Genomic DNA, 50,078 nt, shown 5'->3' on the forward strand with positions numbered 1-50,078 from the left:
TTTTTAATCGATGTGAAAAAAGACATGGCAAATCGGCCATGCTTTTTTTCTATACCTAAGCGAATGCACCCCCCTTGCGGGGTTGGTGGCATTCGCCTAGGTAAAACCTTCTTAAAACAAAGAACTTTTAGAGAACATTCAAGGGAGTTTTTTGATCCCTTATAAGTTTGTTATATTAGCCAGCCATTTTTTTATCAGACGAATGCTGGTTTTTGTCTTTTAGTTTGCTGAAGATAAAGGCTAGCACTGAGCCTGAGATGTTGTGCCAGACGCTGAAGATGGCGCTTGGGACAGCGGCTAGTGGCGAAAAATGAGTGGAAGCAATGGTAACGCCGAGCCCTGAGTTTTGCATGCCAACTTCCATTGCCACTGCTTTTTGTTTGGCTAGATCCATTCCGCATAAGCGGGCAAAGAAGAAGCCGATTGTGAAACCAAGAATGTTGTGAAGAACAACTACGGCAAAAATAATACCGCCTGTTTTAGCAAGCTGTGCTTGGCTTCCTGCCACAACCGCAGATACAATCAAGACAATCGCGACTACTGAAACAAGGGGAAGAGCTTTGGAACTTGCTTCTGCAGCTTTCCCAAAAAACTTTTTAATCGTAAATCCAAGAGCAAGCGGAATGATGACAACTTGTATAATGGAAATAATAAGAGACATGATATCAATATCGACCCATTTGCTTGCAAATAATAAAATAAGAAGCGGTGTAACAATCGGTGCTAAAATGGTTGAAACAGAAGCGATGGCAACTGCGAGCGCAACGTTCCCTCGAGCCAAAAAGACCATTACGTTTGATGATGTGCCGCTTGGACAACAGCCTACTAAAATAACGCCCACTGCTATTTCTTTTGGTAAATCTAAGCCGATTGCCAAACCGAATGCGAGAAGCGGCATAATGATAAAATGCCCTACCACGCCTAGTGCTACTTCTTTCGGTCTTCGAAATACTTCGCTGAAATCAGACGCTGACAGCGTTAACCCCATTCCAAACATGACAATTCCTAAAAGCGGAACGATGTACTTTCCAATCCATACAAAGTGCTCCGGGAATGAATAGGCAATAACGGAAATTAAAATAACCCAAAGCGTAAATGTTTTTCCTGCCAATGTACTGATTTTCTCTATTGTTTTCATCTGTACGATACCTCCTGCGAACTATAAGAAGAAATTATACTATTTATTCAGAAAAATGAAAACAGTATTTTTGTAAAATAGTACAGAATATTTTATCTTTTGGAGATTATTTCAGCTTAAATGCAAGCATTCCTTCATTGAACGGACAAAATATGTGGTAATATAAAGAAGTTAGTTTTAGAAAGTCGGAGGAGTTTAGTCATGAAATTTATCTATATTTTGTCTGTCCTTCCGTTCGTAGGCATATTAGGGTTTCTCCCTTTTGTTAATCGAGTCACTCCGTTTGTTCTCGGTATGCCGTTCAATATGTTTTGGATGGTGATATGGGTGGTGCTTACGTCCATTATTTTAGGGGTTATGTATAAGCTTGATCCCAGAAATCGGGAAGGGGAAGAAGAATGAATAGTGCACTTATTATTATTTTACTATTTTTAGTGGCAGCTATTTTTCTTGGCATACGATCAACCAAAGGCAAGGATATGAACTTGGAGCAGTGGACGGTAGGCGGACGCGGTTTCGGGGCTGTTTTAGTGTTTGTGCTGATGGCCGGAGAAATCTATACAACGTTTTCGTTTCTAGGCGGAAGCGGATGGGCTTATGGAAAAGGAGCTCCTGCACTTTACGTCTTAATTTATATTAGCTTATCGTATGTCTTATCATACTGGCTTCTTCCGGTTATTTGGAAGTATGCAAGAGATCATAAGCTCGTTTCGCAGCCTGATTTTTTTGTAAGCAAATATAAAAGCCCTTATCTTGGTGTGCTTGTAGCGGCTGTAGGAGTGATTGCCGTCATTCCTGTTATTGTTGTGCAGTTAAAAGGATTGGGGATTATTGTATCACAAGCATCCTACGGCGCCATTTCAATGCCGGCAGCCATTTGGATGGGAGCTATCAGTTTAACGCTGTATGTGATGATATCCGGTATCCACGGTTCTGCATGGACGGCCGTTATTAAAGACATTATGATGCTTGCTGTGATTGGATTTTTAGGCATTTATTTACCTTTTCATTATTCCGGAGGATACGGTCCGATGTTTGAAGCGGTGAATACAGCGAAGCCAGGGTTTTTAAAGTTTCCTGAGCAAGGATTAAGCGTCTCGTGGTTTATTTCGACCGTTATTTTGCTAGTACTCGGGTTTTATATGTGGCCGCAGGTGTTTAGTTCAAGCTATACAGCGAAAAATGCAAAGGTATTTCGTAAAAATGCAATCATTAGTCCTCTTTATACGCTGATGCTGCTCTTTGTATTTTTTGTTGGATTTGCAGCTATTTTAAAAGTTCCTGGTTTAAGCGGAGGAGACGTGGATCTTGCGCTATTACGGATCTCGATCCAAACCTTCGATCCTTGGTTTATTGGAATTATAGGAGGAGCGGGTTTGCTGACAGCGCTTGTGCCGGGATCGATGTTGTTAATGAGCGCGTCAACGCTGCTGGCGAAAAACATTTACAAACCGTTTGCGCCTCAAGCAAGCGAAGCGCGTATTGCTCGTTTAGCGAAAAGCTTTGTACCGATTGTGGCTCTTATTTCTGTTTACTTTACGCTAAATGGAGGAACGACGCTGTCAACGATTATTTTAATGGGCTATAGCCTAATGACACAGCTGTTTCCGTCTCTGCTTTTCAGTTTGAAGAAAAATAACTTTGTAACGAAACAAGGAGCAGCGTGGGGGATTGTTGCTGGAATTATTGTAGTGGCCTATATTACAATCAGCGGCTCTACGATTGGTACGTTATTTCCGTCACTGCCTCAGCAAATGAAGGATATCAACGTCGGATTTATTGCGCTGCTTATTAACTTTATCGTAATGTGCGCAGTCAGTATGCTCACAAAGCAAAACGAGGCTGGGACAAAAGTATGTTAGACGAAGTGAAAACGAACCATTGATCAACACGTTTGATTAGTGGTTCGTTTTTTGTTAGGGTCAACGTTAGACCCTTCTAGCAGTTGATTGGAGGGCAAGACGAAGACTCCTGCGGGAAAAGCGGAACAGGTGAGACCCCACAGGAGCGCAAGCGACAAGGAGGCTCAGCGGCCGCCCGCGGAAAGCGAAGTCTTGCACGGAAATCAAGTGCGGTGTCACAAGCAGTTCAGCTCATGTCTCCCGTTTGTTCGTTTTTATATTAGATTCATCTCATTATGTCCCAGCCTCGTTTTTTCTAATCAAACAGCAAAGAGCCAAAGGACTATAATCATCCTTTGGCTCTTTACGTGGCTTTTAACCGATAATTTGTAAAATTTCCTACATCAACTGATTTACGCTAAAGCGGGAACTCGGTCGTTATAGTAAATAACTTCCGATAGGATCTTACACCCTTTAATCTCCTGAAATGTCTTTTTCGCCTCTACCTCTGATTCAAATTCAAACATAGTCGGACTTTGGTTTTTCGAGTAAACGGTAATGATCCACATTGTAAAATAAGCTCCCCCTATAAAATAATAGTTTTCCTTTTTAGTGTAGCTATCAGGTGATGTAATAATAATTGAATAGTTGTGATACAGCCTCACATTTTAAAAGGTACTTCTACTATACAACAAAAATTACAAAATAAAACAAGAAAATCTAAAAAACTACAAAGAATAATGAAAGAGAATAAATAACCGTTTATATATGGGCTATATTTATAAATGCAAGTGTGAGCGTAAAAAATATAGGAAGAGCGATTGTCTTTTAGATTGCTAAACTATATACTTATGTTCAAAAAGTGCAGGAAGTGAACGATGAAAGTTGATACGGTAATAAAAAAAGATGTTTTACTCATTCTAGTAATGATAGTCGTTGTGCCGCTGGCAGGAGAGCTTAAATATTATCCTTTTCACGATACGTATAGAGTTAGCTTTGCTGTGCCCATTTTTTTCTTTTCACTGCTGCTTTTAAGAAAGGTATCTCCTGTAATACCAGGTATTTTAGTTGCTAGTGCTATAGTGGGCTTTCGAATGTACCTTGATTGGTATAATTATGAATCATTTGATTTTCTGCATTCTTTGCAGATCCGGGGCTCAGCAGGGATTTATTATCTCGTTTATGCGATTGCTTTTTCTTGGTTTAAGATTAACGATTTTCATTCAAAGCCGTGGATTATCGGCATATGGAGCATCATCATCGAAACGGTTTCGGGCGGCATGGAACTGCTTTGTATGTATGTGATGGTTCATCATCATATTATGTTTCCAGAGTTCATGCAAATTTTTATTGTAGGTGTTTTTCGAAGTTTCTTTGTTTTATGCCTGTTTAGCATGATCAAACTCTACGAAGGGCAGCTGAGGGAACGGCAAATCTCTCAAAAAAATGATCAGCTGCTTGTTGTGCTTTCAAATTTGTATGAAGAATCCATTCATTTGAAAAAAACGCTGCAAGACGCTGAGAGAATTACGAAAAAGTCGTATGATTTATATGAAGAACTGCACGAAGCAGATATAAATCAGCTTACTTCGCTGCACGAATTTAGCCAAAAAGCATTACAAATTGCAGGAGAAGTACACGATATTAAAAAAGACAATCAGCGGATATCAGCAGGATTGTCCAAGGTCATTACAAAAGAAGAATTTTCTGAGTATATGGAAATCGAAAGTCTGCTTCAAATCGTCATGCGCAGCAATGAAAAATATGCGTCGCTGTTAACAAAAGATATTCATTTTTCACATTCGATTCTAGGAGAGCACCCTCGCTATCACGTTTACTTGTTTTTATCATTAATTAATAACTTAGTAATGAATGCAGTCGAAGCGATTGAAACAGAAGGCGCGATTATTATTGACGTATGCCGAGAAGAAGACCGCATTTTACTATATGTAAGAGACAGCGGTCCCGGCGTGAAAAAAAGGCATGAACGTCTCATTTTTAAAGCGGGATTTACATCCAAATATGCAAAGGACGGGACGCCTTCTACAGGTCTTGGGCTTGTCTACGTTAAGCAAATGACCGAGCAGCTGGGCGGGAGTATTCAATTTATTAATCTGTCTCCAAGCCCCGGTGTTCAATTTACTATAGATTTACCTATTTCTACGTTAATGGGGGATAAGGACTAATATGCGATTTTATATCATAGATGATGACGAAGTCTTTCGTTCAATGTTAGCTGAAATTATTGAAGATAATGATCTAGGAGAGGTTATAGGAGAAGCAGAAGACGGAATTGTATTAAATGATCAATTTTCTCTATTACAGCAGATCGATATTTTATTTATTGATTTATTAATGCCGATTCAAGACGGAATTGAAACCGTGCGCAAAATAAAGGATAGTTTTAAAGGCAAAATCATTATGATGTCACAAGTAGAAACAAAAGATTTGATTGGAAAAGCCTACTCCCTTGGCATTGAATACTATATCACGAAGCCGCTTAATCGTATGGAAGTGCTCATGGTCATTCAAAAAGTAATTGAACGAATTCAAGTTCAACAATCAATGGAGAAAATTCAAGAATCGTTAAATACCGTACTTAATGTAGGAAATCAGCAAAAAACGCCTTCTTTTGGTAAAAAAGAAAGCGATCCGGCAGAAGCGTGCAGGTTTCTTTTAAGAGAACTTGGGATTTTAGGAGAAAGCGGAAGTAAAGATTTGATTGAAATCATCAATTACCTGCATCAAACGGAAAAAAGCACAATGTATGAACAGCATTTTCCTTCTCTTAAAGAAATCTTTGAGAAAATTACTGTGAAAAAGCTCGGGGCATCTTTTTCAGACGACGTGCTGCAAAAAGAAATGAAAGCAGCCGAACAGCGAGTAAGAAGAGCCATTTATCAGTCTTTAAATCATTTGACCTCTCTTGGGATGGTTGATTTCTTTAATCCTAAATTTGAAAATTACGCTTCTAAGTTTTTCGATTTTTCAATGGTGCATCAGCGCATGAGAGATATAGAAAAAGGCACGGGAAAAAGCAGTACTCCGAGCCGCATAAATGTAAAGAAATTTATCCAAATGCTCTATTATGAAGTTAAACAAACGCTGTAGTAAAAAAACTACAGCGTTTTCATTTTGTAATTTTCTAAAAACTTTTTTGTTAGTTTCAGTAGGTTTTTGTTAGATTTTGTGATGCCTATGATAATGTAATCTTATGAATAAAAGAACTACTTAATAAACAGTTCTTAATGGAATTGTATCTGTTGAATACAGTAAGTGCAAATAAACAGCTTCGAGCTGTTAGAAAAAAGAAGGAAGGTGCAAAGATATGTTCAAAAAGCTTGGATTAGCAGGACAAATTTTAATTGGTTTGATTGCAGGTATTATTGTAGGGGCCATTTTTTACGGAAATCCTAAAGCAGTTGAAGTGCTGCAGCCAATTGGAGACGTATTCATTCATTTAATTAAAATGATCGTGGTGCCGATTGTTATATCTAGTATCATTGTGGGCGTTGCGGGTGTTGGTGATATTAAGAAGCTTGGTAAATTAGGCGGAAAAACAATTCTTTACTTTGAAATCATTACAACGGTTGCCATTGTTGTAGGCTTATTAGCAGCTAACTTGCTTCACCCTGGTACTGGTGTGGACCGCAGCGGTCTTGAAAAATCAGATATCAGCAGCTACACATCAACGGCAGAAGCTACAGAGCAAAAAGGATTTGTAGAAACATTTGTTCACATCGTTCCAACGAATGTATTTGAATCAATTGCTGCAGGCGACATGCTGCCAATTATTTTCTTTTCAGTTCTATTTGGACTTGGAATTGCATCCATTGGTGAAAAAGGAAAGCCGGTTTTAAGATTTTTTGAAGGCACAGCAGAAGCGATGTTTTGGGTAACGAATTTAGTTATGAAGTTTGCACCGTTTGGCGTATTTGCATTAATCGGTGTAACCGTATCAAAATTTGGACTAGCGTCTCTGATTCCGCTTAGTAAGCTTGTAATTGTTGCTTACGGCACAATGATTTTCTTTGTATTAGTTGTACTAGGACTTGTAGCTAAATGGGCAGGCGTTAACATCTTCCACTTATTAAAAGTGTTAAAAGATGAATTGCTATTAGCATTTTCAACTGCAAGTTCAGAAACGGTGCTGCCGCGTATTATTGCGAAAATGGAAAAGTTCGGATGTCCTAAAGCCATTACATCTTTTGTTATTCCGACGGGATATTCGTTTAACTTAGACGGATCTACTCTTTATCAAGCGCTTGCTGCGATTTTTATCGCGCAAATGTACGGTATTGATATGAGCATTACACAGCAAGTTTCACTGATACTAATTTTAATGGTTACATCTAAAGGAATTGCAGGAGTTCCTGGCGTTTCATTTGTTGTACTGCTTGCAACGCTTGGATCTGTAGGACTTCCGGTAGAAGGGCTTGCTTTTATCGCTGGAATTGACCGTTTGTTAGATATGGGACGTACAGCGGTAAACGTAATTGGAAACTCACTTGGTGCGATTGTCATTTCGAAGTGGGAAGGTCAATTTAACGATAAAGACAAGGAAGCTTATATTAACGAAGTAACAAAAAAAGTATCGTAACAACAAAGAGTCTGGGACAAAAGCATTGTAGTTGAAGAAAGATCCGAACGATTATTCGTTCGGATCTTTTTTCGTTTGAATTTGCTTTGAAAAGTTGGGAATAGTAACTAAAGATGAAAAATAAATGATTGATACAAGGAGGTCTCAACATGGGAAGAGCAAATAATCACAAATCATCACATAACAACAAAGGGTCACTGCCTCAAACACCAAAAGAGTTAAAAATTGCTCCGGATCAAGCAAATGAAGAATTTTCACGTGAGTTAGCTCAGCATCATGATGCTAAAGCGAAACAGGACTTAATTTTAAAACAGCAAAAAGAAAAGTAAAAGAAAAAGAGCATTTGGATATCCAAATGCTCTTTTTTATAAACAATTAAAGATAAAAATTCCTAAGTAACCATTTTGTAACATTATTTAATCATAGCGTAATAGTTTTCGAGGCTTTTTTCATTATAATTAAACCGAACATATTGAAAAATAAGTTCATAAAAACGTAACGTTCGGTTACATAATGGAGGAAAAAAATGAAAAAAGCCATCATTGGGTCTATAACGGCAGCTACAGTTTTATTTAGCGGAGCCAGTCCGTTTATTGCACCTGCTCAAACAGTAGAAGCAGCGTCATATTCATACAAAGACACGGCTATTGCTACTGGTAAAAAATTAATGGGTGTTCCTTATAAATGGGGAGGCACAACAACAAAAGGTTTTGACTGCTCTGGATTTATTCAATACATTTTCAAAAAAGCTGGAAAAACACTTCCGCGCACAACGGAGCAAATGTATCGAGTAGGGACAAGCGTTTCAAAAGCAAAGCTTCAAAAAGGAGATTTAGTTTTCTTTCAAACGTATAAAAAAGGTCCTTCACATGTAGGCGTGTATTTAGGAAATAATCAGTTTCTTCAAGCTTCTACGTCTAAAGGCGTGACGATTACATCTCTTAGCAACAGCTACTGGAAAGCACGTTATATTGGTGCAAAACGGATTTAACCATCCGTCATTTTTTTGGAAAACAACACTACAACATGTAGTGTTGTTTTTGTTTGCATATACATAACATCTTGCCTATATTATTTTTTAACGTTTTATACAAAAAAATCCATATTCTATGAGATAATAACGTTAACACATTTTGTACTTTGACATAAGGAATATCCCACTCTATTCGAAAGTTTGGTGAGCGAAGATGAAGCGCTTAGTATGGAGTTATGGAATAGGTATTGTTGCAATAGTAGCAGTACTCTCATTTTTCTTTATGATGAAAGGTCAAACAGAGAAAGCCGTTGTTAGCGGAGATGTACCAAAAGCTCATGCGCAGGGAGAAAGAGTGAAGCAGCCCATCTCACAGTTCCGAGCAGTACAGCCTGATGAAACAGGCAATGAAGTGAAAAGTGTAAAAAACAACATGCCTGAAAAAGCGGATCCTCCTCTTTTTTTAGTCTATATTGACCCTGGTCATCAATCTCAGGCTAACCTAGAGAAAGAGCCAATCGGACCGGGATCAGTAGAAACGAAAATAAAAGTTTCCGGAGGCACATCAGGCGTAGTGACTAAGAAGCCGGAATACAAGCTGACGTTGGAAGCCTCCATGATATTAAAACAGCTGCTCGAAGAAAAAGGCATAACCGTAAAGCTTACTCGCAGTTCTCACGATGTGAATATCAGCAACCGGGAACGAGCGGAGCTTGCGAATAATTCAAAAGCTGACTTACACGTACGTATACATGCAGATGGTTCTGAAAATGCTTCTGTAAAAGGATTTTCTGTGCTCACTCCTGCAGAAGATAATTCCTATACGAAGCCTATTTATCAAAGCAGTTTACAAGCATCTCAAGCTATTCTGACAGAGGTGAAAAAAGATCAGTTTGTCGAAGTAGACGGCATTCGCTATCGCAGTGATCTCTCAGGATTTAACTGGTCGACTGTACCCGTAACGCTAGTTGAACTGGGGTATATGACGAATCCAGAAGAAGACCGGAACCTGTCTGATCAGGCTTACCTTACAAAGCTGATGAATCATGTTGCAGACGGTATTGTGGCATATGAAGAAATGGAAAAATAAAAGGTGAAAAGACCTATAAAAGCGTGTGACTAAATCAATTGATTTAGTCACACGTTTTTTTTGTCATTCATATGATATAAAAAGCGTTTTTTCGACAAAAAATGGACGAGCAGAAAAGAAACCTAAGTGAAATGCTTTAATTTTTATAAAAATGTGTCGATATAACGAGTGATATTAAAATGCGTTAGACAGTACATGAAAATGGGGGAACAAGATGAGAAAGTTAACGGCATTAGCTTTAGTACTAAGTGTACTGCTGTTTCAATTCACGCCGCTTGCTAGCGTGAAAGCTGAAACGGTAGAACCAGTTGTGTCTGTAAAATTAGTAAACTATTTAGGAGATCAGCATGCAATTACAATTAAGCCGTCTTATTTATACACTATTAAAAACTCGGATTTGGTCTTAAATGCCAATACAGAGTATACGGTAACAGCAACGACTCAAGGTGTCATTTTAAAACAAGGAGCCACCGTATTAGGTGAATTTACAAGCTTTGAAATTACACCGTCTCTTTATAAAAATCCCGTATCTATTAACGGCAGACAATACTTAGGGGACGTTGCGTTCACAAATGAAAAAGGAACGTACGTCAGACCTGTTAATACGCTCCCGATTGAAGACTATTTAAAAGGCGTTGTACCAAATGAAGTCTATACATCTTGGAATCTGCAAGCCTTAAAAACTCAGGCGGTGGCAGCGAGAACATACGCAATGAGCTATGCAGGAAAAGTAATCAATGACACGGTAAGCTATCAAGTGTACGGTGGCTATACGTGGTATGACAGTACAAACCAAGCAGTAGATCAGACATTTGGACAAGTAGTCACCTACAACAATAAATTAATCAACGCCGTTTTCTCATCAAGCAACGGTGGAAGAACGGAATCAAACAGCAACGCTTGGGGAGGAACTCAACTTTCTTATTTCCCGGTGAAAGAAGATCCATACGATAAGCAGACGCCGTGGACGTTAGCTATTCAAAAAACGCAAATTGATTTAACAGGAAAAGATTTAGCTAACTATAGCGCTTGGTGGAATACAGTTTCTGAAAAAGATAAAACTGTTACGGATAATTTGAAGTCATGGTTAGTAGCCAATAAGCATCCTGGTAAAACCATTAAAATTACGTCTATTCCAAAGGTGAGTTTTTATGCTCCTTCATCAGGAGGCCGTGTGACTAAAGGTGCGATTACAGTGGACTACCTCGTTAAAGGAGATGTAGACAGTTCGCGAAAACTAGTGGTTCATCATTTGGAATTAAAAGATTTAACATCGACGAAGCTAAAATCAATGTTAAACAGCCGTGCGATGCTTAGTCTGCTTGTAACGGAAACAAATGAAACAAGCACATCAACAACTTTTAATGGGAAAGGAAATGGTCACGGTGTTGGAATGAGTCAATACGGTGCTCAAAAAATGGCAAGCCTAGGAAAAGACTATCGTGAAATTTTAGATTTTTATTATCCAACAACTACTCTTTTAAGTTTTTATACAACAAAATATCCGCGAAAAGAGCAGGAGCAAGAAGCACCGAAAGATACGGTTGCGCCTGATGCACCTTCAGTTAATGCACTAGGAGACAACCAAACATCTCTTACCGGGGTAACAGAACCAAATGCTTCTGTTATTGCAAAAGTGGAAAATGAAGTAATTGGAACAAGTCTTGCTGATGAAGCCGGAAAATTTGCAATTACGATTGCCAAGCAGTCAGCAGATACAAAAGTGTCGGTAACGTCTAAAGATGCAGCTGAAAATGAAAGCACGGCCACAGTGGTGACCGTAACGGATCAAACGCCGCCGTCTGTTCCAATTGTAAATGAAGTAAGTGACCAAGATACGACCGTAACAGGCGTAACAGAAGCAAACGCCGCCGTGACGGTAAAAGCGGGCGATGCAACATTCTCTGCAGTAGCGGATGGTAACGGTACATTTACTGTTTCAATTCCAGTACAAATAGGCGGAACAACAATAGCGGTAAGTGCAAAAGATAAAGCAGGAAACGAAAGCCAAGCGCCTTCTTTTGCGGTTAAATCTACGTTAAAAGCACCGCTTGCACCAAAAGTAAACGAAGTAAGTGATCAAGACACAATGATCAAAGGAACGGCTGAAGCAAATGCGACGGTCATCGTTAAAAACGGAAGTCTTCAGCTTGCAGCAGGCAATGCAGATGCCAAAGGAAATTACAGCATCTCAATTGCAAAACAAAAAGCAGGAAGCACGCTGTCCGTAACGGCTCAAAATGCAGGTGGAACAAGTTCAGCCACTGCGGTAACCGTACAGGATAAAACGGCACCAGCTGCGCCAAAAGTAAACGCAGTAAGTGATCAAGATACAAAAGTTACAGGTACAGCAGAATCAAATTCTACAGTTACTGTAAAAGTCGGAACAACAACTGTGGGAACGGCTAAAGCAGGTGCAAATGGAGCGTTTTCTGTTTCTATTTCCTTGCAAAAAGCGAATACAAAGCTAAGCGTACAAGCAAAAGATGCAGCAGGAAATAACAGCTCTGCATCGACTGTAACCGTTACGGCAAAGCAAAAAGCTCCGGTTAAACCAACGGTTAATGAAGTGAGTGATCGAAGTACAGCGGTTACGGGTACAGCAGAAGCAAATGCGGCGGTTATCATTAAAAACGGAAGTCTTCAGCTTGCAGCAGGAAAAGCAGACAGCAAAGGAACATACAGCATCTCGATTGCAAAACAAAAAGCAGGAAGCAAGCTGTCTGTAACGGCTGGAAATGCAGCGGGCGTAAGTCCAGTGGTAACCGTAACCGTGCAGGATAAAACAGCACCCGTTACACCAAAAGTAAACGCTGTAAGCAATCAAGATACAGTCGTAACGGGAAGCACAGAAACGGGCGCGGAAGTGCATGTGAAAATTGACAAAAAAGTAATTGGCAAAGGAAATGCCAAATCGGATGGAATGTTTAGTATCACCATTCCAAAGCAGCCTGCTTCTACAAAATTAGCTGTTATTGCAAAAGATGCAGCCGATAACTACAGCTCCAATGCGTTTGTAACGGTTAGTGCCGTACAGACAAAACCGGCACTTCCAACCGTTGCTACGCTTACTGAAAAAAGTACAGCAGTAACGGGAACAGGAGAAAAAAATGCATCTATTTATATTAAAGTAGGCGGAAAGATTATTGCGAGTGGAAAAATTGATGGAAACGGCAAGTTCAGCGTAAAAATTCCTGCTCAAAAAGCAGGAACGGAAGTGACGGCAGTTCTGCAAAATAAAGTAGGATACAGTCCATATAAAATTGTAAAAGTACAAGACACAACGCCGCCGGCACCTCCGGCAGTGAATGCCGTTACGTCTTTGTCCACGTTTATTTCTGGAAAAACGGAAGCAAATGCCGTGATTACAATTAAAAGCGGTACAAAAGTAATCGCGTCAGGCAAAGCAGATAGTAAAGGACAGTTTAAAGTAACTATTCCAAAACAAAAAGCAGGCGGAAAGCTGGCTGTGACGGCAAAAGATGCCGCTGGAAATACAAGTTCAGCAGTCAATATAAACGTCAAATAAAAACAAAAAGAATTCTCTGCGGAGGATTCTTTTTTTAGTGATTTTTAAATGGGATAGAAGGTTACTAAAAAGTTACCTTAGAACTTTGAAGTGCCTAACTTACTTTAAAGTGGGTTCTATCTTTTTCTTTTTTTCTGTTTCATAATAACAAATGTAATGAAATTAGCAGGAGGTTTTTTATAATGAGTAATCATTTGCAAGATACAGTAACACTTCATAACGGAGTCAAAATGCCTTGGTTTGGATTAGGCGTATTTAAAGTAGAAGAAGGGCCTGAATTAGTGAACGCGGTGAAAACAGCTATCGTCAAAGGCTATCGCAGCATCGATACGGCAGCTATTTATGGAAATGAAGAAGGCGTAGGAGAAGGAATTCGTCAAGGTCTAAAAGAAGCAGGTCTTTCACGCGAAGACATTTTTGTTACATCAAAAGTTTGGAACGCCGATTTAGGCTATGAAGAGACGCTGGCAGCTTACGAAACAAGCTTACAAAAGCTTGGCTTAGAATATTTAGATCTATACTTAATTCACTGGCCGGTAGAAGGCAAGTATAAAGCAGCATGGAAAGCGTTAGAAACGCTTTATAAAGAAGAAAAAGTAAGAGCTGTGGGGGTAAGTAATTTTCAAATTCATCATTTAGAAGACTTAATGAAAGATGGAGACGTTAAGCCTGTTATTAACCAAGTTGAATATCATCCTCGTTTGACTCAAAAAGAGCTGCATGCTTTTTGTCAAAAGCACGATATTCAGCTAGAAGCATGGTCCCCGCTTATGCAAGGAGAATTGCTAGATAACGATGTGTTAAAAGAAATTGCTGAAAAACACGGCAAATCAGTTGCTCAAATTATTCTGCGATGGGATCTGCAAAACGGAGTTGTAACGATTCCAAAATCGACAAAAGAACATCGTATTATTGAAAATTCATCGGTATTTGATTTTGAATTGGATGCTGAAGACGTAAGCAAAATTGATGGATTAAATCAAAACCACCGAGTAGGTCCAGATCCGGACAACTTTGATTTTTAATAGAAGAACTAATAGGCTGGGACAAAAGTATTTTAGCCCAAGTGCAAAACGAACCATTGATCAACAAGTTTGATGAGTGGTTCGTTTTTTCTTTTTTTATGGTGAATACAGCTTCATCTGTTTCGTCCTTTCAGTTGTTGATTGAAGGGCAAGGCGCAGACTCCTGCGGGAAAAGCGGGATAGATGAGACCCTGCAGGAGCGCAAGCGACGAGGAGGCTCAGCGCCCGCCCGCGGAAAGCGAAGCCTTGCATGGAAATCAACGGCGGTGTCATAAGCGGTTCAGCTCATGTATCTCATTTGTTCGTCTTTAGTTTGGATTCAGTTAGTTCTTTCTCGACCTCTTTTTATGCATTATTACATAAATTTAACATTTTCTTCACAGTAAGCTAAAGGACGGGCCGTATGATAAAGAAAGGTCGTGAAAGATAGAGAAATCATTTCATTTTCAAGTGTAAAATAGGCGGTGTAACGATGACAAAACAAGCTTACTCTCACATACAATGTAAAAAAACATCAATGATTGATTTATTGCTGGATGCAGGGGTTTATAAAAAAGGAAACAAGCAGCTATACGAGCTTACGCTTCAAGAACTAGAATCAGAATATGAAGCTATTTCACAGCAGCGCATATCTCCATGAAATTTTGATACATTGCTAGAATTTGTTATAATAGAGGAAAGGATAGGAGTTGATTTATATCGAAAAGCACCCGACAGACTCGCAGCCCATCCGTATGGATATCCTCGATTCTATATTTGCTAAAATGGTATTAAATAAGGCTATCCGAGATTTTAGAAGAGATCAAATTTTACGTGAAGTCGATCAAACATTAGAAGAAAGAAACAAAGAGAAATTTTTTCAATTAATTGAAGAATTAAAATCAATTTCGTAAAGGGCGTTCGCGCGATAGAATTTGATTTAATCATTTTAGCATATAAAAACAGGTAAGAAGCGGCATGCTTAGTTACCTGTTTTTTGTTGTCTCATTCCAAAACAAGGCCTTACATAAGAAGTGCACCTTGCTAGTAAACAGACAAAAAGAGCAAGTCTAATGTACTCACTCTTTTCAGAAAGGTATGGGTGTTACTGAGAAAATGAATGTCACTCTCTAAATGTTGCGTGTGGGGTTTAGAAAGTTCTATGCAACTGCATATTTTCTAATTCATTCACTCTATGTATTGTTAAAGTAACAATATAACCATATCTTATCACATGAATGAAATTCGATTCAATATATTTATTGATTTTCTTTTTAAATTGTTCTAAATAATTAGTGAATGTAAAAAAATGTTTTTATTAGGTGAATGTGTATCTATGAAAAAACAATAGAAAAATCTATTGGATTCTTATGAGAGACATTTGTTTATTTCTGACGGACTGTAAGCTTCAAAAGAGTACAATCCGTCCTGTAAATCAGTATTAAGAAAAAATGAGCTGAACCCAGTAGAATAGGAGGAAAAGCGTAACGATGGTGGTAAGCGGGATAACGATAAGTGATACTTTTAAATAATCTTTCCATTTTATTTTGATATGATTTTCTTTTAAAATATGCATCCAAATAAGAGAAGCCAGTGTTCCAATCGGCAATAAAAGCGAGCCCATATCACTTCCAATAATATTAGCAAGATAAATGGTTTTAAGAGTAATAGGATCGAGCCCCATTTCAGTCAAGGTAATGGTTCCGACCATTAAGGCAGGGTGATTGTTAAACAAGTTAGAGAGAATGGAAACAAGTCCTCCCATGATAAAGCTTGCTTCAAAAAGCCCTCGATTCACAATTGGTTCGCAAATTTTTACAAGTAGCTCTGTCAATCCTACGTTATGCAATCCGTAAATAATAACATACATCGAAAATGCAAAAACGAAAATGTGCCACGGTGTTTTCTTTAAAATATCAATCGGATTTGTACGTAAGTGATACCATCTCCAAATGAGTAAGATCAGTGAGCCCAGTACAGCAACCAATTCGATTGGTATGCCGAAATAAGAGGCGACAAATAGGAGACAGCGCATGACAAACACAAATAATAAAACTTTCAGCATAAATTGTGTGCGTTTACGTTTTGTTTCAACAGAAATGCTTCCTTTTAAGGGGTGAAACTGTTTCGTAAAGAAACTCTCTTCTATATCTTTTGAAGCATGCGGCAGTTTTTTTGGCAAATGGCGTTTTACGACCGTATACATGAGCCAAGACATAAATAATAAACCAAGTGTCGCCGGTACAAACATCATCGCCGTGTGCATATAAAGCGACATATGAACAATTTTTAAGGCAATCAAATTGACAATATTACTTACACCTATAGGCGCGCTGGAAGCGGTAGCAATAAGCGCTCCACTTAAAAGGTAGGGGATCTGCTGGTGGGGTTTTAGCTGAAGGTTTTTCAAAAGTAGAATTAAAATTGGAGTGGTAATTAAAATACTGCCGTCATTATTAAATAGTAAAGTCATTAAAAAGCAAAGCAGTTGAATGTACCAATATAATCGGTACCCTGAGCCTTTGGATAAACTCACTAGTCGTGCAGCTGCCCAGTGGAAGAATCCAAAACTTTCTAATATGACGGCCATGACAATGGTGGCAATAATGGTGATAGAAGCGCCGCTTATCTTTCCGAAAATATCAACGATGTCTGATTTGGATACAATCCCTGTAAGCAGGATAATAGCTGCTCCTATGGCTGCCGGCCATGCTTCGTTGATGCCGTTTGGCCTCCAAAAAATGACGAGCATTGTCATTGTAAACACGAAAATGGCAATTCCAATTTCAATATTCATCAGTATGCTCCTTTCTTCTAAAATTTGTAATGAATATACCCTTGCATGTCCCTTACACTCTATTTATATTCATTTATTACTAGAAGGATTGTGCATAAGACCATTTTTGCTAATATGTTTGTTTATCTTGCCAAGGCACGTACCATCTCGGGAGAGGAGCCTATAAAAAAGAGGCTGGGACATAACTAAATCCATCCAATCTAAAGAGAAATCAATTGAATAAAGAAGCTAGTATGCATTGCTTTTTACAACGCTGTTGATTTACATGCCAGACTTTGCGGGGTCTCATCCCTTCCACTTGTCCCGCAGGAGTCTTCGTCTTGCCCTTCAATCCACAGGTAGAAGCCAACTACATACATGAAACCTACGTTCACGTTTATCATCACAATGAAAAGATCCGAACAGTTTATCGTTCGGATCTTCCTTTAACTAACATACTTTTGTTCCAGCCTGTGCAAGATTAGCAAGTATAGGTTTTTTCGTGTAAAGTTAGCGCTTTTACCTGATCGTAATCAGGCTCATAGCCAATTCCCGGTGTATCAGGAACGGAAATAATGCCGTTGTCCACTGTGATTTCCGGGTGAACGATATCACGCGGCCAGTATTTAGATGATGCGGCCGTATCTCCGGGAAGCGTAAAATTAGCAAGTGTAGTAATGGCAATATTATGTGCCCGCCCTACGCCTGATTCGAGCATGCCGCCGCACCATACGGGCACACCGTGAGTTTGACAAAGGTCATGAATTTTTTTGGCTTCTGTTAGTCCGCCTACTCGGCCAATTTTAATGTTAATAATTTGTGTGCTTCCAAGTTTAATAGCTTTTCGAACGTCTTCAGCTGAATGAATGCTTTCGTCTAAGCAAATGGGGGTGCGCATGCGGGCCTGCAGTTCAGCGTGATCAATTAAATCATCATGAGCCAACGGCTGTTCAATCATCATTAAATCAAACTCATCCAGCTGAGCAAGGTGATCAGCATCTGCAAGCGTATAAGCAGAGTTCGCATCAACCATCAGCGGAATAGAAGGGAACTCGTTTCGAACGGCGCGCGTCAAGTTAAGATCCCAGCCCGGCTTAATTTTAATTTTTATCCGCTTATATCCTTCATTCAAGCCGGCTTCAATTTTTCGAAGCGTTTCGTCAATCGTAGGCTGAATGCCAACGCTGAGACCAACTTCAATTTGACTTTTACTGCCTCCTAGCGCTTTAGATAGAGAGAGGTTTTGCCTGCGCGCATACAAATCCCAAACAGCGCCTTCTAACGCCGCTTTTGCCATGTAATTGCCGCGAATATGAGCAAAGCGTTGAGATACTTCGTCAGGCTGCTGAATTTCTTTCTGTTGAAGCAAAGGAATTAAAAAATCCTCCATGATGTGCCAGTTTGTTTTGAGCGTTTCTTCTTTATAAAAAGGGTCCGCGCACGCTACGGATTCAGCCCAGCCGGATCGTCCGTCTTCATCTTGAATTTCAACTAAAATAAAATCTCGATCCACTTCTTTTCCAAGACTTGTGGTAAACGGATGAAGTAAATCCATTTTTAAATGCCGTAAAATGACGCGTTTTATGTTCATTTTTGCACCTCTTTTTTCGTTAAAATATAAAAATGAACGGGTGCGCTGCTTTCTGGAGACTTCTTGAAGTCTATTACTTGGAATCCTTTAGCAAAACACGTTTGAAATACGTATCTTGTACGCATTCGCCAGTCCAATGCAAGAGAAGGAGAGACTTCTTTCATTTGCTGAAAAGCAGACGGAATAGCTACAGACACGACGTCATGATCCAACCACTTTTCATCAATATCTGTAACAGAAGGAAATCCTTTATCCGTTAACGTCCATTGAATGAGCGATGCGTCCATTATTTGATCTGGCGTATAAAGAGGCTGAGCTCGTTTTGTATCCTCTAAAGATGCCCATTCTACAACGAATCGATCAGAAGGCAAGTCGGCATTTAACGGATCATTCATGTCTCCGTAGCAGTTTTCAATATATGTAGAACAAACGGCTCCAAGCTTTCCAATATTTAAATACCCATTGGCGCTTTCTAGAGGATCATACGTCCAGCTGATATATGAATACCCTATTTTTTTACTTTCTTGCCGCTGCGCATGCTTAAGCTTAGCTCCGATACCCATGCTGCGGTAGGCGGGGTCAACTGCTAGTATATGAGAACATAAATAGACGCAATTTCCGTCAAACCCTGGAAAACTATATTGAAAGCCAATCAGCTTTTCATTTAGAAACGCACCGAGAACAAGACCTCCGTTTTTAACAGCGGTTAAGGTTTGGTGAACAGGCGTTGCTTCTTCTTCTCCCCACACGCGGCTTTCTAATGCGCGTACGTCTTCTAGTTCAGCGGTTGTTTTGAGTGAACGAATCGTTAAAGCTTCAGTCATTTGTTTACTTCCTTTCTTTTGATCATTTATTCTAAAAAGATGCCTTGCTCGGCATAGAGCTTTTCCAAGTATTCCTGCCGTTTTCCAGCCGTTTTTTCATCTCTTTTTTGCATGCTGCTAATGACAATTTGAGATAGGGCAAGAAGCGATAAAATATGTTCGGTTGTTCCGGCTAAAAGTGTGATATCAGCGACTTGACCTACCGGAGACAGCCGGCGGTCTGTAATGGCAATTACTTTTGCTCCTTGTTTTTTAGCCTGCTGAGCTACTTCGAGCGCTTCTTTTGTATAGCGCGGCAGTGAAAATACAACAACGGCTGATGCGCTCGTGAGATTGCATAGCGTTTCAAGCAAAAATCCAGTTGGAAAAGATAAAAGAACATGATTGCGAAGCTGATTCATTTTATAATACAGCCAGTAGGCTGCCGTATGAGATTCACGGAAACCTGCAATATACACTTGATCACTTTTGATAAGCGCATCTACAGCTTGAGATAATTCCTTTTCGTCAACAGGGGAAAGCCATTCACTAAAAGGTTTCTTTTCTTCCGCTGCAGGCTTGCTAGCTGCTTCTTTTGATTCAGTAGATGAAAGCCATTCTTTTCGCATTAGCTCCTGCAAATCTGAAAAACCATTTAATCCAAGTGCGTAAGCTAGACGAATAACGGTTGTTTCACTGACACCTGCTTCTTTGCCAATCTGCCCGGCCGTGTACAGCGAGCCTTTTTCCATAAAATTGACGAGAAACTCCGCCACTTTTTTTTGACCGCGAGAAAGGTCAGGGAATTTATGTTTAATTAATTCTTTAAATGATTGATTCATATAGCCTCCTGAAAGAAGTTATAACTTCATAAAAATATATTAATGCATTTTAAACTTCATTTCAATTGTTGTTTCAAAATAAAAAGAAGCCCCCGTGATATAATAAATTGATTATTCAAAAATAAATGCCGTTATTCAAAAACAAATTATATTTTATTCAAAAATGAATAGAAAGCGGGGAGCATACATGAATTCAGAATGGAATGAAAATCAGTGGATCCTTCATTCATTAAAAGATGATTTGCTTGTGACGGATGAAAAAGGCATCATTGTCCGAATACATGAAGGAACGGGAAACATTTACGATGTAAAAGCTGAAAAACTGCTGGGAAAGTCTGTTTATGAACTTGAAAAACAAGGGTTGTTTACGCCAATCGTCACGCCAATTGTGCTTGAAACAAAGAAGAAAATTACGCTTGTACAAACAACTAAACAAGGCAAGCAGGTGCTCGTTACGGGCATTCCAGTAAAAGATGAAAAAGGAGAGATTAAAAGAATCGTCAGCTATTCTCATGATGTGACGGAGCTTATGGAAATGAAAACATATCTTGATGCGATGGAAGGCGAAATGCAGCGCGTAAAGAGCGAGCTTATGCTGCTGCGGAACCAAAATCTATCAACAGAAGGAATTGTATGCAACAGCGAAAAGATGCAGCACGTTCTTCGTACGGCTGTTCACGTTTCGAACGTAGACGTAAATATTTTACTTTTAGGGCAGTCCGGAGTAGGAAAAACGCACTTAGCCAAGCTGATACATAACAAAAGTACAAGAAGCAAAGGGCCGTTTATTGAGGTGAACTGCGGGGCAATTCCAGATCATTTATTTGAGGCTGAGCTGTTTGGCTATGAAGCGGGTGCTTTTACCGGTGCATCTAAAAATGGAAAGGTGGGACTGGTCGAATTAGCAGATGGAGGCACGCTTTTTTTAGATGAAGTGGGAGAACTGTCACCGGCGCATCAAGTGAAAATCTTAAAGCTCATTCAAGAAAAACAGTTTTATTCCGTTGGAGGAAGAAAGCCTAAAACCGTGGACTTCCGCTTAATTGCAGCAACGAACAAAGATCTTGAAAAAGCCGTAGCTGAAAAAGAATTTCGAGAAGATTTATATTTTCGTTTAAGCGTCGTACCGATTACCATTCCATCTTTGAACGAGCGCCCTGAAGATATTTTTCCGCTGCTCACACATTTTGCCGAGCAGTTTGAAAAGAAATACAACCGAAAAAGAACGTTTGATAATGCGGTTATTCATGCACTGCTTGCACATGAATGGAAAGGAAATGTGCGAGAGTTAATCAATGTGATTGAACACGCGGTGGTTGTGTCTTCACAAACGCTGATTACAATGGAGCATTTGCCGCATTCTCTGCATAGAAAAAAACGGATTCAGCACGTTGAAGAACATGGGGAAATAAAGCTTAACGACGCGTTAAACGAGCTGGAAAAAGAGATATTAGTAAAAGCAAAAAAACGGTATAAAACGACAACAGAAATAGGGGAAGCACTTGGAATCAGTCAGCCTTCAGTTGTTAGAAAATTAAAAAAACATTCCGTTTTTTAACGTATTTGGCACGCTCTTTGCATGTAAAACAAGTACACACACATTACTTGATAGATTGCGAGGAGGAAGTCAGATGACGCAGGCATCACTTACACAGTTAATGAACAGTTTACCGGACTTACTAGCACCAAGTATGGCGAAAGATCATCCTAATTTACCAGTGGTAAAAGCAGAAGGCTGCTACTACTACGGAGCTGACGGAAAAACGTATTTAGATTTTACATCAGGTATTGCAACAGCGAATACAGGTCATCGTCATCCTAAAGTTGTACAAGCGATTAAAGAAAGCGTTGATCATCTTATGCACGGCCCGTCAGGTGTGATTATGTACGAATCTATTTTACAGCTTGCTGAAGAATTAAAAACAGTATTGCCAAGAGGATTGGACTGCTTTTTCTTTGCCAACAGCGGAACCGAAGCAATAGAAGGAGCATTAAAACTGGCAAAGTACGTGACGCAAAGACCTTATACGGTTTCGTTTACGGGCTGTTTTCACGGCCGTTCTCTCGGAGCGCTTAGTGTAACCACATCAAAAAGCAAATACCGGAAATTTCTTCAGCCATCGGGCTTAACGTATCAGGTACCTTATGCGGACGTTACTCAGTGTCCAAAAGGAGAAGATCCAGAAATCTACTGCGTGGAAAAGCTGGAAAAAGATTTTGACACTTTGTTTAAGCATCAAGTAACGCCGGAAGAAGTGGCGTGCATGATTGTAGAGCCGGTTCTGGGAGAAGGCGGCTACGTGATCCCGCCGAAAGCATGGCTGCAAAAAATAAGAGAAGTGTGTGACAGACACGGCATTCTCCTTATTTTTGACGAAGTGCAAACCGGCTTTGGACGCACCGGCGAGTGGTTTGCAGCTCAGACGTTTGACGTGACGCCTGACATTATGGCAATCGCAAAAGGCATAGCATCAGGACTTCCGTTAAGTGCTACCGTAGCTTCCAAGCAGCTAATGGAAAAGTGGCCGATTGGTACACATGGAACAACTTTTGGAGGCAATCCAATCGCTTGTTCAGCAGCGCTGGCGACATTGGACGTATTAAAAGAAGAAAAGCTGATTGAAAACTCAAAAGAAATGGGGAAATATGCAGCGGATCAGCTTCAGCATTTGAAAGCGAAGCATGAAGTGATCGGAAGCATTCGTTCAGTAGGACTAATGATTGGAATTGAAATTATTAATCCGAAAACAAAGCAAGGTGACGGAAATCTTCTTCTTGAGATTCTAGACAAATGTTTGGAAAAAGGGGTGCTGTTTTACCTTTGCGGAAATAGCGGAGAAGTAATTCGAATGATTCCTCCTTTAACGATTACAAAAGAAGAAATTGATGCCGGGCTTCGCGTGTTAGACGAAGCATTGACAGAAATCACAAGTCTTCACGTGATTTAAAGCTTTTAGGAAGCTCTTTGTTTCAATGAAAGATAGATTGACCCATAATAAGGAGGAATCTGTTATGAACAGACTGGATATGACGGTTATGTTTGTCTATTTTGGCGTATTGGTTGTAGCTGGTATCATTGGCTCGTTAAAAGCAAAGTCATCAGAAGATTTTATTTTAGCCGGGCGAAACTTAGGGATGTTCATGTATTTAGGATGTTTGTCTGCCGTTATTCTAGGAGGAGCGTCAACGATTGGAACGGCTCAGCTTGGCTACGAGCACGGGCTGTCTGGCATTTGGTTCGTGACGATGATTGGACTTGGAATCATTACGCTTGGCACGATTTTCATTAAGCGAATTTCGTCGTTGAAAGTGACCACTATCAGTGAGCTGCTAGGAAAAAGATATAACGCTCAAGCGCAAATTATCAGCGCGGTTGTTGCCGCTATTTATACACTCATGGTATCAGTCACTCAAGTGATTGGAATGGGAACGATCATTCATGCGCTGCTTGGCTGGAACATGACGGCATCAATGTTAATTGGCGGTTCGATTGTTTTGTTCTATACGATTTTAGGCGGAATGTGGAGCGTAACGGTCACTGATATTATTCAGTTTGTTGTGATGACGGTGGCGATTTTTGGATTTATGCTTCCAATGAGCGTATCAGAAGCAGGGGGTCTCAAAGCGCTTACCGGAGATTTGCCATCATCTTATTTTGATTTTTCATCGATTGGATACGGTCAAATCTTTCAGTATTTCCTTCTGTATACGCTTGGTATGGCAGTATCTCAAGATATTTGGCAGCGGGTATTTACGGCGCGAACAGAAAAAATTGCCCGAAACGGCTCCATTTTTGCAGGCGTGTACAGCATTGCCTACGCGATTGCCGGAAGTGTAATTGGAATGTGTGCATATTTGCTGCTGCCAAACGCAGAAAGCAGTCAAAGCATTTTTGCGACGCTTGCGATTCAAATTCTGCCTCAAGGGTTATTAGGTCTCGTGCTGGCAGGCGTTTGTTCGGCGCTGATGTCAACTGCTTCAGGAACGCTGCTTGCGTCTTCTACGCTGATTAGTAACGATATCATTAAAAAAGTGTGGCTTAAAAATATTTCGGAGAAAAACTATTTAATTTTAACGCGTGTAAATACGCTTATTGTCGGCGTGCTTGCTATTATTTTTGCTCTTTGGATTCAAGACGTGCTTGTTGCTCTCGACGTTGCGTATGCCATTTTATCAGGAGCGATTTTTGTTCCGTTTGTTGTGTCGCTGTTTTGGAAAGACATTCATCCAAAAGCAGGAGTTTCAGCGATTGTTGTCAGTACGCTAGTAGTACTTGGCGGTCTATTAATTGAAGGACTTTCTTCTACTACTCCAATTCTATACGGAATTTCAAGCAGCATTATTATAATGGCTGGATTTGCGGTTATGGCTCGAAACAAAGAACTGTCTGATCAAGAAAAGGTTCAAGAAGATATGTGAATAAGGGGGTAAAAAGCTTCTCATAGTAAAGTGAGAAGCTTTTTAGCATTTTGTATGCATAAGTATAGACAACAAACGGCAAGGAGGAGTACACTAGACGCTCAGATTATAGAGATAAGGAGATTGTTACATGAAAAGCAGAACGTCCGTAATGGTTAGTATTGTGCTGGCAATGCTAGTGGCTTCGCTTGATTCAACGATAATGAATACGACGATGCCCGTTATTGCAAAAGAGCTTGGAAGATTTGATTTGTACGCGTGGTCGTTTGCTTCGTACATGATTGCAAGTACGATTTTATCTCCGGTAGCGGGTAGATTATCGGATTTATTTGGGCGCAAAAAAGTATTTGGGTTTGGAATTATTGCTTTTTTAATTGGTTCTATGCTTTGCGGCGTGGCGAATACGATGATTCAGCTTGTTCTTTTCCGTGCGGTTCAAGGAATAGGAGCCGGGTTTATGGTGGCCTTTCCCGCTATTATTGCCGGAGACTTATTTCCAGTTGAGAAGCGAGGGAAAATTCAGGCGCTCTTTACAACAATGTGGGGATTATCAGCTGTGTTGGCTCCGCTTTTAGGCGCTTTTTTTGTGGATTATTTAACGTGGAGATGGATTTTCTTTATTAATTTACCGGTATGTATCGTCTCGTTGCTAGCGTTAATGCCGTATCAAGAAAGCTATGAGCCGAAAAGAGCAAAAGTCGATTACATCGGTGCCATTTTGTTTGGAGCGGGCGTTACGTCGCTGCTGCTCGTTACGGTAGTGGAACAGAATCGAGTTGTGTATGCAGTAGCGGGACTTATTTTATTAGTGATTTTTTATCTCCATGAACGAAAACATGCTTCTCCGATTGTACCGCTGTCCATGTTCCAAAACAAAACGCTGTCATGGATTAATATCAATGCATTTATTGGGACAGTGGCTTTATTCGGAACGTCAAGCTACATTCCATTATTTTTACAGCGAGTAGCGCATCTGTCACTGTTTATGAGCGGAGTTGCGCTGTTAGGAACAGCGGTCGGATGGATGTCTGTATCTGTGCCTGCAGGTAAATGGATTTTAAAACACGGCTACAGAAAGCTGTTGTTAATTGGAAATGTGCTGCTGGTTGGCTCAGGAACACTTCTGATGATGCTAAATGCAAGTCACGGTTTCTTTTACGTGTTTTGCGTCATGATTGTACAAGGACTATCGTTTGGTCTGCTTTCTACGGTTGGAGTCATTGGTGTACAGCAATTAGTAGGCGGACATGAAAGAGGTATTTCAACATCATTTTTTATGTTTTGCAGAAACATGGGAACAGCAATCGGCGTTACCATTATGGGTGCTTTGCTGACTTCAGGCGGAAGCTTTATGGCGGGCATTCATCACTTGTTTTTATTTGGCTTTGCAGGAAGCATCGTGGCGTTATTAACGTCTTTAAAAATTCAAAACGATACGGAAGCAAAGCACAGTCGAGCTGCTAGTTGAGGGAATTTATGCTAAATATGTTTATTTCATAAAAAAACGGGAAAAGACCAAATAAGGTCATAGAATTGCCTGAGAAATCGTAGGCATATTCTTCTTCTTCTTTCACTTACTACATGTGGGACGCCGGGTATCGGCGTCTTTTTTTTGTGCTGTAAAAGAGCTGTTTATATAATCAAACGCATATACATAAATGATTTTGTTCAAATAATGGGACTTTTTTCAAAAATAAGTCTTTAAATGGTAAGTAACATTAGGTATAATTTAATGGTTATTTAGCATATTTTAGAAATGTTTGACTGAGTTTGTACGAAAAAGTGAAAGGGGATATTTCATGTCATGGCTCACCAAATGGTCGTTTAAAAACAAAGCGGCTATTACCATTATGTCTATTTTAATTTTAGCTTTAGGAGTCATTAGTTATTTTACACTTCCGATGGAGTTCCTGCCGACTGCTGATCAGCCTCAGGTGTCCGTAGTGGTTATGGGGCAAGGAACGGATGCAGACTCCATGGAAAAACAAGTGACGTCACCGATTGAAGAAGCGGTAGCCGGTGTTAAAGGAAAAAGCAACGTGTATTCGACGACGGGAGACGGCTATTCCAAAATCGATCTTTTATTTGAATCCAAAACGGATATGAAAGAAGCAAAAACAAACGTCCAAGAAGCGCTGTCTTCGGTTCAGCTTCCAGCCAGCGTATCAAAGCCTAATGTTATTCAATTAAATACCTCTATGATTCCCATCGCAGATATTTCACTCACATTTAAAGAAGGATTAACAAGAGACAATCTGGATCTTGCAGAGAAAAAACTGATTCCTAAATATAAAGACATTAAAGGCATTGCGAGTGTCCAAACGTACGGAACAGCGGATTCCTATGTGTCTATTAAAGTTGACAATAAAAAATTGTCACAAAAGAACGTGACGATTGATAAAGTCATCAGCGTGTTAGAAGGGAAAAACACGTCGCTTGCAGTTGGAGAAAAAGTCATTAATAACAAGTCGAGCAACATCAATGTAACAGGTAAAATTGACAGCTTGGATAAAGTGAAAAAGCTGCCGGTTGCACCGAATGTAACGCTAGGCGACCTTGCAAAAGTAGAGGTCAAAAAGCCTGAAGGCATCGTGACGCATATTAACGGAAAAGATGCACTTTTACTTATTGTGACAAAAGACAGCCACTCAAACGCCGTTAGCATTACAAAAGAAGTAAAAAAACTGTCTCAGCAAATTAACAAAGACTATAACAATGTGAATGCTTCTGTATTTTTTGCAACAGGGGACAGCGTACAAAACTCTGTTCATTCAATGATGAAAGAAGTGTTGCTCGGCGCACTTTTTGCGACCGTTGTCATCATGCTGTTTTTACGCAGCGTTCGCTCTACGTTTATCACAATTGTATCCATTCCATTATCGCTTTGCTTTACGCTGTTCTTACTGTCTAAATCAGGCGTCACGCTCAATATTTTAACGCTTGGAGGAGTAGCGGTAGCAATTGGTAGGTTGGTAGATGATAGCATTGTTGTCATTGAAAACATCTTCCGGAAAATGCAAAAAGAAGAGTTTTCGCTTAGTTTAATTATTGATGCCACAAAAGAAGTAGGCTCTGCTATTACTGCTTCTACGTTAACGACAGTAGCTGTATTTTTACCAATCGGTCTCGTAAACGGAGGACTTCAGGACTTTATGCTTCCGTTTGCTCTAACGCTGACGTATTCGCTGCTTTCTTCATTGATTGTGGCACTTACGGTTGTACCGTTAATGAGCGCGGGATTATTAAAAAATGAAAAACTTCGCAAGCACAAGCAGCCGGTTCGTTTCACAAAGGTTATTACGTGGTCGCTTAATCATAAATGGGTTGTGCTGCTGCTTTCGTTGCTTTTATTTGTCGGATCTATTGGCGCGTACACGATGATGCCTAAAGGAGCGGTGGATAACTCTTCATCTGACTTTGTAGGCACGACATTAAGCTATCCAAATAATACGCCAATTAAAACCGTAGAAGAAAAATCACTGCAGCTTGAACGCTATATTTTAGCGCAAAAAGAAGTAAAAGAAGTATACATGCAGCTTGGTAATACGGATGAAGGAGCCAAGTGGGGAGACGTTGGTTCGCCTACTGAAGCTACGTATACGATTATCGTAAAAGACAGTGGAAATACGGATTCGCTGATGAAACGAATCCAAAATCAAAAGAAGCTCTATGACGGAGGCGATCTTAGCGTCAGTGCTGCTTCACTCATGGGAGCGTCCACTACTTCCATTACCGTTGATGTGATTGGAAACGACATGAACAAGTTAGAAAAAACAGCAAGCAGCATTAAGAAAGAAATCAGCGATATAAAAGGAGTAGACAAAGTTTCTACGAACCAAGACGAAAAGAAAACGATTTACTCTTTAGACGTAGATCCAACAAAAGCGAATACGCAGCAAGTAGCGCAGCAGCTTGGCGTTATGCTGAACAAAACGCCGATTGGAGCGGTAGATTTAGAAGGCAAGCAAGCAAACGTACTTCTTGAATCTGTCTTAAATCCAACATCACCAAAAGAGTTAAAAGATATTTCTATTATGACAGAGACAGGACCGTCACCTGTTTCAAAAGTGGCTTCACTAACGCAAGCTGAAAAGCCAACCAATCAGTTTCACAAAAATGGAGACCCGTATATTCAAGTAACAGCAGATGTCAATCCAGAAAAGCTTTCAGAGATTAATAAAGACATTCAAACAACCATTTTTGGAAACGGTAAGAGTAAAGGACTGTCGATTTCAAAAGATGTTGACGTTGTAATTGGAGGAGCAAGCACGCAGCAAGGAGAAGACTTCTCTGACTTGTTTATTACGATGCTTGTGTCGATTGGTATTGTGTTTTTAATTATGGTGATTACGTTTAAAACAATCCGCACGCCGTTTGCGATTTTATTCTCGCTTCCGCTTGCAGCGATTGGTGCCGTTTTAGGGTTATTAATCAGCCGCATTCCAGTAGACGTAACGGCTTTACTTGGAGCACTGATGCTGATTGGTATCGTTGTAACCAACGCCATTGTACTATTAGACCGCGTGAAGCAAAATGAAAAGAAAATGATTATGCGCGATGCCATTGTTGAAGCAGCCGCTACGCGTATGCGTCCAATTGTCATGACGTCTGCTGCTACGATTTGTGCGATGCTGCCGCTTTTATTTAAACAAAGCGAAAGCGGAAGCCTCGTTTCTCAAAGTCTAGCAGTCGTTGTAATCGGAGGATTGGCCGTTGCGACTCTTCTTACGCTCGTAGTTATTCCGGTTGTATATGAACTGCTTCATTTCAGAAAATCGAAAAAGCAAAGAATACAGCAAAAACAGCAGAAAGACGTCACTCCGCTATAATGTTTAAAAGAGGCTAGGGCATAAGTATGTTAGGTGAAGGAAGATCCGAACGATGAATTGAGATTCTTGAGAGAGAATCCAACGCGTTCGGATTTTTTTATTGGCAGAGTGAACGTAGGTTTCATGTCTGTAGCTGGAATTGATTTGGTTACGTCCCAGCCTCTTTTTATGAAACCTTTTGGCTAGGAAAACGTATAGTTAGACAAAGAGATGGAGGGATACTATGCTTAAAATAAAAGAGCGATGTTGCGTTTGTCAAAAAGAAATTCAGCCGAATGAAGAAGTATGGATGCGGATGAAGTATCCAAGTAAAAGAGGCATGACCGAAATTAAAGCTTTTCTACATCAAGAAGCGCAGTTTGTATGCATGGACTGCTTTGAAAAAACAAAAAAATGAGTCAAATGCAACTGTTCTCTTTTCAAAATATTGACATATTATATTTTATAGTTTAGTATTTAGATAATTATCTAAATACTTAAATATGATGGAGATGAACTTCAAGTGAATGAAACGTTTAAAGCCTTAGCGGATCCTACTCGCAGAAAGATTTTAGAGCTGCTAAAAGAGCGGGATTTAACCGCAGGAGAAATTTCCGAGTATTTTAATATGACCAAACCAAGCATCTCAAATCATTTAAAAATCTTGAAGCAAGCGGACCTCGTTCAAGATGAAAAAAGAGGGCAGTTTGTGATTTATTCGTTAAATACAACCGTTTTTCAAGATTTAATCGGCTGGTTTTTCAGCTTTCAGAAAGGAGAGAATTAAATGAAAAAGCACGTATTTCCTTTAGGCATTACCCTTCTAACATTGGTTGCATGGCTCATTGCACTGCCACACCTACCAGCTACGATGCCCATTCACTGGGGAGCAAATGGAGAAGCAGACGGATTTGCCACGAAGATCAATGCAATGATCTTAACAGTAGGAATCATGGTATTTATTTATTTTGTCATCGCATTTGTTCCGCGAATTGATCCGCGTAAAGAAAATTATAAGTACTTTTCAAAAACGTATAACATCCTGTTAAACGCTGTACTGCTATTATTCTTTTTTGTAAATATGAGCACTATTTTACAGGGGCTGGGCTATAACGTGCCGATGTCGTACATTGCTCCGATTATGGCTGGACTCGTTTTTATCATTATCGGAAACTACTTGCAGCGCGTGCGCTCGAACTATTTTATGGGGATTCGTACACCGTGGACGCTAAGCAATGAAACCGTATGGAAAAAGACGCATCGGTTATCTGGAAAGATCTTTTTTATCGGCGGACTGCTAATTCTTATTAGCGCTTTTTTACCTGATGGATATAAGTCCATTATCATGTGGGGTAGTATTGTTCTGTGCGTGGCGGTTCCTTATCTGTATTCGTACGTGGCGTATAAAAAAGAAATGAATATGTAAGCATACCAAAAAATCCGGTGAAGATACCGGATTTTTTTATGGATAACATATCAGCCGTAACGCCACGGTTCGTGTCACGCCGGCTGATGAGAATAAATACAGCATAAAGTATGAAACGCGTTTCAGGTCAAGAGCTGCTATGAAAAAACTTACACTTGCTTACGATCGCTTGCTTCAGGCGGCTTTTCAATCCAGCCGTTTTTAATCATCACTTCGCTGCAGCGCCCCGCTACTTTTAAGTCTCGTAAAATACACGCTTCACAGTGCCCGACAATATCAAGCCTCATGCTGGTGGTCATTGCCGTTGCGTAGTAAGTAATGGCTACTTTAAACATTGCGCCTGCATGAAACGTCATCAGCTTTTCTGAAAAAGGCGCGTGCGTAGACGTTGTGATTTCATTATCCAAAAGCGGAGGAGTATGGAGGTTTTCTTCGTGCATAATGGAAGAATAAAGCTCAATATGCTTGTGGGCTACATCAAGACCGGTCTCCATTACTTTCTTCACATCTTTTCGTTTGCTCACTTGTTTAAAGGCAATCAAAAGCGCTTTGGTTGCCATGCTTTTGCGTAAGTTAAAATAAATATTACCGGCTTCATTTGCGTTTAAAAGACGCTGCTTTCCGACAAAATCAAGAGCGTAAGACAAATCTGTGATCGGCTCTTGTTTTTTAGGATTTAAAAAATAAGGAGCAGGCACATAAAGATTTTTTGCTAAAAGCAAATCGAGCGACCGATTGTAGATTTCCATCGCATCTAAATTACATTGATGATAATAATCTCGAATATCTCGCCGAACCGAAACGCTAAATGAAATGCCATACCCTGACAAGCCGTGAATCGTCATGTCATGAAGATACTTCAGCCAAAACGAGTCTGTAAAAAGCGGAGGTGCGTGCAAGTCCACATCTTCATCTGTAAATCCATTCGGCAGCGGAAAATGTTCGGCCTGAAAAATGGCAGTCAGTATCTCAATATGTCTTTCAGATAACTTTAGCGAAAAAGCAAACAGCGACCGAATCTCGGCATCCCTCACCGTTGCAAGAACGTGTTTTGCGACACAAATCGCCAGCGTATCCTGATGGTACTGCGCGCATAGACTCGTTATTTCAGTTGAAGTCAAACGCTTGCTTTCTGCATTCAATGAGCTTTCCTCCTATCTATAAAAATGGTACGTATCTACGAAAAACAGATAAGTATAGTGTGGACAAGGTTGTGTTAAATTATTCCATTGATAAATTGGAATCAAAATAGAAAAAAGACCTGCATGGTAAAGAGCAGATCTCTATGTAAAGCGTTTATTTTTTATTGAATGCTTTTTCAATTTCAGGGTAGGTAATGCCGTATTTTTTAGAGACGGTAACTAAACTCATAATTTCTTCTTCAGTAGGCGGTCCTACTTGCGGCAGAGGAGCACTTTCTGGAACGGAAATACCAAGTTCTTTAACGAATGAATCAAAGCCTGCAGGAGAAGCAGTAAGGATAAATTCCGTTTCTTCTGGTCCGGTCACAAAGCGATGCTGAATACCTCGAGGAGCAAAAACATAATCGCCCGCTTTTGCTTCAATTATTTCTTCTCCTACGTAAAAAATCATCGATCCGCGCTTTACGTAAAACGTTTCGTCTTCATGTTCGTGAAGGTGAAGCGGGGGACCTTGGTTTGCTGGTTTCACTACGTGCGCCACGGCGTAAGCTCCGTTTGTATCTTCACCTGATACAAGAAGCGTTACTTTTTCATCAAGAAAATGAAATGTGTTTTGATCGTGTGGTGTACGGTGAAAAGCGTTTGTTAGCTGATTATGAGTTGCGGTCATCCTTTTATCTCCTTAAAAAACATATTTTGAGATTATTGTATACTAATATGGACGTTTTGTGTGCAAAATAATAGTTAAAAAGAATTATTTATTTACATTTATTATCTTTTAATAGTTCTATTGTTGTTGGTTGTGGATTTTCCATAGAATTCCCTTTATCTATTTTCCAAAACTAACCAATATGCTAACATAAAGGTAGAATTTCTAAATGGATAAGTGATGGATAAAATGTAAAAGGAGAGTTTAGATGAAGTTATTTAAAGATGCGTCTAAACGAGAGCATCAAAATTGGAATAAAGCTGTGTCGGCAGGTTTTTATATACTTTTATTGCTGCTGTTTGTGAACGTAACAATGTATACCTATAAAGGTGCCGAGTTAGTGTCGTCATCTTCTATGTTTTGGACAGGGATCATCGTGACGTTTGGCTATCAGTTCATTTTAAATAGAAAAAGTGAGGAAAAATGAATAAACAGCCTTGGCACCGTTCAGAAAAATTCCTGCTGCTGCTGTGCTTTTTTGCGCCACCCATTGGTTATGTGGCGGTGGTGATGAATAAGAAAAAGCTAAGCAGAGAACAGTGGCTGAGTAACTTAACGGTAGCGACTATTATCATGTCCATATGGCTGCTGAAGTTTTTACCGCATCAGTGGGGAACAATTATTTTACTAACGGGAGTCGGAATTTACTGGTATCACCGAATTTTGAAGAAGTTTAAGAAGTAGGGGCAGGGATAAAGAAAGTTAAATTTTCCCCCTTTGATATTTTGATAAAAGAAGTTAAAATATTATAGTAATACAAATTTGTTCTACCCATGTAAATAAAAGTATGTATTTAATATGTTTTATGATTAGTTAAGAATAGAGCCAACCAAAGCGGTTGGTTTTTTGTATGAGTTCATTCTTTTTTTGTGGAAATTGAAGAATAGTATCCGATGTAAAGCTAGAGCATACAGGCGAGTTTTAAACTGTCGGATCAGTTCTTTAAACAGGAGGCCATCACTAGTGTCGATAAAGAAAAAGTTATCCGTATTCTTTACTTTGCTGGTATTGTGTATTCTACTAGCAAATAACACCTTGCACTACATTCGATCAAAAAATAGATTAATAGAGTTTAACCAAAAGGAAATTACGCTGGTAACAGAAGAAATTGCGTACGAAGTCGAAAATTCCAAAAATAGTGCTTCCTATATGGAAGATCGAATGGCACAGGAATTACGAACGGCTTCAATTGCGATTCAACAGTCTTTGCCTGCTGATTATCATGACATCAGCAACGACCAGTTAAAACAACTGGCTAAAAAACTGATGGTATCTCACATTACATTATTAGCTCCTGTAGGAGACGATATTATAGGCGTAAAATCTTCTGATCCTAAGGAAATCAATATGTCTACTAAAGAGTGGGGCTATTGGTATACATCTTTCCAGCAGCTTCTTTCACAGCAGCCGGTTACTACCAAAAAAGGATTTGCTTTATCTCACTTTTGGAGCGGGCCGATTGAAATAGCTTCCAGCAACCCTAATCACATTGACAAATGGGGGTATTATTACGACGGGTCTACTAATTATATTATTAACCCTTATTTTCGTGATAAGCATGTGCTGGATTTTGAAAGGAAATTTGGTCCTACGAACGTAATGAACCGCTTTACTGAAAATCTTGACGGCGTTCTTGAACTGACCGTTTTTAATCCTAAAAATTTCGGAAGAAAAAATCAAAACGTATATTTAAACGGCAATAAATATATTAAAATAAAAGATCAGCCGATTTGGTACGGAACATACACGTATCGAAATACTAAACGTGACGAACAGTTTATTCAAAAGGCCTTAAAAACGGGAAAATCACAAAGCTATACTGCTGTCATTAACCATAAAAAAGTATTAAAAACATTGGTGCCGATTAAAGAAAAAAACTCTCCAGCTTACGTAATAGGCGTAGTGTATGACTACGGACTTATTGAAAAAGAGCTGCAGCAAGAATTAATCAAACATTTACTGCTGTCTCTTCCATTCATTCTTCTTGTTCTTATTATCAGCTTTGTCTTCTCTACATCGATTACGCGGCCAATTAAACATATTATGGAGCACGTAAATCAAATCGCCAAAGGCAATTTCGGCAAGGTGCTGAATACAAGAAGAAAAGATGAGCTGGGAGGACTTGTGGCCAATATCAACCACCTTTCTCACTTTTTAAAAACATATGTGGACGATTTAAAGAAAAGTCAGGAAGAAAGTGAGTATCATGCGTACCACGACTTTTTGACAGGATTGCCGAACAGAAGATATTTTAAAGAAGAATTAAACAGGCGCTTAATTGAGTCGAAGGAAAAGTCTATTCGTCACGTAGCCGTGTTATTTATGGATATAGACCGGTTTAAAGATATTAATGACACGCTAGGGCATTCAAAAGGCGATCAGCTTATACAGCTCATAGCTAACCGCATTAAAGAATGTCTGCCTCCTGCTAACAGCTTTCTTACAAGGCAAGGAGGAGACGAGTTTGTCATTTTATTCAGTGACTTTACGCCGCAAGAAGTTGAGCGTATCACCGAGAAGATCATTGCGTATGTCCAACAGCCCTGCTACATTGACAATGATGAAGTTTTCGTCAGTATCAGCAGCGGGCTAAGCTTTTATCCGGAACACTCTACGAATTTGGACACGCTTATTACGTATGCAGATGTCGCCATGTATGCTTCAAAAAGACAAGGCGGCAATAAAGTAAGTATTTATCACGATTCGTTAAATCAAAAACAAGCTGAAAAGGTTCACATCGAAACGCGCTTGCGAAAAGCAATTCAAAAAGGTGACATTGACGTTTACTATCAGCCGAAAATAGAAGCGAAGCGCAATGTAATCACCGGCGTAGAAGCATTAGTTCGCTGGAATGACGCAGAGCTTGGGTTTGTTTCTCCGGAAGTATTTATCCCTATAGCAGAAGAAGCTGGTTTGATTCAGTCTCTATGGGAAGTTGTCATGAAGAAAGCTTGTTCTCAAGTCAGCAAATGGAACAAGAACCGAAACGAAAAAATGACGCTAGCGGTTAATTTTTCTCCGCGGCAATTTCAAGATCCGATTGTGTTGGTTAATGAAATACAGCAATTTCTTTCGCTCCATAGATTTGATCCCGCATGGTTTGAAATGGAAATTACGGAAAGTACATTGCTTATGAACGCGGAAGAAACGATTAAAGCTTTACATCTGCTAAAGAAATATGGTATATCAATTTCTATCGATGATTTTGGAACCGGATATTCTTCGTTGAGCTATTTAAAAAAATTACCAATCGATTGTTTGAAAATCGACCGGTCTTTTATCCAGGATATTCAAGAAGATTACAGCAACAGCGAAATTGCGCAGGCGATTATCAGCTTATCTCAAAGCTTAAAGCTGCAGGTAATCGCAGAAGGTGTGGAAGAAGAGTATCAAAAAGCGTTTTTAATGGAAAATGGCTGTGATCATATGCAGGGATACTTGTTTAGCAAGCCTCTTGCTGCAACAGATTTTGAAGCAGCGTTTTTAAATAGCTGAAGCAAAACCATCATTTGAAAATAAATTTACTAAGAAAAGGGAAGAGGACATAAAAAGATGGCACTTAGTACACAAAATTTAATTGCTCAAAAATTTTTAGAAACAGTAGGAACAAATTCAACTGAAATAGATAAAAAAATAGGTCAAGCTGACACATTTATGAATGCAGTGAAGGAACTGATCGATTTATGCGGAGATAATCCGGAAAGAGACGGCCTTGAAGAGACGCCGTACCGCGTGTTAAAGGCATTTTTGGAATACACGGAAGGCTACCGAGAAGATCCGAAAGCTCATTTAGAAAAAACATTCGATGTGAATCACAACGAACTGGTGTTGATAAGAGATATCGAGTTTCATTCAATGTGTGAACATCACTTTGCGCCCTTCTTTGGCGTTGCTCACGTTGGGTATATACCGGATAAAAAAATTACAGGTTTATCTAAAATCGCTCGTACGGTAGAAGGGTATGCAAAAAGATTTCAAGTTCAAGAACGTCTAACAAATGAAATTGCAGATGCAATCGAAGAGGTGTTAGAGCCTAAAGGAGTTATGGTAGTTATTGAAGCAAAGCATATGTGCATGTGCGGAAGAGGAATTAAAAAATCTTCAGCTTCTACAGCCACTTCATCCGTTCGAGGAACGTTTATGGAAAAACCAGAGGTTCGAGGAGAATTTTTATCTCTTTTACAGCGACAAATGTAAAGAAACAACAAGCCATATAAGCTGAGAAGCAGAAGCGAGGTGAGCTGTATGCAACACGTTGACGTACTGATTATTGGCGGAGGGCCCGCTGGCATCTCTGCTGCCGTGTGGTGTAAAAGGCTAGGCGTTGAGTGCTTGCTTCTTGAAGAGCAGGCACAGCTAGGCGGACAGCTGTTTACGATTTACAATGAGATTATTGATTATCCCGGAATACAAGCGGAAAATGGAATTGAGATGCAGCGTAAAATGGTTCAGCATTTTATCGATATGGACTGTTTATATGAAGCGAATACAAAAGTAATTTCCATTGATGAACGTTCTAAAACAGTAAAAGTAAAGCAGCAAGAAACGGAAAAGGAAATTGGCTATACGTATCTTATTTTAGCAACGGGCTCTAGTCAGCGAAAGCTGGGAGTGCCGGGTGAACAGCAAATGATTGACCGAGGAGAAGTATACTCTGCTTCAGCAGACGGAGAACGGCTAAAAGGTAAAAGGGTTGCTCTCATTGGCGGAGGAGACCGGGCTTTTGAAGGAGCACATCTTTTAGCATCACAAGCAAAACAAGTATATTTGATTCATCGTTCTACGCATTTTAAAGCAAGAGAGCAATACGTTGAAAAAGTGCTTTCCGACCCCGGTGTTAAAGTGATGACGGATACCGAAGTGAAGGCTATCCACGGAAAGCATCACGTCACATCGATCGATTTAAAAAGTAAAAACAGTGAATGTAAGAACCTATCAGTAGACGCAGTGCTGATTAGACTAGGCGTAGCGCCCAATGTTGAACTTATTAAAGAAAAAGTCACCACTACAAAAAGCGGGCTCATCGTCATTAATGAAGTGCATCAAAGCAGCAACCCAGCTATTTATGCCATTGGAGATGCGTGCACGACTCCCTTGTTTTCTAGTATCAGCTCTTCAGCCGGCCAAGGAGCGATTGTAGCCAAGCATGTATCGAGTCTTGTGAAAAAGTCATAATCTAAAAAAGCATCTATCAAATCGATAGATGCTTTTTTACGTAACATAGTAGAAAAAACATAGCAGAAGTACGTTTACAGGCAGACAAATCGTTTGGAAAAAAGCAATGTAGTTTTGAGGCGCAGCGCTGATTCTTTTTACTAGAATATACTCGGTGATGAAATTAAAAAGAACAATGATAGAAGCGACTGTTATATACGCCCAGACGTTCTGCTGAAACAAACGAGTAAAAAGAGGCGAGAAAAGAAGTAAAAAAGCAGCGGTTTGAAGAGAACCTCTAGAAAATAAATCATGTTTTTTAGCACTTTGCGTCACGCTATCCCTCCTTTATATGTGTTATTTTACCAAATAACACAGCCTTAAAAAATGCCTTTGGCTATCTTTCCTGATATGTTCCTCATTTGGGGAAAATAAGGTAAAATATATGTCAAATATAGCTTATAATAATATAAAAGAAATAGATAAAAGGAGGCAGCATGAGACCTTGCCAGATAAAAACACGGAGAAGGAGCAGTCGATCATGATCATGAAACATCTTGATCGTTTGAACACGCAGCTTTTAAAAGAATACAGTGAAGGTATTTTTTTTATCAACTGTGAAGGGGATATCATGTTTAGCAACGAAGCAGCCTTCAAGCTAACAGGAAACGAGCATAAACAAAAAAGCCAGCAGCTGACAGCTCTTATACATAAATCGAAACAACAGCAGGCCCAAGAGCTTTTTCAACGTGCTTTAAAAGGGGGAAAAGTTCATTTTTCAACGACAATCAATCATAAAACAAAAAAAGAACTTCATTTATATATTACGCTCATTCCTATTATCGTAAATGAGCAAGTAGCAGGAGTCTATGCCGTGTGCCGAGATGATTCAAAAGAGCAAGAGCGCTCTAATCACATTTCTAAATTAGAAACGCATTTAAAAATGGAGCAAAAGCTTGCGAATGTAGGAAGCTGGTATTACGACGTAGGGGAAGATAAAAGCTATTGGTCACCTCAGCTGTATAATATTTGCGGATTAAACCCTAATCAGTTCTTTACTCCTTCTTTAAAAGAAGTTCTTCAATTTATCAGCGGCTGTGATCAAAAAAGGTTAGAAAAAGCAGTTATGGAGGCACTTTCAACAGGAGAAAGCTATAACATTGAATACACGCTGATGCGGCCAAACGGTGAAGAACGTACGGTGTTTGAGCAAGCGGATGCACTAGTAGATGAGCAAGGAAACGTCATACAGCTGATTGGCGTAGTTCATGATATTACCGAATAAAAAGTGGTTACGAATGAATTAAAGCAAAAAGAACAGCAGTTTCAAACGATTTATAACAATTTGGATGCCGGAATATGGTCCGTTGATGTGCAGCGCAATAAAATGATTGTATGTTCAAACGGTGTTAGCAACATTTACGGAGAAGATGCGATTAAATTTTTAGAAGATAGAGATCTGTGGGAAAGCTTTATTCACCCTGAAGATAAACCAGCTGTGGCAAAAGCCCAGCATCAGCTGCAAAAAGGAAAAACGATTCGTCAGCAGTATCGGATCTACACAAAAAAGGGTGAGATGAAATGGGTAAAAGGTCGATGCATTCCAACACTTGATGAGAACGGTAAGCTGGTACGCATAGACGGCATTGTTGAAGATATCACTGCAGAAAAAAAGTACATGGATCAAGTTGAATATCTTGCGACTCATGATCATGTGACAAACTTGCCAAATCGAAGAAAGTTTGAAAAGAAATTAAAAAATTTCATTCGGCAAATGAAAAAAGAAAGAGATTCATTAGCGGTCTTTTATCTAGGACTGAATCGTTTCAAACATATTAATGATACATTAGGCCACGACGTAGGCGATCGCCTGCTGCAGCGTATCGCCAATCGGTTAAAAAAGTGCGTTACGCCAGATGTGATGCTAGCTAGAGTAGGAGAAGACGAGCTTGCGATTTGTTTTTTATCTCTTGCACATATGAATGAATGTCAAAAGCTAGCCGCTGCTCTTTTTCAAGAAATCGAAAAAGAAATTACGATTGACGACTTTTCTCTTTATGTCACAGCCAGTATCGGAATCAGCATCTACCCGCATGACGGTGAAGATGTGAAAACCTTATTGACGAATGCCAACCTTGCTATGCGCCGTGCCAAAGAAATCGGGCGAAGCGACTGGCAGCTGTATTCTCCGTTAATGGACAGCGAGACGTATAAAAGCTATCATCTGGAAAAAGGACTGCGCAACGCACTTCTTCAAAATGAGTTCTTTATTGAATATCAGCCAAAGGTTCATACAAACAGCAGAGAGATTGATAGCATCGAAGCGTTAATTCGCTGGAATCATCCAGAATGGGGACGCGTATCACCGGAAGACTTTATCCCATTAGCGGAAGAAACTCATTTAATTATTGAACTCGGCGACTGGGTGATCGAGAACGTCTGCAAGCAGCTGCAGCAGTGGAAGAATCAAGGATTACAAACCGTGCCCGTTTCGATTAACGTCTCGTCTAAACATTTGCTGAAACGCGGATTTGTAGAGCACGTTCAACAAACGTTAGCTCATTACAATATCGACCCTTCATTCATTGAATTTGAAGTGACAGAAAGCTCCATTATTCAGTATGAAGAACACGTAAAAAAAGTGATGGACGAATTAAAGAAAAGTGGCGTAACGTTTGCATTAGATGATTTTGGCACCGGCTTTTCTTCGTTATCACATTTAAAAGACTTCGAATTTAACACGTTAAAAATCGATAAAACATTTATTCAACACGCGACCGATAAAGGAAAGCAGCAGGCGATTACAAAAAGCATTTTATATTTAGCTCATGCTCTTAACATGAAAGTGATTGCAGAAGGCGTTGAAACAAAAGAACAGCTTGCCTTTTTACAAAAACATGAATGTTCCTTTATTCAAGGCTATATCGTCAGCCAGCCGGCTGCTCCTCAAAAAATTGCCGAATATTTAAAGAAACGATTTCTATAAAAAAAGTGATGTCTCGACAGAGACATCACTTTTTTACGCTTGAATAGGTTTTCGAAGCGTCCAAATTTGGTAAAACATATAAAGAGACTGATAGATGGTCAAATACGTCAGTAAGATCCAGCCGTTCATTAAGTACGGGTAAATGGCTTGCTGTACGGAAGTAGATAGCGTTGTACACTATCAAAACAGGCTTTGGAAGTTTGCTGAGAAGGAAAGCTTTTGTTGAGAAGATGATATCTGAGCAATTAATAGCATTAATATGCTAGGATCAAATAAATAAAATCACATGACAGAAAAGAGTCTCCATTATGGAGACTCTTTAAAAATGCCAATTAACGTAACAGTTGAAGTACGTTTTGCGGCTGTTGGTTAGCTTGACCTAACATAGCTTGAGATGCTTGAGATAGAATTGAATTCTTTGTTTGTTCCATCATCTCTTTCGCCATGTCCACATCACGAATACGTGACTCAGATGCTGTTAGGTTTTCTGATTGGTTATTTAAGTTGTTGATAGTGTGTTCTAAACGATTTTGTAAAGCTCCCAAGTTGGAGCGTTGAGTAGAAACAGTATTAATAGCATCACCAATTGTAGTAATAGCAGCTTTAGCGCCCTCGCGAGTGCTCACGTCAACGTTATTAATTTCTAAACCTGTGGTACTCATATCGTTAATAGAAAGACCAACTTCTTGGTCAGCGTTAGCTCCGATTTGGAATTTAGTTTCGTCCGCAAGTACAGTGATTTTCTTTCCATCAGTCTCATTGCCTGTAATAGCGTACCCTGCATTAGTTTTCATAGTAATTCCTAAATCTGAAAAGTTAAGAGTTTGAGCACCGTCCTTTAGAGACAAAGTTTGTTCTTTGGAGTCATCTGCTCCTGTTAAGGTAATAGTTTTGGCTGTAGCATCAACACTAATTGCATATTCCTGAGCAGTAGATCCAGAAGTTGTAATGCTAGATACTCCTTTTACAAATGCGGTAGTATTTGTTGTATTCGTATCAATTTTAGAACCTAATGTACCATTTAAAAGTTTTTTTCCATTAAACTGTGTAGTATCAGAGATACGGTCTATTTCATCCTTTAAAGCTGTAATTTCGGAGCTGATTGCCTCTCTATCTACATCATTTTGATTCGTATCATTAGAACTTTGGACAGCAAGTTCACGCATACGCTGAAGAATATCAGTTGTTTCGCTTAGAGCGCCTTCAGCAGTCTGAATCAACGAAACTCCATCTTGTGCATTACGCCCAGCTTGATCCAACCCGCGAATTTGTCCACGCATCTTCTCAGAAATTGCAAGACCCGCTGCATCATCAGCCGCGTTGTTAATACGCTGACCTGAAGATAATTTCTCCATAGACTTTGCTTGAGCGTTGTTAGCTGTGTTGTACTGACGGTACGTGTTTAAAGCTGTAATGTTGTGATTAATTCTCATTTTCCTTACCTCCGTATAATGATTTTACTTCTTGGCTTACATCCTTGTATGCAAGAAGTGTCTCGCCCTTGGACGAGATAAAAGTAATTGAACATATCGAGAAAATACGTTCATACTATATATCGACTGGGAGGTAAGGTTGTTTATAGCTTTTATTGATTTATTTAATGAAAACTTTGTACTTATATAAAAAGAAAAACCAGCTCTTTTTATGAACTGGTTTTTAGTATTAGTATTAATGAGTAGCTCCGCCTGAAACTAAAATGTCATCTTCAGTTACAATTGTAGTTTTTACGATGGAACGAAGCCCCTCCACAATCAAATCCAACGACATACTCGCTTTCCCTGGATGATTCACGGCTTGTTCAGGAAGGTAAGGAATATGAACAAATCCCCCTTTAATACAACAGTTTTGAATCATGTTCATGAGCCCGTAAAACACGTGGTTACAGACAAACGTTCCAGCGGTTTGAGAGACGCTGCTTGGAATACCTGCTTGGCGCAGATTTTCGACAGCGGCTTTAATTGGCAGTGTCGAAAAATATGCGGCAGGTCCGTTTTGGATAATAGGACGGTCAATAGGCTGCTGTCCGATGTTGTCAGGAATTCGTGCATCGTCTACATTAATGGCAACGCGTTCCATCGTAATTCCTTCTCGGCCGCCTGCTTGTCCAACGCAAATAACGATAGAAGGGCTGATTTCTTCTATATACGTATGAAGCTTTGCGATTGATTCACCAAAAACAGTGGGAAGAGGCTTAGCAACAATGTGATAGTTTTCAACAGCTACGCCGTCCAAAGCTTTTACAGCTTCTAAAGACGGGTTAATGCTTTCACCTTCAAATGGTTCAAAGCCAGTTAGCAATACAGTTGTCATTCTACTAGTCTCCTTTAAAAGTGATATACAAGGTAGTACATTAATAGCGTATTTACTACAAACACGGATAAAGCAATCGGTACTTGCGCTTTAATCACGGCGTTTTTGTCTTTTAATTCAAGCAGCATAGCAGGTACGATGTTAAAGTTGGCTGCCATTGGCGTAAGAAGTGTTCCGCAGTAGCCAGCAAACATGCCGAGTGCTGCCATAATCGCTGGATTACCTCCGTGCATATGTACAATCAGCGGAAGTCCAATACCTCCAGTAATAACGGCAAACGCAGCAAAGGCATTTCCCATGACGATCGTAAATAGCAGCATTCCCAAGCAGTAAGCAAGCACAGCCACAAACGCATAGTTAGTCGGCAGTATATCGCTTACAATATCTGATACTACTGTTCCAACCCCTGATTTTGAAAAGATACCGCCAAGAGCTGCCAGCATTTGCGGTAAAATAACGGCCCAGCCGACGGCTTGAAGCAAGCGGCTTCCTTCTTTAACAGGCACGTCCATTTTTGCTTTGGTAACGCCCATTGAAGCGATAAACGCAATGACAGCTGCGATTGCTAGTGAAATTAATGTAACTTTTTCTGGATCAATTAAAGCCCAGTTTCCAAACTTAATTTTGCCAAAGAGAAGAGTACCGATAATCGTAAAAATAGGAATAAGTAAAGCCGGTAAAAAGATTTTATTTTTTAATCGCTTCGCGTGAGCCACTCGTTCTTCAGCAGGTGTTTCCGCTTCATTGGATTTGGTTACGCGGTTAAATGAAGCAAGCAGCACCATAATAATGACTAAACATCCTACATAAAAAGGCGAAATGACGTTGCCAAATAAAAACGTAATAGAAAACAGCGCCCAGAATAGAGAAGATCCTAAACGGTTAGGATGGTTGTGATCGCGTGCGATTCGAATCGCGATAAAAGCAACAATAATACCGAGTAAGTAGTAAATCGTATCAAGCGTCAGGATGCTTTTCATTTAACTCGCCTCCGTCTTTGAAGCTGAGGTTGGTTTATGCTTCGTCATTTTTTTATGAATACGTCGGTCTAACTGATGGAAACGAATGGCACTGATCAGCAGCGCTGCGATGGCTGTTGGAATACCCCAAAGCGCCATATCCCAGACGTCAACGTGAATACCTACAGAGTCAAAAAATCCTTTCATTAAAAGAATTCCACCCGTTGCGATAAAGATATCTTCACCAAAAAACCAGCCCGTATTTTCAGCTGCTGCTGCGTGAGCGCGAATATCTTCTTTGACTTTAGGCGGAAGCTCTCCGTATTTGGCACGAGCTGCACCTTCAGACATGGGTGCTACTAAAGGCCGCACGGATTGGGCGTGTCCTCCAATATTTAAGCCGACTGCAGCTGAGATTTCTCGAATAAAAAGATATATAAGTAAAACATTTCCAGAAGAAGCGTTTTTGGCTTTTTTAATCAGCACTTCCGCTTGTTCCTTTAACCCGTATTTTTCTAACACGCCAAAAATAGGAAGAGTAAGTAAAATAGCCATAGACATATAGCGGTTATCTACAAAGAACTGACCAAACATCGTAATCACTTCATGCAGTGACAAGCCTGATACAAGGCCCGTCACGATGCCTGCAACAGTAACCACAAGCAGCGTGTTTAAACGAAATAAAAAGCCCACTGCCACTAGCAAAACCCCAATTAATTTCAACATAAAAAATCCCCCTCCAGTATGTATAGACCGTGCTGCAAAGTCACCTCCATTGCTTTTCTAAAAAAACAAAGATGTTTTGAGTATAAACAATTCTGAAAATTAAAACAAGATAGTTAAGGCATAAAATAGTTTTGTTGATGAAATAAAAAATAAGTAGACGTTTGTTCGTTTATTAATTAAATTAACGTTCGTTAAAGTATGTTTGATTGTATTTTTATAAATACTTTATCCCCTCTAATAAGTTTAATCCTCTAAGAAAATATTATTAAGATTGAAGCTATTAATAGCTTTTCACAATTTAGTATACAAATTATATACATAAATGTTTCTGATCTTTAGGGCGTAAAGTACGGGAGTAAGCATTAAAGTATTAACTGCTATTCCGTTCTTTTTGAAAAGGATATGCACTTTCTCAGTAGCTCGTTGCTTAAAAATAATATGTACTATTTAAAAATAATAATAATTTTTAAAAGTTATATTGTAATAAAATACATATTAATATAAAATATTCTATGTAAAATATGAACTAAGTCTCATTTTATTGGAATTTTTAATTGTTTTAATGAGTATAATGTATTGTTTTTGGAATCTGTGTAATTGAGTGTTTAGAATCAAATAAGAGTAAAAATATTCTCTTCTGTAGGTAAAAACATTTATTGAAATGTTCTTATAAAAAAATAAAAGGTGGGAAATGAATGGATTATATTCGAGGTATTGCCTTAGCAAGTGGTGAAGAGGTTATTAGGCAATATGAAGCAACATACTTAGAAAACCCCAAAACGGAAGGTTATTTAGTAGCTACTAATCGCAGGCTTATTTTTTGTGGAGAAGCAAAAAGTATCTCTGGTTCTAGCATGATTGTAAAGGACGTTCAAATTGACCATGTTACTGGGATTCATGCTTTCATGGGAGCAGGAAGAAACTTCTCAAAGATTATCTTAATCATTGTTTTGACGATTTTATTTTTAATGTTAGGTAAATTTGCATCTATTTTTTGGGCGGGACTATTAATACCAGGGTTTATTGTTTATAAATTAATTACAAATCCTTTTAAAAGTAGTGTGCTAAGTATGGTTGTAATGGCTGATAGTCAAACCCCCAGCTCGATAAACATTACCGCTTCTGGTTCAAGTGGTGGTTTTATAGCTTCCTTGTTTAGTAAACAAGGATTTGATGGAAGCCATGCGATGTTATCGGTTGCCGCGGCTCCAGGTAACGATACAGTTGTAATGATTAAAGAGTTAGGTGCTTTAGTCTTAGACATTCAGGCACAGGGCGAGCACGCAAAAGAAAAGTGGTTGAAATTAAACGCTTCGAATAAAAAACAAACTCGTCAGCATAAAGCTCCAGCTTTAAAATGCTTAAATTGTAACGCTACATATGGAGAAAATGAAAAATTCTGTGGGAAATGTGGAACAAGCCTTCAAACACAGTCTCAAACAGCTGCTGATATAGATACTCAAAACTTTAAAGAAGAGGATTTTTTTAGTAGATGAGTTACTTACGAAACGATGTGTTGGAAGGGCAACAGCTCTCTTTTTTACAATCTGGTGAGATAAAAAGGTGGGGCGATGCTAGCTATGGTATTAAAGGAAAGAACATTAGAAGCACAGAAGAAATTATCGACAACGGAATTGCACTTGATGAAAAAATTTTGCAAAGGCATTTGCTTTGTTTAGGATCTATTGGTAGTGGTAAGTCTGTTACACTTTTTCATATAATTGATGCCATTCGTAAAGGAGCAACTGAAAACGATGTGTTTGTCTTTTTCGACGCTAAAGGCGATTATTTGGAAGAGTTTTATAGAGACGGTGATTACGTAATTTCCAACCACTCGATTCCTCCAAGTGGTGCTGTAACGTGGAATGTCTATCAAGATATTCTGGCAACTCCGCAGAATAAAAGAGACGAAACGATTAAAGAAATTGCCACTGCTTTATTCAGAGAAGATATAGAAAAAAGCGGGAATCCTGTTTTTTCAACAGGTGCTAGAGATTTGTTCGCCGCTATACTTAGTGCACAGAGTCGGGAAATGGAGACGGAAGGTACTGAGTGGGACCATGAGAAATTGGTAAGCTGGCTGCAAAAGGCAACTGATAAAACTATCCGCATCTTATTACAAAAACATGCTGATTTAAAGTGGGTTCGGAACTATATGCGTGAAGATCGTAGTGAGAGCTCTAAGCAAAGCTTCTTTCAGCATTTGTATCAAAATATTTTTAGCATATTTTCAGGGGAGTTTGCTAAGAAAGGGCAGTTTTCTATTAAAGATGCTGTTAAGAAAAAGGGCGGAAAAGCTATTTTCTTAGAATACGATTTAGCTAGCGGTAGCATATTAAGTCCTGTTTATACTTTACTATTAGACTTGATTATGAAAGACGTTCTAGGAAGAAGTTCTTCAACAGGAAACATCTATTTTATATTAGATGAATTCCCTCTTATTCCTAGACTGAACTACATGGATAATGCTTTGAATTTTGGTCGTTCTTTAGGTGTAAAAGTCATAGCAGGTATTCAAAATGTAGGTCAAGTTTATCATGTCTATGGACCTGAATTAGGTGAAAGTATTATTAGTGGATTTGGAACGATGTTTGCTTTTCGCTTATTTGATGAACCAAGCAGAACAATCGTGCAAAATAGGCACGGGCGCAATAAAAAGATTGTAAGTATTGGCTCTTCAAATGCAGCAAGAGGAGTTCAGGACACAATAATTGAAGGAAATGTAATTGAAGATTGGGATTTAACAAGCCTTAGAATTGGAGAGTGTATTGTATCTCCGTTTAATGGAGAACCTTTTTTATTCTATCCAATCAACTATTAAATTGTGCGAAGCCAAATGTGGATATTCTCCCATTTGGCTTATTTTTTCAATAGATTTGAAAAGGAGAGGAAACGAATGAAAGATTATCAAAATTTGAATATATTAGCATGCGGCCGAAATTTAGGAAAAATAGAAATAGAAAACAAATCTGTTATTTTAGTGGGGACTACAGATAGAGTTGAACCTTTTAACGTTAAACAATACAAAGTATGGGAAAGCCTGTTAAATAAGAAAGATATGAATGAATGGCTTGAGCAGTTAACTTCTTATACAGAAGCCGAAATAGAAGAAGGAATAGAATACTTGACTGAAAAAGGTCTAGCTTTAATAAAAGAAGATGTAGATTCTCCAAATAATTTTCTTGTATCTAGAAATGGTGTAGGTATAGGAGTAGATCAAGGACGTTGGCAAATTAAAGCTCCAAATAAAGAGAAGCGAGTAGAATTAACAAAGCAACAATATTTAGTTTGGATTTCAGCCACAGGAATCACTACTATTACTGAAGTTATTTCTAATATTTGTGATTTGCTTGATTGCAATCAAAAAGAAGCAGAATCTCTATTTTGGGAATGCGCCGAATTATTTTTGAAAATAAGATTATGGATAATTGAGCATTGTGAAGAAGAAGTAAGTTTTACATATAAAAAGAAAAAAATAGATACACAAATTAAAGATAAAACAATTTTTTTACCTGTGGGACAGACGGTTGGTTATATTAAAGGAAATTCTTTTCTTAATGATGGATTCTACATTTCGATGGGAGGTCAATATATTGATGTATCGGCAGCTGAATATCTGATATGGATTTCATTAAAAGAATCTTTAATCAGTGTAAAACAGTTGAGTAAAGCTATGGAGGTAAGTAGAAAGGTATTGAAAAAGGAAATTTTACCTTCATTAATAGAGAAAAACTTACTTATTGAATACATGGAAGATGGATTATTCGCTGAGCTTGTACCGTTAAAAAGAGGCATAGTGACAAGTACTAAGGAAGAGAACGTAACCTTTACTACATGCGCACTAGATGATCGAGTTACTTTGCCTAAAGCTTGTCATATCGTCTGGAATATGATGAACCCCTTTTCTACATATGAAGATTTAGTACGAGAGCTTGTGAAATCAGATCAAATCCCTTTAACTGAAGCTAAAATTTTAATAAAAGATGCTCTACTCCCTCTATTGCAAAATGATTTAGTTGAATTTCAAATGATTAAGAGGGATAGGTAACCTAAAATGTTTGGAGAAAAGTTTTTAAAGATAAATTTTGACAGTAAACTATCGAAAAGTATTTTTTGGGCAGCTGGAGCAGTTGGAGGAGCAGTAAGTGGAGGGAATCTAGGGGTAGCTATTGCGATTGCTGGGATACCAGAAGCGGGCAAAAAGTTTCAAGAAGATATAAAGAGATATGAACCAACAAATTTCAAAGATTTTTTAGGAAAGTCATTGCAAAACATGTCGGTAGGTAGTTGGTTGACTGAAATGAAAAGCGTTGGTCAATTGACGTTGGATGAAACTAAGAAAGCTGTTTTTGGAGAAATTATAGAAGGATTGGACGGGGAATTAGGTAAAACAATAAACGAAGCTATAGAAGATCTAGAATTAATAGATATTTTAGCTGAAGAAGAAGTGCCAGAAGAGGAAGAAGCTGAAAACGAAAACGAAGAAGATGAAGAAGAGGACGAAGAGGACGAAGAAGAAGACGAGGACGAAGAGGACGAAGAAGACGAAGACGAAGAGGACGAAGAAGACGAAGACGAAGAGGACGAAGACGAAGAAGACGAAGAAGACGAAGAAGACGAAGACGAAGAGGACGACCAAGACGAAGACGAGGACGACGACGACGAAGACGACGAAGAGGACGAAGAAGAAGACGAAGAGGACGAGGACGAAGAAGAAGAAGAAGAAGAAGAAGAAGAGGACGAAGACGACGAAGAGGACGAAGAAGACGAAGAAGACGAAGAAGAGGACGAAGACGACGAAGAAGAAGACGAAGACGAAGAGGACGAAGAAGACGAAGAAGACGACGAAGACGAAGAGGACGACGAAGAAGACGAAGAAGACGAAGAGGACGAAGAGGACGACGAAGAAGACGAAGAAGACGAAGAAGACGAAGAGGACGAAGACGACGAAGAGGACGAGGACGAAGAAGACGAAGAAGAAGACGAAGACGACGAAGAGGACGAGGACGAAGAAGACGAAGAAGAAGACGAAGACGACGAAGAGGACGAGGACGAAGAAGAAGAAGAAGAAGAAGAGGAAGAGAGAGAGAGAGAGAGAGAGAGAGAGAGAGAGAGAGAGAGAGAGAGAGAGAGAGAGAGAGAGAGAGAGAGAGAGAGAGAGAGAGAGAGAGAGAGAGAGAGAGAGAGAGAGAGAGAGAGAGAGAGAGAGAGAGAGAGAGAGAGAGAGAGAGAGAGAGAGAGAGAGAGAGAGA

The 50,078-nt window shown here is 39.3% G+C and carries 46 protein-coding genes; 33 read left to right on the top strand and 13 right to left on the bottom strand.

The window, feature by feature from the left end; all coding sequences use genetic code 11:
* Positions 1 to 175 precede the first annotated feature (175 nt).
* Positions 176 to 1,138, bottom strand: coding sequence for a bile acid:sodium symporter family protein (locus N178_RS21065; protein WP_045294657.1), 963 nt, complete (start codon positions 1,136 to 1,138; stop codon positions 176 to 178).
* A 201-nt stretch (positions 1,139 to 1,339) separates the two neighbouring features.
* Between N178_RS21065 and N178_RS21070 the strand changes: the two genes are divergently transcribed.
* The 14 genes from N178_RS21070 (at position 1,340) to N178_RS21125 (ending at position 15,089) form a co-directional block, all read left to right on the top strand.
* The gene (locus tag N178_RS21070) at positions 1,340 to 1,540 is read left to right on the top strand and encodes a DUF3311 domain-containing protein (protein WP_013055761.1); all 201 of its coding nucleotides are present in this window, start codon (positions 1,340 to 1,342) and stop codon (positions 1,538 to 1,540) included.
* Positions 1,537 to 3,000, top strand: coding sequence for a sodium:solute symporter family protein (locus N178_RS21075; RefSeq protein WP_045294659.1), 1,464 nt, complete (start codon positions 1,537 to 1,539; stop codon positions 2,998 to 3,000). The genes N178_RS21070 and N178_RS21075 overlap by 4 nt, the downstream gene beginning before the upstream one ends.
* 83 nt (positions 3,001 to 3,083) lie before the next feature.
* Complete coding sequence (locus N178_RS26370) at positions 3,084 to 3,263, top strand: hypothetical protein (RefSeq protein WP_080890232.1); 180 nt, start codon at positions 3,084 to 3,086, stop codon at positions 3,261 to 3,263.
* Positions 3,264 to 3,857: 594 nt separating this feature from the next.
* Positions 3,858 to 5,165 (top strand): sensor histidine kinase, encoded by a 1,308-nt coding sequence (locus N178_RS21080; protein WP_045294661.1) that lies wholly within the window; start codon positions 3,858 to 3,860, stop codon positions 5,163 to 5,165.
* Between the two features lies 1 nt (position 5,166).
* Positions 5,167 to 6,090, top strand: a complete 924-nt coding sequence (locus tag N178_RS21085) for a response regulator (RefSeq protein WP_045294663.1) — start codon at positions 5,167 to 5,169, stop codon at positions 6,088 to 6,090.
* A gap of 217 nt (positions 6,091 to 6,307) precedes the next feature.
* A complete protein-coding gene (locus N178_RS21090; protein ID WP_045294664.1) occupies positions 6,308 to 7,579 on the top strand; it encodes a cation:dicarboxylate symporter family transporter in 1,272 nt (423 codons plus the stop codon).
* A 149-nt stretch (positions 7,580 to 7,728) separates the two neighbouring features.
* Complete coding sequence (locus N178_RS21095; protein WP_013055768.1) at positions 7,729 to 7,908, top strand: YfhD family protein; 180 nt, start codon at positions 7,729 to 7,731, stop codon at positions 7,906 to 7,908.
* Between the two features lie 197 nt (positions 7,909 to 8,105).
* On the top strand, positions 8,106 to 8,570 hold the full coding sequence (locus N178_RS21100) for a C40 family peptidase (RefSeq protein ID WP_025749613.1): 465 nt from the start codon (positions 8,106 to 8,108) through the stop codon (positions 8,568 to 8,570).
* A gap of 196 nt (positions 8,571 to 8,766) precedes the next feature.
* Positions 8,767 to 9,642 carry an N-acetylmuramoyl-L-alanine amidase family protein gene (locus tag N178_RS21105; protein WP_045294666.1) on the top strand — a complete coding sequence of 292 codons (876 nt, stop codon included), beginning with the start codon at positions 8,767 to 8,769 and terminating at the stop codon, positions 9,640 to 9,642.
* Positions 9,643 to 9,856: 214 nt separating this feature from the next.
* Complete coding sequence (locus N178_RS21110; RefSeq protein ID WP_045294668.1) at positions 9,857 to 13,171, top strand: Ig-like domain-containing protein; 3,315 nt, start codon at positions 9,857 to 9,859, stop codon at positions 13,169 to 13,171.
* A gap of 182 nt (positions 13,172 to 13,353) precedes the next feature.
* The gene (locus N178_RS21115; protein ID WP_080890233.1) at positions 13,354 to 14,196 is read left to right on the top strand and encodes an aldo/keto reductase; all 843 of its coding nucleotides are present in this window, start codon (positions 13,354 to 13,356) and stop codon (positions 14,194 to 14,196) included.
* A gap of 56 nt (positions 14,197 to 14,252) precedes the next feature.
* Positions 14,253 to 14,471: a hypothetical protein gene (locus N178_RS26800; RefSeq protein ID WP_160297366.1), complete on the top strand. Its 219-nt coding sequence runs from the start codon at positions 14,253 to 14,255 to the stop codon at positions 14,469 to 14,471.
* 197 nt (positions 14,472 to 14,668) lie between these two features.
* The gene (locus tag N178_RS26375; RefSeq protein WP_080890234.1) at positions 14,669 to 14,836 is read left to right on the top strand and encodes a Fur-regulated basic protein FbpA; all 168 of its coding nucleotides are present in this window, start codon (positions 14,669 to 14,671) and stop codon (positions 14,834 to 14,836) included.
* A gap of 49 nt (positions 14,837 to 14,885) precedes the next feature.
* Positions 14,886 to 15,089: an IDEAL domain-containing protein gene (locus N178_RS21125; protein ID WP_016766443.1), complete on the top strand. Its 204-nt coding sequence runs from the start codon at positions 14,886 to 14,888 to the stop codon at positions 15,087 to 15,089.
* A gap of 527 nt (positions 15,090 to 15,616) precedes the next feature.
* Here N178_RS21125 and N178_RS21130 read toward each other — a convergent pair.
* The 5 genes from N178_RS21130 to N178_RS21145 all read right to left on the bottom strand — a co-directional run bounded on the left by N178_RS21130 (position 15,617) and on the right by N178_RS21145 (position 20,187).
* Positions 15,617 to 16,972, bottom strand: a complete 1,356-nt coding sequence (locus N178_RS21130) for an arsenic transporter (protein WP_045294673.1) — start codon at positions 16,970 to 16,972, stop codon at positions 15,617 to 15,619.
* Between the two features lie 245 nt (positions 16,973 to 17,217).
* Positions 17,218 to 17,358: a hypothetical protein gene (locus tag N178_RS26805; RefSeq protein WP_160297367.1), complete on the bottom strand. Its 141-nt coding sequence runs from the start codon at positions 17,356 to 17,358 to the stop codon at positions 17,218 to 17,220.
* Between the two features lie 74 nt (positions 17,359 to 17,432).
* Positions 17,433 to 18,542: an o-succinylbenzoate synthase gene (menC, locus tag N178_RS21135; RefSeq protein WP_045294675.1), complete on the bottom strand. Its 1,110-nt coding sequence runs from the start codon at positions 18,540 to 18,542 to the stop codon at positions 17,433 to 17,435.
* Positions 18,539 to 19,366 (bottom strand): GNAT family N-acetyltransferase, encoded by an 828-nt coding sequence (locus N178_RS21140; protein ID WP_045294678.1) that lies wholly within the window; start codon positions 19,364 to 19,366, stop codon positions 18,539 to 18,541. Before N178_RS21140 ends, menC begins: the two co-directional genes overlap by 4 nt.
* Before the next feature lie 26 nt (positions 19,367 to 19,392).
* Positions 19,393 to 20,187: a MurR/RpiR family transcriptional regulator gene (locus tag N178_RS21145; protein WP_045294681.1), complete on the bottom strand. Its 795-nt coding sequence runs from the start codon at positions 20,185 to 20,187 to the stop codon at positions 19,393 to 19,395.
* Positions 20,188 to 20,374: 187 nt separating this feature from the next.
* Here N178_RS21145 and N178_RS21150 point away from each other — a divergent pair, with 187 nt between their 5' ends.
* The 8 genes from N178_RS21150 to N178_RS21185 all read left to right on the top strand — a co-directional run bounded on the left by N178_RS21150 (position 20,375) and on the right by N178_RS21185 (position 30,840).
* Positions 20,375 to 21,745, top strand: coding sequence for a sigma-54 interaction domain-containing protein (locus N178_RS21150; RefSeq protein ID WP_237758565.1), 1,371 nt, complete (start codon positions 20,375 to 20,377; stop codon positions 21,743 to 21,745).
* 73 nt (positions 21,746 to 21,818) lie between these two features.
* Positions 21,819 to 23,135, top strand: coding sequence for an aspartate aminotransferase family protein (locus N178_RS21155; protein ID WP_045294684.1), 1,317 nt, complete (start codon positions 21,819 to 21,821; stop codon positions 23,133 to 23,135).
* A 64-nt stretch (positions 23,136 to 23,199) separates the two neighbouring features.
* Positions 23,200 to 24,606 carry a sodium:solute symporter family protein gene (locus N178_RS21160; protein WP_045294685.1) on the top strand — a complete coding sequence of 469 codons (1,407 nt, stop codon included), beginning with the start codon at positions 23,200 to 23,202 and terminating at the stop codon, positions 24,604 to 24,606.
* Positions 24,607 to 24,736: 130 nt separating this feature from the next.
* Complete coding sequence (locus tag N178_RS21165) at positions 24,737 to 26,074, top strand: MFS transporter (protein WP_045294687.1); 1,338 nt, start codon at positions 24,737 to 24,739, stop codon at positions 26,072 to 26,074.
* A gap of 331 nt (positions 26,075 to 26,405) precedes the next feature.
* Positions 26,406 to 29,435, top strand: a complete 3,030-nt coding sequence (locus tag N178_RS21170; protein WP_045294689.1) for an efflux RND transporter permease subunit — start codon at positions 26,406 to 26,408, stop codon at positions 29,433 to 29,435.
* Positions 29,436 to 29,658: 223 nt separating this feature from the next.
* Positions 29,659 to 29,832, top strand: a complete 174-nt coding sequence (locus N178_RS21175) for a hypothetical protein (RefSeq protein WP_045294691.1) — start codon at positions 29,659 to 29,661, stop codon at positions 29,830 to 29,832.
* Between the two features lie 105 nt (positions 29,833 to 29,937).
* Entirely contained in the window at positions 29,938 to 30,201 is a 264-nt protein-coding gene (locus tag N178_RS21180) for an autorepressor SdpR family transcription factor (RefSeq protein WP_013055788.1), read from the top strand.
* Positions 30,202 to 30,840, top strand: coding sequence for an SdpI family protein (locus N178_RS21185; RefSeq protein ID WP_045294692.1), 639 nt, complete (start codon positions 30,202 to 30,204; stop codon positions 30,838 to 30,840).
* 149 nt (positions 30,841 to 30,989) lie between these two features.
* Here the strand turns inward: N178_RS21185 and N178_RS21190 are convergent, their stop codons facing one another.
* Together N178_RS21190 and N178_RS21195 are read right to left on the bottom strand one after the other, a co-directional pair.
* Positions 30,990 to 31,982 carry a DUF3231 family protein gene (locus N178_RS21190; RefSeq protein WP_045294693.1) on the bottom strand — a complete coding sequence of 331 codons (993 nt, stop codon included), beginning with the start codon at positions 31,980 to 31,982 and terminating at the stop codon, positions 30,990 to 30,992.
* A 154-nt stretch (positions 31,983 to 32,136) separates the two neighbouring features.
* A complete protein-coding gene (locus tag N178_RS21195) occupies positions 32,137 to 32,652 on the bottom strand; it encodes a cupin domain-containing protein (protein WP_045294694.1) in 516 nt (171 codons plus the stop codon).
* A 247-nt stretch (positions 32,653 to 32,899) separates the two neighbouring features.
* On the opposite strand from N178_RS21195, the gene N178_RS21200 reads away from it, so the two are divergent.
* The 5 genes from N178_RS21200 (at position 32,900) to N178_RS21220 (ending at position 37,866) form a co-directional block, all read left to right on the top strand.
* The gene (locus tag N178_RS21200; RefSeq protein ID WP_045294695.1) at positions 32,900 to 33,118 is read left to right on the top strand and encodes a hypothetical protein; all 219 of its coding nucleotides are present in this window, start codon (positions 32,900 to 32,902) and stop codon (positions 33,116 to 33,118) included.
* Positions 33,115 to 33,375 carry a hypothetical protein gene (locus N178_RS21205; protein WP_045294696.1) on the top strand — a complete coding sequence of 87 codons (261 nt, stop codon included), beginning with the start codon at positions 33,115 to 33,117 and terminating at the stop codon, positions 33,373 to 33,375. The genes N178_RS21200 and N178_RS21205 overlap by 4 nt, the downstream gene beginning before the upstream one ends.
* Positions 33,376 to 33,654: 279 nt before the next feature.
* Positions 33,655 to 36,186, top strand: a complete 2,532-nt coding sequence (locus N178_RS21210; RefSeq protein WP_045294697.1) for an EAL domain-containing protein — start codon at positions 33,655 to 33,657, stop codon at positions 36,184 to 36,186.
* Positions 36,187 to 36,243: 57 nt separating this feature from the next.
* On the top strand, positions 36,244 to 36,888 hold the full coding sequence (gene folE / locus N178_RS21215; protein WP_045294699.1) for a GTP cyclohydrolase I FolE: 645 nt from the start codon (positions 36,244 to 36,246) through the stop codon (positions 36,886 to 36,888).
* Between the two features lie 48 nt (positions 36,889 to 36,936).
* The gene (locus tag N178_RS21220) at positions 36,937 to 37,866 is read left to right on the top strand and encodes an NAD(P)/FAD-dependent oxidoreductase (RefSeq protein WP_045294701.1); all 930 of its coding nucleotides are present in this window, start codon (positions 36,937 to 36,939) and stop codon (positions 37,864 to 37,866) included.
* Positions 37,867 to 37,902: 36 nt separating this feature from the next.
* Here N178_RS21220 and N178_RS21225 read toward each other — a convergent pair whose 3' ends face one another.
* Positions 37,903 to 38,181: a hypothetical protein gene (locus N178_RS21225; protein ID WP_045294703.1), complete on the bottom strand. Its 279-nt coding sequence runs from the start codon at positions 38,179 to 38,181 to the stop codon at positions 37,903 to 37,905.
* A gap of 205 nt (positions 38,182 to 38,386) precedes the next feature.
* On the opposite strand from N178_RS21225, the gene N178_RS27665 reads away from it, so the two are divergent.
* Complete coding sequence (locus N178_RS27665; RefSeq protein WP_237758566.1) at positions 38,387 to 39,130, top strand: PAS domain-containing protein; 744 nt, start codon at positions 38,387 to 38,389, stop codon at positions 39,128 to 39,130.
* Between the two features lie 3 nt (positions 39,131 to 39,133).
* Entirely contained in the window at positions 39,134 to 40,831 is a 1,698-nt protein-coding gene (locus tag N178_RS21230) for a bifunctional diguanylate cyclase/phosphodiesterase (RefSeq protein WP_237758568.1), read from the top strand.
* A gap of 332 nt (positions 40,832 to 41,163) precedes the next feature.
* On the opposite strand, the gene N178_RS21235 is transcribed toward N178_RS21230, so the two are convergent.
* The 4 genes from N178_RS21235 to N178_RS21250 all read right to left on the bottom strand — a co-directional run bounded on the left by N178_RS21235 (position 41,164) and on the right by N178_RS21250 (position 44,826).
* Complete coding sequence (locus tag N178_RS21235; RefSeq protein WP_045294705.1) at positions 41,164 to 42,264, bottom strand: flagellin N-terminal helical domain-containing protein; 1,101 nt, start codon at positions 42,262 to 42,264, stop codon at positions 41,164 to 41,166.
* 235 nt (positions 42,265 to 42,499) lie between these two features.
* Positions 42,500 to 43,141, bottom strand: a complete 642-nt coding sequence (gene pcp, locus N178_RS21240) for a pyroglutamyl-peptidase I (RefSeq protein WP_045294706.1) — start codon at positions 43,139 to 43,141, stop codon at positions 42,500 to 42,502.
* Positions 43,142 to 43,155: 14 nt separating this feature from the next.
* Positions 43,156 to 44,121 (bottom strand): DUF979 domain-containing protein, encoded by a 966-nt coding sequence (locus tag N178_RS21245; protein WP_045294707.1) that lies wholly within the window; start codon positions 44,119 to 44,121, stop codon positions 43,156 to 43,158.
* Complete coding sequence (locus N178_RS21250) at positions 44,122 to 44,826, bottom strand: DUF969 domain-containing protein (RefSeq protein ID WP_045294708.1); 705 nt, start codon at positions 44,824 to 44,826, stop codon at positions 44,122 to 44,124.
* A gap of 695 nt (positions 44,827 to 45,521) precedes the next feature.
* Here N178_RS21250 and N178_RS21255 point away from each other — a divergent pair.
* The 4 genes from N178_RS21255 to N178_RS27320 form a co-directional block, all read left to right on the top strand.
* Positions 45,522 to 46,322 carry a zinc ribbon domain-containing protein gene (locus tag N178_RS21255; RefSeq protein ID WP_045294710.1) on the top strand — a complete coding sequence of 267 codons (801 nt, stop codon included), beginning with the start codon at positions 45,522 to 45,524 and terminating at the stop codon, positions 46,320 to 46,322.
* Complete coding sequence (locus N178_RS21260; protein WP_045294712.1) at positions 46,319 to 47,647, top strand: type IV secretory system conjugative DNA transfer family protein; 1,329 nt, start codon at positions 46,319 to 46,321, stop codon at positions 47,645 to 47,647. The genes N178_RS21255 and N178_RS21260 overlap by 4 nt, the downstream gene beginning before the upstream one ends.
* 75 nt (positions 47,648 to 47,722) lie before the next feature.
* Positions 47,723 to 48,874 carry a hypothetical protein gene (locus N178_RS21265; protein WP_045294714.1) on the top strand — a complete coding sequence of 384 codons (1,152 nt, stop codon included), beginning with the start codon at positions 47,723 to 47,725 and terminating at the stop codon, positions 48,872 to 48,874.
* Positions 48,875 to 48,880: 6 nt separating this feature from the next.
* The coding region (locus N178_RS27320; protein ID WP_202813389.1) for a hypothetical protein at positions 48,881 to 50,078 on the top strand (1,198 nt) is incomplete at its 3' end.

Origin of the sequence: Priestia aryabhattai B8W22 (assembly GCF_000956595.1) — a bacterium.
Lineage (GTDB): Bacteria > Bacillota > Bacilli > Bacillales > Bacillaceae_H > Priestia > Priestia aryabhattai.

Excerpts from the sequence above, each read along its gene's own strand:
- N178_RS21065 (WP_045294657.1), bottom strand. The coding sequence starts at position 1,138 with ATGAAAACAATAGAGAAAATCAGTACATTGGCAGGAAAAACATTTACG.
- N178_RS21070 (WP_013055761.1), top strand. The coding sequence starts at position 1,340 with ATGAAATTTATCTATATTTTGTCTGTCCTTCCGTTCGTAGGCATATTA.
- N178_RS21075 (WP_045294659.1), top strand. The coding sequence starts at position 1,537 with ATGAATAGTGCACTTATTATTATTTTACTATTTTTAGTGGCAGCTATT.
- N178_RS21080 (WP_045294661.1), top strand. The coding sequence starts at position 3,858 with ATGAAAGTTGATACGGTAATAAAAAAAGATGTTTTACTCATTCTAGTA.
- N178_RS21085 (WP_045294663.1), top strand. The coding sequence starts at position 5,167 with ATGCGATTTTATATCATAGATGATGACGAAGTCTTTCGTTCAATGTTA.
- N178_RS21090 (WP_045294664.1), top strand. The coding sequence starts at position 6,308 with ATGTTCAAAAAGCTTGGATTAGCAGGACAAATTTTAATTGGTTTGATT.
- N178_RS21095 (WP_013055768.1), top strand. The coding sequence starts at position 7,729 with ATGGGAAGAGCAAATAATCACAAATCATCACATAACAACAAAGGGTCA.
- N178_RS21100 (WP_025749613.1), top strand. The coding sequence starts at position 8,106 with ATGAAAAAAGCCATCATTGGGTCTATAACGGCAGCTACAGTTTTATTT.
- N178_RS21105 (WP_045294666.1), top strand. The coding sequence starts at position 8,767 with ATGAAGCGCTTAGTATGGAGTTATGGAATAGGTATTGTTGCAATAGTA.
- N178_RS21110 (WP_045294668.1), top strand. The coding sequence starts at position 9,857 with ATGAGAAAGTTAACGGCATTAGCTTTAGTACTAAGTGTACTGCTGTTT.
- N178_RS21115 (WP_080890233.1), top strand. The coding sequence starts at position 13,354 with ATGAGTAATCATTTGCAAGATACAGTAACACTTCATAACGGAGTCAAA.
- N178_RS26375 (WP_080890234.1), top strand. The coding sequence starts at position 14,669 with ATGACAAAACAAGCTTACTCTCACATACAATGTAAAAAAACATCAATG.
- N178_RS21130 (WP_045294673.1), bottom strand. The coding sequence starts at position 16,972 with ATGAATATTGAAATTGGAATTGCCATTTTCGTGTTTACAATGACAATG.
- menC (WP_045294675.1), bottom strand. The coding sequence starts at position 18,542 with ATGAACATAAAACGCGTCATTTTACGGCATTTAAAAATGGATTTACTT.
- N178_RS21140 (WP_045294678.1), bottom strand. The coding sequence starts at position 19,366 with ATGACTGAAGCTTTAACGATTCGTTCACTCAAAACAACCGCTGAACTA.
- N178_RS21145 (WP_045294681.1), bottom strand. The coding sequence starts at position 20,187 with ATGAATCAATCATTTAAAGAATTAATTAAACATAAATTCCCTGACCTT.
- N178_RS21150 (WP_237758565.1), top strand. The coding sequence starts at position 20,375 with ATGAATTCAGAATGGAATGAAAATCAGTGGATCCTTCATTCATTAAAA.
- N178_RS21155 (WP_045294684.1), top strand. The coding sequence starts at position 21,819 with ATGACGCAGGCATCACTTACACAGTTAATGAACAGTTTACCGGACTTA.
- N178_RS21160 (WP_045294685.1), top strand. The coding sequence starts at position 23,200 with ATGAACAGACTGGATATGACGGTTATGTTTGTCTATTTTGGCGTATTG.
- N178_RS21165 (WP_045294687.1), top strand. The coding sequence starts at position 24,737 with ATGAAAAGCAGAACGTCCGTAATGGTTAGTATTGTGCTGGCAATGCTA.
- N178_RS21170 (WP_045294689.1), top strand. The coding sequence starts at position 26,406 with ATGTCATGGCTCACCAAATGGTCGTTTAAAAACAAAGCGGCTATTACC.
- N178_RS21175 (WP_045294691.1), top strand. The coding sequence starts at position 29,659 with ATGCTTAAAATAAAAGAGCGATGTTGCGTTTGTCAAAAAGAAATTCAG.
- N178_RS21185 (WP_045294692.1), top strand. The coding sequence starts at position 30,202 with ATGAAAAAGCACGTATTTCCTTTAGGCATTACCCTTCTAACATTGGTT.
- N178_RS21195 (WP_045294694.1), bottom strand. The coding sequence starts at position 32,652 with ATGACCGCAACTCATAATCAGCTAACAAACGCTTTTCACCGTACACCA.
- N178_RS21200 (WP_045294695.1), top strand. The coding sequence starts at position 32,900 with ATGAAGTTATTTAAAGATGCGTCTAAACGAGAGCATCAAAATTGGAAT.
- N178_RS21205 (WP_045294696.1), top strand. The coding sequence starts at position 33,115 with ATGAATAAACAGCCTTGGCACCGTTCAGAAAAATTCCTGCTGCTGCTG.
- folE (WP_045294699.1), top strand. The coding sequence starts at position 36,244 with ATGGCACTTAGTACACAAAATTTAATTGCTCAAAAATTTTTAGAAACA.
- N178_RS21220 (WP_045294701.1), top strand. The coding sequence starts at position 36,937 with ATGCAACACGTTGACGTACTGATTATTGGCGGAGGGCCCGCTGGCATC.
- N178_RS27665 (WP_237758566.1), top strand. The coding sequence starts at position 38,387 with ATGATCATGAAACATCTTGATCGTTTGAACACGCAGCTTTTAAAAGAA.
- N178_RS21235 (WP_045294705.1), bottom strand. The coding sequence starts at position 42,264 with ATGAGAATTAATCACAACATTACAGCTTTAAACACGTACCGTCAGTAC.
- pcp (WP_045294706.1), bottom strand. The coding sequence starts at position 43,141 with ATGACAACTGTATTGCTAACTGGCTTTGAACCATTTGAAGGTGAAAGC.
- N178_RS21245 (WP_045294707.1), bottom strand. The coding sequence starts at position 44,121 with ATGAAAAGCATCCTGACGCTTGATACGATTTACTACTTACTCGGTATT.
- N178_RS21250 (WP_045294708.1), bottom strand. The coding sequence starts at position 44,826 with ATGTTGAAATTAATTGGGGTTTTGCTAGTGGCAGTGGGCTTTTTATTT.
- N178_RS21255 (WP_045294710.1), top strand. The coding sequence starts at position 45,522 with ATGGATTATATTCGAGGTATTGCCTTAGCAAGTGGTGAAGAGGTTATT.
- N178_RS21260 (WP_045294712.1), top strand. The coding sequence starts at position 46,319 with ATGAGTTACTTACGAAACGATGTGTTGGAAGGGCAACAGCTCTCTTTT.
- N178_RS21265 (WP_045294714.1), top strand. The coding sequence starts at position 47,723 with ATGAAAGATTATCAAAATTTGAATATATTAGCATGCGGCCGAAATTTA.